The 56,192-nt window shown below is 70.0% G+C and carries 58 protein-coding genes (1 of these 58 running past the window's edge); 40 read left to right on the forward strand and 18 right to left on the reverse strand.

Annotated elements, in window-relative coordinates; genetic code table 11:
- Positions 1-24: 24 nt before the first annotated feature.
- The 7 genes from SM116_RS04520 to rplQ all read left to right on the forward strand — a co-directional run bounded on the left by SM116_RS04520 (position 25) and on the right by rplQ (position 4,017).
- A complete protein-coding gene (locus tag SM116_RS04520) occupies positions 25-696 on the forward strand; it encodes a DsbA family protein (RefSeq protein WP_320943271.1) in 672 nt (223 codons plus the stop codon).
- Between the two features lie 159 nt (positions 697-855).
- Positions 856-1,077 carry a translation initiation factor IF-1 gene (gene infA, locus SM116_RS04525; RefSeq protein ID WP_013583992.1) on the forward strand — a complete coding sequence of 74 codons (222 nt, stop codon included), beginning with the start codon at positions 856-858 and terminating at the stop codon, positions 1,075-1,077.
- 86 nt (positions 1,078-1,163) lie between these two features.
- Positions 1,164-1,280, forward strand: a complete 117-nt coding sequence (gene rpmJ, locus SM116_RS04530; protein ID WP_005050492.1) for a 50S ribosomal protein L36 — start codon at positions 1,164-1,166, stop codon at positions 1,278-1,280.
- A gap of 152 nt (positions 1,281-1,432) precedes the next feature.
- A complete protein-coding gene (rpsM, locus tag SM116_RS04535) occupies positions 1,433-1,813 on the forward strand; it encodes a 30S ribosomal protein S13 (RefSeq protein ID WP_320943272.1) in 381 nt (126 codons plus the stop codon).
- Positions 1,814-1,847: 34 nt separating this feature from the next.
- Complete coding sequence (gene rpsK, locus SM116_RS04540) at positions 1,848-2,246, forward strand: 30S ribosomal protein S11 (RefSeq protein ID WP_029145883.1); 399 nt, start codon at positions 1,848-1,850, stop codon at positions 2,244-2,246.
- A 164-nt stretch (positions 2,247-2,410) separates the two neighbouring features.
- Positions 2,411-3,400: a DNA-directed RNA polymerase subunit alpha gene (locus SM116_RS04545; protein WP_320943273.1), complete on the forward strand. Its 990-nt coding sequence runs from the start codon at positions 2,411-2,413 to the stop codon at positions 3,398-3,400.
- A 74-nt stretch (positions 3,401-3,474) separates the two neighbouring features.
- Positions 3,475-4,017 (forward strand): 50S ribosomal protein L17, encoded by a 543-nt coding sequence (gene rplQ, locus SM116_RS04550; protein WP_320943274.1) that lies wholly within the window; start codon positions 3,475-3,477, stop codon positions 4,015-4,017.
- Positions 4,018-4,151: 134 nt separating this feature from the next.
- Here the strand turns inward: rplQ and SM116_RS04555 are convergent, their stop codons facing one another.
- Positions 4,152-5,669, reverse strand: a complete 1,518-nt coding sequence (locus SM116_RS04555; protein ID WP_320943275.1) for a sugar transferase — start codon at positions 5,667-5,669, stop codon at positions 4,152-4,154.
- Positions 5,670-5,936: 267 nt separating this feature from the next.
- On the opposite strand from SM116_RS04555, the gene truA reads away from it, so the two are divergent.
- Positions 5,937-6,779 (forward strand): tRNA pseudouridine(38-40) synthase TruA, encoded by an 843-nt coding sequence (truA, locus tag SM116_RS04560; protein WP_320943276.1) that lies wholly within the window; start codon positions 5,937-5,939, stop codon positions 6,777-6,779.
- A 72-nt stretch (positions 6,780-6,851) separates the two neighbouring features.
- Here the strand turns inward: truA and SM116_RS04565 are convergent, their stop codons facing one another.
- Both SM116_RS04565 and SM116_RS04570 read right to left on the reverse strand, forming a co-directional pair.
- Complete coding sequence (locus tag SM116_RS04565) at positions 6,852-7,991, reverse strand: glycosyltransferase (RefSeq protein WP_320943277.1); 1,140 nt, start codon at positions 7,989-7,991, stop codon at positions 6,852-6,854.
- A 239-nt stretch (positions 7,992-8,230) separates the two neighbouring features.
- On the reverse strand, positions 8,231-8,671 hold the full coding sequence (locus SM116_RS04570) for a hypothetical protein (protein WP_320943278.1): 441 nt from the start codon (positions 8,669-8,671) through the stop codon (positions 8,231-8,233).
- 91 nt (positions 8,672-8,762) lie between these two features.
- Here SM116_RS04570 and SM116_RS04575 point away from each other — a divergent pair, with 91 nt between their 5' ends.
- The 5 genes from SM116_RS04575 to glmM all read left to right on the forward strand — a co-directional run bounded on the left by SM116_RS04575 (position 8,763) and on the right by glmM (position 12,272).
- Positions 8,763-9,536: an endonuclease/exonuclease/phosphatase family protein gene (locus SM116_RS04575; protein ID WP_320943279.1), complete on the forward strand. Its 774-nt coding sequence runs from the start codon at positions 8,763-8,765 to the stop codon at positions 9,534-9,536.
- A 36-nt stretch (positions 9,537-9,572) separates the two neighbouring features.
- The gene (locus tag SM116_RS04580) at positions 9,573-9,737 is read left to right on the forward strand and encodes a hypothetical protein (RefSeq protein WP_320943280.1); all 165 of its coding nucleotides are present in this window, start codon (positions 9,573-9,575) and stop codon (positions 9,735-9,737) included.
- 224 nt (positions 9,738-9,961) lie between these two features.
- Positions 9,962-10,408 (forward strand): 50S ribosomal protein L13, encoded by a 447-nt coding sequence (gene rplM / locus SM116_RS04585; protein ID WP_320943281.1) that lies wholly within the window; start codon positions 9,962-9,964, stop codon positions 10,406-10,408.
- 26 nt (positions 10,409-10,434) lie between these two features.
- Positions 10,435-10,908, forward strand: a complete 474-nt coding sequence (gene rpsI, locus SM116_RS04590) for a 30S ribosomal protein S9 (protein ID WP_320943282.1) — start codon at positions 10,435-10,437, stop codon at positions 10,906-10,908.
- Between the two features lie 8 nt (positions 10,909-10,916).
- The gene (gene glmM / locus SM116_RS04595; RefSeq protein WP_320943283.1) at positions 10,917-12,272 is read left to right on the forward strand and encodes a phosphoglucosamine mutase; all 1,356 of its coding nucleotides are present in this window, start codon (positions 10,917-10,919) and stop codon (positions 12,270-12,272) included.
- Positions 12,273-12,275: 3 nt separating this feature from the next.
- Here the strand turns inward: glmM and SM116_RS04600 are convergent, their stop codons facing one another.
- On the reverse strand, positions 12,276-13,208 hold the full coding sequence (locus SM116_RS04600) for a Ppx/GppA phosphatase family protein (RefSeq protein ID WP_320943284.1): 933 nt from the start codon (positions 13,206-13,208) through the stop codon (positions 12,276-12,278).
- 113 nt (positions 13,209-13,321) lie between these two features.
- Positions 13,322-14,806, reverse strand: coding sequence for a peroxidase family protein (locus tag SM116_RS04605; RefSeq protein ID WP_320943285.1), 1,485 nt, complete (start codon positions 14,804-14,806; stop codon positions 13,322-13,324).
- Positions 14,807-14,924: 118 nt separating this feature from the next.
- Between SM116_RS04605 and coaA the strand changes: the two genes are divergently transcribed.
- From coaA to tsaE, 5 genes are all read left to right on the forward strand, one after another.
- Positions 14,925-15,878 (forward strand): type I pantothenate kinase, encoded by a 954-nt coding sequence (gene coaA, locus SM116_RS04610; protein WP_320943286.1) that lies wholly within the window; start codon positions 14,925-14,927, stop codon positions 15,876-15,878.
- A gap of 62 nt (positions 15,879-15,940) precedes the next feature.
- Positions 15,941-17,794 carry a glutamine--fructose-6-phosphate transaminase (isomerizing) gene (gene glmS / locus SM116_RS04615; RefSeq protein WP_320943287.1) on the forward strand — a complete coding sequence of 618 codons (1,854 nt, stop codon included), beginning with the start codon at positions 15,941-15,943 and terminating at the stop codon, positions 17,792-17,794.
- Positions 17,795-17,890: 96 nt separating this feature from the next.
- Positions 17,891-18,265, forward strand: a complete 375-nt coding sequence (locus tag SM116_RS04620) for a holo-ACP synthase (protein WP_320943288.1) — start codon at positions 17,891-17,893, stop codon at positions 18,263-18,265.
- A 56-nt stretch (positions 18,266-18,321) separates the two neighbouring features.
- On the forward strand, positions 18,322-19,371 hold the full coding sequence (gene alr / locus SM116_RS04625; RefSeq protein WP_425563300.1) for an alanine racemase: 1,050 nt from the start codon (positions 18,322-18,324) through the stop codon (positions 19,369-19,371).
- Positions 19,368-19,865, forward strand: a complete 498-nt coding sequence (tsaE, locus tag SM116_RS04630; protein ID WP_320943290.1) for a tRNA (adenosine(37)-N6)-threonylcarbamoyltransferase complex ATPase subunit type 1 TsaE — start codon at positions 19,368-19,370, stop codon at positions 19,863-19,865. The genes alr and tsaE overlap by 4 nt, the downstream gene beginning before the upstream one ends.
- Positions 19,866-19,867: 2 nt before the next feature.
- On the opposite strand, the gene SM116_RS04635 is transcribed toward tsaE, so the two are convergent.
- Positions 19,868-21,025, reverse strand: a complete 1,158-nt coding sequence (locus SM116_RS04635) for a hypothetical protein (RefSeq protein ID WP_320943291.1) — start codon at positions 21,023-21,025, stop codon at positions 19,868-19,870.
- A 37-nt stretch (positions 21,026-21,062) separates the two neighbouring features.
- Between SM116_RS04635 and tsaB the strand changes: the two genes are divergently transcribed.
- Genes tsaB through SM116_RS04655 form a run of 4 tightly spaced genes read left to right on the forward strand, consistent with a single transcriptional unit; the run spans position 21,063 to position 23,876 of the window.
- Positions 21,063-21,737 carry a tRNA (adenosine(37)-N6)-threonylcarbamoyltransferase complex dimerization subunit type 1 TsaB gene (tsaB, locus tag SM116_RS04640; RefSeq protein ID WP_320943292.1) on the forward strand — a complete coding sequence of 225 codons (675 nt, stop codon included), beginning with the start codon at positions 21,063-21,065 and terminating at the stop codon, positions 21,735-21,737.
- Complete coding sequence (rimI, locus tag SM116_RS04645) at positions 21,734-22,228, forward strand: ribosomal protein S18-alanine N-acetyltransferase (protein ID WP_320943293.1); 495 nt, start codon at positions 21,734-21,736, stop codon at positions 22,226-22,228. The genes tsaB and rimI overlap by 4 nt, the downstream gene beginning before the upstream one ends.
- On the forward strand, positions 22,225-23,286 hold the full coding sequence (gene tsaD, locus SM116_RS04650; RefSeq protein ID WP_425563294.1) for a tRNA (adenosine(37)-N6)-threonylcarbamoyltransferase complex transferase subunit TsaD: 1,062 nt from the start codon (positions 22,225-22,227) through the stop codon (positions 23,284-23,286). Before rimI ends, tsaD begins: the two co-directional genes overlap by 4 nt.
- Entirely contained in the window at positions 23,283-23,876 is a 594-nt protein-coding gene (locus tag SM116_RS04655; protein WP_320943294.1) for a hypothetical protein, read from the forward strand. Before tsaD ends, SM116_RS04655 begins: the two co-directional genes overlap by 4 nt.
- A gap of 28 nt (positions 23,877-23,904) precedes the next feature.
- Here SM116_RS04655 and SM116_RS04660 read toward each other — a convergent pair whose 3' ends face one another.
- Positions 23,905-25,089: a THUMP-like domain-containing protein gene (locus SM116_RS04660; RefSeq protein WP_320943295.1), complete on the reverse strand. Its 1,185-nt coding sequence runs from the start codon at positions 25,087-25,089 to the stop codon at positions 23,905-23,907.
- 140 nt (positions 25,090-25,229) lie between these two features.
- On the opposite strand from SM116_RS04660, the gene groES reads away from it, so the two are divergent.
- The 4 genes from groES to SM116_RS04680 all read left to right on the forward strand — a co-directional run bounded on the left by groES (position 25,230) and on the right by SM116_RS04680 (position 30,036).
- Entirely contained in the window at positions 25,230-25,526 is a 297-nt protein-coding gene (gene groES, locus SM116_RS04665) for a co-chaperone GroES (protein WP_191719721.1), read from the forward strand.
- A 190-nt stretch (positions 25,527-25,716) separates the two neighbouring features.
- Positions 25,717-26,631: an EamA family transporter RarD gene (rarD, locus tag SM116_RS04670; RefSeq protein WP_320944097.1), complete on the forward strand. Its 915-nt coding sequence runs from the start codon at positions 25,717-25,719 to the stop codon at positions 26,629-26,631.
- 149 nt (positions 26,632-26,780) lie between these two features.
- Positions 26,781-28,283, forward strand: a complete 1,503-nt coding sequence (gene guaB, locus SM116_RS04675) for an IMP dehydrogenase (RefSeq protein WP_320943296.1) — start codon at positions 26,781-26,783, stop codon at positions 28,281-28,283.
- Positions 28,284-28,347: 64 nt separating this feature from the next.
- Complete coding sequence (locus SM116_RS04680; protein WP_320943297.1) at positions 28,348-30,036, forward strand: ABC-F family ATP-binding cassette domain-containing protein; 1,689 nt, start codon at positions 28,348-28,350, stop codon at positions 30,034-30,036.
- A gap of 52 nt (positions 30,037-30,088) precedes the next feature.
- On the opposite strand, the gene SM116_RS04685 is transcribed toward SM116_RS04680, so the two are convergent.
- Together SM116_RS04685 and SM116_RS04690 are read right to left on the reverse strand one after the other, a co-directional pair.
- On the reverse strand, positions 30,089-30,364 hold the full coding sequence (locus SM116_RS04685; RefSeq protein WP_320943298.1) for a hypothetical protein: 276 nt from the start codon (positions 30,362-30,364) through the stop codon (positions 30,089-30,091).
- A gap of 25 nt (positions 30,365-30,389) precedes the next feature.
- Positions 30,390-31,619, reverse strand: coding sequence for an MFS transporter (locus SM116_RS04690; protein ID WP_320943299.1), 1,230 nt, complete (start codon positions 31,617-31,619; stop codon positions 30,390-30,392).
- 85 nt (positions 31,620-31,704) lie between these two features.
- Here SM116_RS04690 and SM116_RS04695 point away from each other — a divergent pair, with 85 nt between their 5' ends.
- From SM116_RS04695 to SM116_RS04720, 6 genes are all read left to right on the forward strand, one after another.
- Positions 31,705-32,589, forward strand: a complete 885-nt coding sequence (locus SM116_RS04695) for a LysR family transcriptional regulator (RefSeq protein WP_320943300.1) — start codon at positions 31,705-31,707, stop codon at positions 32,587-32,589.
- 65 nt (positions 32,590-32,654) lie between these two features.
- Positions 32,655-33,764, forward strand: coding sequence for a GuaB3 family IMP dehydrogenase-related protein (locus tag SM116_RS04700; protein WP_320944098.1), 1,110 nt, complete (start codon positions 32,655-32,657; stop codon positions 33,762-33,764).
- Positions 33,764-34,609, forward strand: a complete 846-nt coding sequence (locus SM116_RS04705) for an SURF1 family protein (RefSeq protein ID WP_425563293.1) — start codon at positions 33,764-33,766, stop codon at positions 34,607-34,609. Before SM116_RS04700 ends, SM116_RS04705 begins: the two co-directional genes overlap by 1 nt.
- A 9-nt stretch (positions 34,610-34,618) precedes the next feature.
- Positions 34,619-35,134, forward strand: a complete 516-nt coding sequence (locus SM116_RS04710; RefSeq protein WP_320943301.1) for a DUF3817 domain-containing protein — start codon at positions 34,619-34,621, stop codon at positions 35,132-35,134.
- Positions 35,131-36,714, forward strand: a complete 1,584-nt coding sequence (gene guaA / locus SM116_RS04715) for a glutamine-hydrolyzing GMP synthase (RefSeq protein WP_320943302.1) — start codon at positions 35,131-35,133, stop codon at positions 36,712-36,714. The genes SM116_RS04710 and guaA overlap by 4 nt, the downstream gene beginning before the upstream one ends.
- A 70-nt stretch (positions 36,715-36,784) precedes the next feature.
- A complete protein-coding gene (locus SM116_RS04720) occupies positions 36,785-38,200 on the forward strand; it encodes a glycosyltransferase (RefSeq protein ID WP_320943303.1) in 1,416 nt (471 codons plus the stop codon).
- Here the strand turns inward: SM116_RS04720 and SM116_RS04725 are convergent.
- Together SM116_RS04725 and SM116_RS04730 are read right to left on the reverse strand one after the other, a co-directional pair.
- Positions 38,195-38,506: a YciI family protein gene (locus SM116_RS04725; RefSeq protein WP_320943304.1), complete on the reverse strand. Its 312-nt coding sequence runs from the start codon at positions 38,504-38,506 to the stop codon at positions 38,195-38,197. The genes SM116_RS04720 and SM116_RS04725 overlap by 6 nt on opposite strands.
- Complete coding sequence (locus SM116_RS04730; RefSeq protein WP_320943305.1) at positions 38,503-39,741, reverse strand: DNA polymerase domain-containing protein; 1,239 nt, start codon at positions 39,739-39,741, stop codon at positions 38,503-38,505. Before SM116_RS04730 ends, SM116_RS04725 begins: the two co-directional genes overlap by 4 nt.
- Before the next feature lie 264 nt (positions 39,742-40,005).
- Here SM116_RS04730 and SM116_RS04735 point away from each other — a divergent pair, with 264 nt between their 5' ends.
- Both SM116_RS04735 and SM116_RS04740 read left to right on the forward strand, forming a co-directional pair.
- Complete coding sequence (locus SM116_RS04735; RefSeq protein ID WP_320943306.1) at positions 40,006-40,620, forward strand: ClpP family protease; 615 nt, start codon at positions 40,006-40,008, stop codon at positions 40,618-40,620.
- Positions 40,617-41,204, forward strand: coding sequence for a ClpP family protease (locus SM116_RS04740; protein ID WP_320943307.1), 588 nt, complete (start codon positions 40,617-40,619; stop codon positions 41,202-41,204). The genes SM116_RS04735 and SM116_RS04740 overlap by 4 nt, the downstream gene beginning before the upstream one ends.
- Before the next feature lies 1 nt (position 41,205).
- On the opposite strand, the gene SM116_RS04745 is transcribed toward SM116_RS04740, so the two are convergent.
- From SM116_RS04745 to SM116_RS04755, 3 genes are all read right to left on the reverse strand, one after another.
- Positions 41,206-41,544, reverse strand: a complete 339-nt coding sequence (locus SM116_RS04745) for a helix-turn-helix domain-containing protein (RefSeq protein ID WP_320943308.1) — start codon at positions 41,542-41,544, stop codon at positions 41,206-41,208.
- Positions 41,545-41,708: 164 nt separating this feature from the next.
- Complete coding sequence (locus tag SM116_RS04750) at positions 41,709-44,513, reverse strand: bifunctional YncE/alkaline phosphatase family protein (protein WP_320943309.1); 2,805 nt, start codon at positions 44,511-44,513, stop codon at positions 41,709-41,711.
- Between the two features lie 216 nt (positions 44,514-44,729).
- Complete coding sequence (locus SM116_RS04755) at positions 44,730-45,617, reverse strand: Bax inhibitor-1/YccA family protein (protein ID WP_320943310.1); 888 nt, start codon at positions 45,615-45,617, stop codon at positions 44,730-44,732.
- A 121-nt stretch (positions 45,618-45,738) separates the two neighbouring features.
- On the opposite strand from SM116_RS04755, the gene SM116_RS04760 reads away from it, so the two are divergent.
- From SM116_RS04760 to SM116_RS04775, 4 genes are all read left to right on the forward strand, one after another.
- Entirely contained in the window at positions 45,739-46,707 is a 969-nt protein-coding gene (locus tag SM116_RS04760; RefSeq protein ID WP_320943311.1) for a glycerophosphodiester phosphodiesterase family protein, read from the forward strand.
- A 101-nt stretch (positions 46,708-46,808) separates the two neighbouring features.
- Positions 46,809-49,865, forward strand: a complete 3,057-nt coding sequence (locus SM116_RS04765; protein ID WP_320943312.1) for a hypothetical protein — start codon at positions 46,809-46,811, stop codon at positions 49,863-49,865.
- A gap of 52 nt (positions 49,866-49,917) precedes the next feature.
- A complete protein-coding gene (ppk2, locus tag SM116_RS04770; RefSeq protein WP_320943313.1) occupies positions 49,918-50,745 on the forward strand; it encodes a polyphosphate kinase 2 in 828 nt (275 codons plus the stop codon).
- Between the two features lie 32 nt (positions 50,746-50,777).
- Entirely contained in the window at positions 50,778-51,656 is an 879-nt protein-coding gene (locus tag SM116_RS04775) for a CHAD domain-containing protein (protein WP_320943314.1), read from the forward strand.
- 13 nt (positions 51,657-51,669) lie between these two features.
- On the opposite strand, the gene SM116_RS04780 is transcribed toward SM116_RS04775, so the two are convergent.
- Both SM116_RS04780 and SM116_RS04785 read right to left on the reverse strand, forming a co-directional pair.
- Positions 51,670-52,062, reverse strand: a complete 393-nt coding sequence (locus SM116_RS04780) for a YccF domain-containing protein (protein ID WP_320943315.1) — start codon at positions 52,060-52,062, stop codon at positions 51,670-51,672.
- Positions 52,063-52,104: 42 nt separating this feature from the next.
- Positions 52,105-52,980, reverse strand: coding sequence for an SAM-dependent methyltransferase (locus SM116_RS04785; protein ID WP_320943316.1), 876 nt, complete (start codon positions 52,978-52,980; stop codon positions 52,105-52,107).
- A gap of 169 nt (positions 52,981-53,149) precedes the next feature.
- On the opposite strand from SM116_RS04785, the gene SM116_RS04790 reads away from it, so the two are divergent.
- A complete protein-coding gene (locus SM116_RS04790; RefSeq protein WP_320943317.1) occupies positions 53,150-54,325 on the forward strand; it encodes a polymer-forming cytoskeletal protein in 1,176 nt (391 codons plus the stop codon).
- On the forward strand, positions 54,322-54,855 hold the full coding sequence (locus tag SM116_RS04795; protein WP_320943318.1) for a flavodoxin domain-containing protein: 534 nt from the start codon (positions 54,322-54,324) through the stop codon (positions 54,853-54,855). Before SM116_RS04790 ends, SM116_RS04795 begins: the two co-directional genes overlap by 4 nt.
- Before the next feature lie 113 nt (positions 54,856-54,968).
- Here the strand turns inward: SM116_RS04795 and SM116_RS04800 are convergent, their stop codons facing one another.
- Together SM116_RS04800 and SM116_RS04805 are read right to left on the reverse strand one after the other, a co-directional pair.
- Positions 54,969-55,886: an NADP-dependent oxidoreductase gene (locus tag SM116_RS04800; RefSeq protein WP_320943319.1), complete on the reverse strand. Its 918-nt coding sequence runs from the start codon at positions 55,884-55,886 to the stop codon at positions 54,969-54,971.
- Between the two features lie 35 nt (positions 55,887-55,921).
- Positions 55,922-56,192 carry the end of a GntR family transcriptional regulator gene (locus tag SM116_RS04805; protein ID WP_320943320.1) on the reverse strand. It continues 404 nt past the right edge of the window, so the window shows 271 of its 675 coding nt (coding positions 405-675); its start codon lies beyond the right edge, outside the window; the stop codon is at positions 55,922-55,924.

The following is a 56,192-nucleotide window of genomic DNA, read 5'->3' on the forward strand; positions in this document are numbered from 1 at the left end:
CGCTCGAACACGGAGAAGACGTACATGGCAACCACAGCCCGCAAGACGAACTGGTTCGCGATCTGGGTCAGCATCGCCGTCGTGGCGGTCCTGGCCGTCGTGACGGTCCTCGTCGTCGTGATGAACACCCAGGCGTCCTCTCCGGGTGACAAGCCGCAGTCCTCGCACATCACCTCCTCGGGCGCGATCGTGTTCGGCGATTCCAAGACGAACACGGTCACCACTTATATCGACTTCCTCTGCCCGATCTGCAACGAGTTCGAGCAGAGCGAGGGAGCCACGATCAAGACCGCGGTGGATGCAGGCAAGACCACCCTCGAGGTGGTGCCCGTGGCGATTCTCGACACTCGCAGCAACCCCGCCGGCTACTCGAGCCGCGCCGGATCAGCCATGTACTCCGTCGTGATCCACGACTACGCGAACGCGTACGCCTTCATGCAGGCGATGTACGCCAACCAGCCCCAGGAGGGCTCGGCCGGTCTGACCGACCAGCAGATCATCGATGTCGCGAAGAACGCCGGCGTGAACATGACGCCGGCGCTCGAGAGCGAGATCACGTCCAACAAGTACCAGAAGTACGTGCAGGCGCAGCAGCTGCCGCAGGGCGCGACCGGCACGCCGACGCTCGTCGTCAACGGGACGCAGATCCCGGTGACGATGAACCCGGCGACGGACATCACGCCGCACCTCAAGTAGTCGACGTCGCGATACGGGATGCTGCGGCACCGAGTTGCCGCAGCATCCCGTATCGCATACACTTGATCCTTGGTGCCTTGCGCCTGCTTCGGCGTGTCTTGGTACCGACTCCATCCATCCACCGCAGACCGACCGGTCTGCTGAAGTGTTAGCGAGCGTATGGCGAAGAAAGACGGTGTCATCGAGATCGAGGGCACGGTGTCGGAGGCTCTGCCCAACGCGATGTTCCGCGTCGAGCTGACCAACGGGCACAAGGTGCTCGCCACGATCTCCGGCAAGATGCGGCAGAACTACATCCGCATCATTCCGGAGGACCGCGTGGTCGTGGAGCTGAGCCCCTACGACCTCACCCGCGGCCGCATCGTCTACCGCTACCGCTAGACCGGTCGGAAAGTAACGCCCCGGGTACCCCCGAGCTTGTCGAGGGGTGTGCCCGCCCGGCGAAGACAGCGAACAGGAACAGACAAATGAAGGTCAACCCGAGCGTCAAGCCCATCTGCGATCACTGCAAGGTGATCCGCCGCCACGGCCGCGTGATGGTCATCTGCAAGAGCAACCCGCGCCACAAGCAGCGCCAGGGCTGAGCATCTGCTCGACGGATGCCGCGGCCCGCGGCATCCGGCTCCACAACTGAACAAACAACAGGCAGGATCAGAACCCGCAAGGGGGACACCCCGGGTCGGAGGCCCGGGCACCGATCCTGCTCCACACCTCCCGACACTCCTAGGAGAGCCGCATGGCACGTCTCGCCGGCGTCGACATCCCGCGCGACAAGCGCGTGGTCATCGCCCTGACCTACATCTACGGCATCGGCCGTACCCGCTCGAACGAGATCCTCACCGCGACGGAGATCGACGAGAACATCCGCGTGAAGGACCTCAGCGACGACCAGCTCATCGCGCTGCGCGACTACATCGAGGGCAACTACAAGGTTGAGGGTGACCTCCGCCGCGAGGTGGCCGCCGACATCCGCCGCAAGGTCGAGATCGGCTCCTACGAGGGCCTTCGCCACCGCCGCGGTCTGCCCGTGCGCGGCCAGCGCACCAAGACGAACGCTCGCACCCGCAAGGGCCCGAAGCGCACCGTCGCCGGCAAGAAGAAGGCCGGCCGCAAGTAAGCGCGCCCTGAAGGTTTAGGAGAGAAGAAGACTCATGGCACAGGCCAAGACCGCTGCGCGCAAGCCGCGCCGCAAGGAGAAGAAGAACATCGCGCTGGGCCAGGCCCACATCAAGTCGACGTTCAACAACACGATCGTCTCGATCACCGACCCGTCGGGCGCCGTCATCAGCTGGGCGTCGTCGGGTGGCGTGGGCTTCAAGGGCTCGCGCAAGTCGACCCCGTACGCCGCCGGCATGGCCGCCGAGTCGGCCGCCCGTCAGGCCGCCGAGCACGGCGTCAAGAAGGTGGACGTCTTCGTGAAGGGTCCGGGATCGGGTCGCGAGACCGCGATCCGCTCGCTGCAGGCCGCCGGCCTCGAGGTGGGGTCGATCCAGGACGTCACGCCGCAGGCGCACAACGGCTGCCGCCCCCCGAAGCGTCGCCGCGTCTGATCTCGCTGTGCCGGGATGCGCCGTAGGGTGCGTCCCGGCTCACGCGTGTCTTATGGATGCCGGTCGCTGAGCTTGGCGAAGCGTCGAGGCATCCCGATCACAACTCCACACCTCATCCAACTAGCGAGTGTCATATAGCGGGCACTCAGCCGAAAGGAACCATAGTGCTCATCGCACAGCGTCCCACCCTGACCGAGGAGAAGATCGGGGAGTTCCGCAGCCGGTTCGTCATCGAGCCCCTGGAGCCCGGCTTCGGTTACACGATCGGAAACGCGCTGCGCCGCAGCCTCCTGTCGTCGATCCCCGGTGCGGCCGTCACCAGCATCCGCATCGACGGCGTGCTGCACGAGTTCAGCACCATTCCGGGTGTCAAGGAGGATGTCACCGAGATCATCCTCAACATCAAGCAGCTGGTCGTCTCGAGCGAGCGCGACGAGCCCATCACCGCGTACTTGCGCAAGACCGGCGCGGGCGAGGTCACGGCCGCCGACATCTCCGCTCCGGCGGGCGTCGAGGTGCGCAACCCCGAGCTGGTCATCGCGACGCTGAACGACTCGGCGCGCTTCGAGCTCGAGCTCACCATCGAGCGAGGCCGCGGCTACGTCTCGGCCACGCAGAACCGCAACGAGTACGCCGAGGCCGGCCAGATTCCGATCGACTCGATCTACTCCCCGGTGCTCAAGGTCAGCTACCGCGTCGACGCGACGCGTGCCGGTGAGCGTACCGACTTCGACAAGCTCGTGCTGGACGTCGAGACGAAGCCCTCGATCGCCCCGCGCGACGCCGTCGCGTCGGCCGGCCGCACCCTGACCGAGCTGTTCGGCCTGGCGCGCGAGCTCAACGTCGAGGCCGAGGGCATCGAGATCGGTCCCGCGCCGGTCGAGACCGTGCTCTCCAACGAGCTCTCGATGCCGATCGAGGACCTCGACCTGTCGGTTCGCTCGTACAACTGCCTCAAGCGCGAGGGCATCAACACGGTCAGCGAGCTCGTCGCCCTGTCGGAGACGCAGCTCATGAACATCCGCAACTTCGGACAGAAGTCGGTCGACGAGGTGCGCGACAAGCTCGTCTCGCTCGGCCTGTCGCTGAAGGACTCGGTTCCCGGGTTCGACGGCGCGCACTTCTACGGCGGATACGACGACGAGACCGTCTGAGCAGCGTCCACACATCGCGACCGCCGGTTCATGACAGCGGCGCGTACCGACTCTCACCCCTGGAGTAACTGAGAATGCCCAAGCCCACCAAGGGACCCCGCCTCGGAGGCGGCCCCGCACACGAGCGTCTCCTGCTGGCGAACCTGGCCTCGGCCCTGTTCATCCACAAGAGCATCACCACCACCGAGACCAAGGCGAAGCGCCTGCGTCCGCTCGCGGAGCGTCTCGTGACGTTCGGCAAGCGCGGCGACCTGCACGCCCGCCGTCGCGTGCTGTCGGTCCTCGGCAACAAGGAGGCCGTGCACGTCCTCTTCGCCGAGATCGCGCCGCTCGTCGAGCACCGTGAGGGTGGCTACACCCGCATCACGAAGATCGGCAACCGCAAGGGCGACAACGCCCCCATGGCCGTGATCGAGCTCGTCCTGGAGCCCGTCTCGCCGAAGCCGAAGGCCAAGAAGACCGCGCCGGCCGCTGAGAAGCCGGCCGTTCCGGTAGAGGAGGCGCCGGTCGAGGAGGCCCCCGAGAGCGTCGAGGACGCGCCCGTCGAGGAGGTTCCGGTCGAGGCCGAGGCTGCTGCCGAGGAGGGCCAGGAGGCCGCCGAGGAGAAGGCCGAGTAAGGCCCTTCATCGCACGTCGAGAAGGCCCGCACCCCTGGGGGTGCGGGCCTTCCGCTTCGGCATCTGCGCCTGTCGACGGTGAGTGCCTCGGCGACGCGCTGGGGGGAGAGCGCCGCGGCCGCACCCGGGTGCTGTCACACGGCGGTTGAGCCCGGCGCGAAGACTGCACGGAACGTCTTCAGGAGGATGACGAAGTCTCCGGCGAGCGACCAGTTCTCGACGTACGAGAGGTCGAGGCGAACCGAGTCCTGCCACGTGAGCGTCGAGCGCCCACCCACTTGCCACGCGCCTGTGATGCCCGGCTTCACCATGAACCTTCGGTGGACGTGGTCGGCGTACTTCGACACCTCGCTCGGCAGCGGGGGCCGAGGCCCGACGAGTGCCATATCGCCGATGAACACGTTGAACAGCTGCGGCAGCTCGTCGAGGCTGTAACGGCGCATGAAGCGGCCGAGCGGGGTGACCCTCGGGTCATCGGCGAGCTTGAACAGCACTTCATTGCCGGCGTTCTGGCGTGCGATCAGCGCGGGGAGCCGGTCCTCGGCATCCACGACCATGGAGCGGAACTTGAACATCCGGAAGGGTCGACCGTTGTGGCCGATGCGCACCTGGCTGAACAGTGCGGGACCGTTGCTCGAGAACCGCACGGCGAGCGCGAGAGCGAGGAGGACAGGACTCAGCAAGACGAGCAGCACGAAGCTGACGATCAGGTCGAACGATCGCTTGGCGATGCGCTGGCCTTGTGTGAACCGCGGCGTCTCGACGTGGATCAACGGAAGACCCGCAACGGGGCGAGTGTGGAGGCGCGGACCGGCGATGTCCATGATGCTCGGGGCGAGGACGAGGCTCTGACGCCCGGTCTCGAGTCCCCACGACAGGCGCTTCACGCGCTCGGGGGGCAGATCGTGACCACTCGTCACGATGACCGTGTCGGCGCCGGTGTCCGCCAGCACGCGCTCGACCGACCCGAAGTCTCCCAGCACGCGCACGTCGCAGTCATCGCCGATGGTCGACCCGGCGGCGCGGTCGTCGACGCAGACGCCGACGACCCGATAGCCGGCCTCGGGGGAGGCGGCGAGCTCCCGCGCGATATGGCGGACGGATGCCGTCGATCCGACGAGCAGCGCTTGCGCCGTGTACTCACCGCGAACGCGACGGCGCACGAGCCACCGACGCCATGCCCAGCGAGAACCCGCGAGGAGGCCGACGCCGACGGGCAGCGCGATCAGCAGATACCCGCGAGCGACGTCCACGCGGAAGATGAACGCGAGGATCGCGATCGTCCCGAACAGCCGGAAGCTCGCGGTGACGATCCGCACGTACTCCAGGCTCCCGACGCCGACGACACGCGCCCTCCGCGAATCCGTCAGCGAGAGGCACCACATCCAGGCCATGACGAGGATCGTCGAGAACATCCAGTACGGCAGCCCACTGATCAGCGTGGTCGCGCGAGTGACCACCGCGCTGTCGGCGAACCCGAACCAGGCCAGTTGCGTTCCGAACGTGACCACGATGAGGATCACGAGGTCGGAGGCCCAGAGAAGTCGGCTGAGCCGCTGCTCCCAGGCGGCACGAGGACTTCGGACCGCATCGGCCTGTGAGCGTGCGGCGGAACTCCTCGTCAGACCGACGATCTGCTCGCTCAGTGCCATGCGCGCACCGACCGCTGAATCGCTCCGGCGCGCAGAACGATCAGCCGTTCACAGCGCTGTGCCAGATCGTCGTGAGCAACGACTGTCGTAAAGCCCACAAACGTACCGCCTCCCCAGAAGACCTCCGGGGAGACGGTTGCGGATCCGACAACGTCAGATCACATCCCACATGTGATCTGCTTGCCGGCTGGACGTACCCCCAGAGTGCGTACCGACCGTGAGTCTACCCGGCCGAGGCCGGAAAGGACACAGCGATAATCTGATCTCGTGCGCATCCGTCTCGACATCGCCTACGACGGAACACACTTCCGCGGATGGGCGCGCCAGCCCGGCCTCCGGACCGTTCAAGGCACCCTCGAAGACGCCCTTGCTCGCATCCTCGGCGGCACGCCCCAACTCGTGGTGGCCGGGCGCACGGACGCCGGTGTCCACGCGCGCGACCAGGTCGCTCACCTGGATCTCACCGATGCGCAGTGGGAGCGGCTCGCGCCGCGGCGGCGGGACCCGGCGGGGGATACGGTCGAGGCCCTCGCCGCGCGTGTGCGCGGAGTGGTCGGGGCGTACTCCGACGTCACGGTGTCACGCGTGAGACGCGCGCCGGAGGGGTTCGACGCGCGGTTCTCGGCGGTGTGGCGCCGGTACGAGTACCGCATCGCGGACGACGTGGCAGGCTACGACCCGCTCGAGCGGCACCGCACGACCACCGTGCGCGGCCGCCTCGCTGCGGAGGCGATGGATGCGGCATCCCGCTCACTCATCGGACTGCACGACTTCGCCGCCTACTGCAAGCCGCGCGAGGAGGCCACCACCATCCGCACCCTGCTGGAGTTCGACTGGCGGCGCGATGAGCAGGGGGTCCTCATCGCGAACATCCGTGCAGACGCCTTCTGCCACAGCATGGTCCGCGCTCTCGTGGGGGCCTGCGTCGCCGTGGGGGAGGGCCGGCTCGATGTCGAGGACGTCGTCGCCCTCCGGGATGCGCGCGAGCGGACGAGTGACTTCAAAGTCCTCGCCGCGCGCGGGCTGACGCTCGTCGCGGTCGGATACCCCGCCGACGACCTCCTCGCCGACCGAGCGGAACAGACGCGCGCGCGTCGCGACAGCGAGTAGGTGACAGGGCATGCGGTCGACTGCTCGGACGGCCGCGATGACGGGGGACCGAGCAACGGCTCGAGGGCTCCGTCAGGCCGCCGCAGGATGCTGCGCGCCGTGGTGCGATCCGGCGGACGCCTGCGTCCCGCGGATGATCGCGTCCATGCGCGCACCGAACTCTTCGGGTGAGAACCGGGCGGCGTGCCGGACGATCGCGGCGCGATCGAAGCGGTCGGGGAACGCGCTTACGGCCTCGACCACCGACGACACCGTATCGTGCTCGATGAACAGCCCCGACACGCCTTCGTGGGTCGAGTCGAGGAATCCTCCGGCCCTGAGCACGAGCGCCGGCGTGCCGAAGGCATTCGCCTCGATCGGCGTCAGGCCGAAGTCCTCGTGAGAGACCGAGATGAGCGCGCGAGCGTGGGCGTAGAGCCATCGCAGCTGCTCGTCGGACACGTGGCCGAGCGCCGTCACGTTATCGGGGGCCGGCTGCGAGCGGTCGGCTCCGACCACGACCAACCGTTGTGAGGGCATGAGCGCGAAAGCGTCGTGCAGGACCTCGGTGCCCTTGTATCCCCTCGGGCGAGCGACGGTGAGGAAGAAGCCGCCGTCCAGCCCGGGGATCGACTCCGCACTCCCCGTGACGTCGATGGAGATCGGCGGATACACCACCTGCGCCTCGATTCCGTAGACGCGGTAGATCCGGTCGGCGACAGAAGTGGAGTTGGCGACATAGACGTCCGCACTCGCGGCCGCGGCGGCATCCCACCGGCGAAGCGACGGCGACAACGACGCGAGGGCGAACCGCACGGCTGCGGACATGCCGCGCGTGTAGTCCTCATGCTGATAAAGCCACCGTGCCGGATTGTGGCAGTACACGATCTTGCGGGTGCCTGCCGCCGCCCGCAGCCCGTGCGCCCAGCCCGAGCTGCTGCACACGAGAGCGTCGGCTTCGATGGGTGGATGCGCCTTCCATGCGGAGGCGAGGAAGGGGAGCGCCTTCCGGGGATCTGAGCCGAAGCGCTTGACGATCCGGGAATCGAGCTCGTGGATCGGGTAGGTCCGCGCACTCCCGAATGTCTGATCGGGTTGGTACACCGACGTCACGACCTCGACGGCGCCCAGCCGGTGCGCGAGTTCGAGCGCCACCCGCTCCGCCCCGCCGCGCTGAGTGAAATAGTCGTGCGCGACAACGACGCCGCGCGCACGCGTGTGCGGGCTCTCCAAAATGCTCTCCCCAGATAGCACCACGAACCACGCCGAGCATCCCACTGCTCGGCAGCCCGCAGAGGTCGACCGTCGGTGCATCCGCGTTCCCCAGTGGTTCGCGGAGCAGTCATCCTCGGGTGAGACCTGCGCGGGAGTCTACATCGCCGTCACGTCGGACGACAGGGTCGACGTGGGCTCGAGGCTTCGTCCCGGCGCCGTTCTCGCCGGCACCGCGCCGAGCATCGACCGGTGCGGCCCTACGCCGGAAGAGGTCGGTTGCCCGGACGACGAGCCGCCCGCGGCGCGCGCCGAACGGACGCGGTCTCGACGCGCGATCGACTGACCGGGGCGGCCGAGGCGGGCCCGCCGAGGAGGCTGACGACGGTCGACGCGACGGCCTTCTCCGCGAAGTCCGTGCCCGAGACCGCGGCGGCGAGCGCCGAAGCGGCGTCCTCGACGGCCCGAGCGCGCAGCAGTGCCTCGCTGTGCACCGCCACGTCGGCGTCGGCATCCGCGACCACCCGCCGACGGCGGGCGCGCTCTGCCTCGTCGATCCTCATCGGGTAGAGGTCGTGCTCCAGGGCCAGGGCGGCGTCGGCGCGTCGGCGCCTGCTCAGCCGCAGGGCGCGCTCCGCCTCCTCGCGGGCGTTGCGGGCGGCGGCCACGGCCTCGTGGACGTTCGCGTGCGTCGTGCTCATCGATTCCTCCTCGACCGCGGATGTGCGGCGGCTGTCGGCTTTCCGGGAAAGGCACTCCCGGCGGTGCGATCCACGTATGGTGGGAGTGATCATGAGGGTGATTTCGTACAACCTCCGCAAACACCGAGCCGTGGGTGAACTCGCGGCGATCGTCGAGGCGCATGCCGCCGACATCCTGTGCCTGCAGGAGTGCGACACGACCGACATGCCGTTCGAGCTGGCGGGGCTGCGCCTGGCGGACTCCACCCAGCGCAACCGCCTCGGGCTCGCGGTGTACTACCGCGAGAACTCATACCGGACCCTCGAGGTGCGGTCGATGGCTCTCAAGAAGTCGCTGCACGACCGGGTGCTCAAGCCCGCGGAGGAGCGCATGCTCGGTGTTCGCCTGCACGATATCGACGCGGGTCGCGAGATGATCGTCGCGTCGTTCCACGCGGCACCGCTGACCGCGCTCAACTCGCTGCGGCGGCACCAGATCCGCGCCGCGCTCGAAGAGCTCGAAGAGCTCGGCCCCGGCCTGCCCGCACTCATGGTCGGCGACTACAACTACCCGGTGTTCAAGGAGAATCTCGGGCAGAAGATCCGCGAGCAGGGGTACGAGCTCAGCATGAGCGACGCCCACACGTACACGCGCTACCGGTTCTTCCGGGGCCACTACGACTTCGCGACGTCATCGGGATTCGACATCAAAGCGGTGCGCACCCTGCCGCAGGGCCTCAGCGACCATCTGCCCGTGCTCATCACGGCCGAGGTCGGGACGCCGCCGGCATCCGCGGGCGCGGCGGAGGGCAGCCCCGCCGAGGAGAGCCTCGCCGAGGAGAGCCCCGCCGAGCAGGGCACGGAGACAGACGCCGGAGGTGGGTAGGCTGGGGTGGTCGACTCGACCCGAGGGAGCCCTGGAATGTACATCGTCTGCCTGATCCTGTTCGTCGGCGGGATCATCCTGATGGGCCTGTCGTTCTCGCTCGCGCCGTTCCAAGCCCTGTTCTTCATGCTCGGTCTGCTCGCGGTCTGCGCGGCCCTCGCCATCCCGATCCACGCGTCGCGGCACTCGCTGCGCAAGTAGCCTCTCGCGCACGGCGTCGATTGGCGTCTGCATCCGTCTTCGCGTAGACTCTTGCTTTGGTGTGCGCGCCCTGCTGGCGTGACACCACGAACGTGAGCCCTCCACTGGCGTGTTCCACCCCTCGACCCCTCGACAAGCTCGGGGACCGGCCGGGGACCACAAGGCGGAACCACCCCGGAGCGGGATTCACGAACCTCTCCGTTCGACAAGAAAGCAGCACTATCGTGACGCGCACATACACCCCGAAGGCTGGCGAGACCCAGCGCGAGTGGCTGGTCATCGATGCGACCGACGTCGTCCTCGGACGACTCGCCTCGCACGCGGCCGCCCTCCTCCGCGGCAAGCACAAGCCGACCTTCGCGAACCACATCGACACCGGTGACTTCGTCATCATCGTCAACGCCGGCAAGGTCGCGCTGACGGGACAGAAGCTCACCCAGAAGATGGCGTACCGCCACTCGGGCTACCCGGGCGGTCTCAAGGCGGTCTCCTACTCGGAACTTCTCGAGAAGAACCCCGTCCGCGCCGTGGAGAAGGCCGTGCGCGGCATGCTCCCGAAGAACAGCCTGGGCCGCCAGCAGCTCTCGAAGCTGAAGGTCTACGCCGGTGCCGAGCACCCGCACGCCGCTCAGCAGCCCAAGACGTACACCTTCGACCAGGTCGCCCAGTAAGCGCCGCCCAGAATAAGGACATACTCGTGGCAGACATCGAAGAAACCACCAGCTACTCCACCGAGACCCCGGCCGACGTGGCCGCCGTCGCCGTCGAGCGCCCCGTGCTCAGCGTCCCCGGCGCCGCCGTGGGCCGCCGCAAGCAGGCCATCGCCCGCGTGCGCCTGATCCCGGGCTCGGGCACCATCACCATCAACGGCCGCACGTTCGAGGACTACTTCCCGAACAAGCTGCACCAGCAGCTGGTCACCGACCCCTTCACGGTCCTCAACCTCACCGGCGCCTACGACGTCATCGCCCGCATCTCGGGCGGCGGCCCCTCGGGCCAGGCCGGTGCGCTCCGCCTGGGCATCGCCCGCGCGCTGAACGAGATCGACGTGGAGAACAACCGCCCGACCCTGAAGAAGGCCGGCTTCCTCTCGCGCGACGCTCGCGTGAAGGAGCGCAAGAAGGCCGGTCTCAAGAAGGCCCGCAAGGCTCCTCAGTACTCGAAGCGCTGATCGGTCCGATGCCCCTCTTCGGCACGGATGGGGTGCGGGGACTGGCCAACGGCCCCCTCACCGCCGATCTCGCGCTCACCCTGGCCCAGGCGACTGCCGTCGTCCTGGGCCAGGGCCGTTCTGCGGAGGCGCGCAAGGCCGCCGGCAAGCGCCTGACCGCGGTCGTCGCCCGCGACCCGCGCATCTCGGGCGAGTTCCTCAGTGCGGCCGTGGCCGCGGGTCTGGCATCGTCGGGGGTCGACGTCCTCGACGCCGGCGTGCTCCCGACCCCCGCGACGGCATTCCTCATCGCGGACATGGACGTCGACTTCGGCGTCATGGTGTCCGCCTCGCACAACCCCGCCCCCGACAACGGCATCAAGATCTTCGCGCGCGGCGGTGTCAAGCTGCCCGACGTCGTCGAGGCGCGCATCGAGAGCGCGATGAGCGGGCCCAAGCTGCTGCCGACGGGCGCGGAGGTGGGCCGCATCCGCCGTTTCGCCGACGCCGAGGACCGATACGTCGTCCACCTGCTGGGCTCGCTGCCGCATCGGCTCGACGGCATCCACGTCGTCCTCGATTGTGCGCACGGCGCCGCGTCGGGCGTCTCTCCCGAGACGTTCCGTGACGCCGGCGCCCGCGTCACCGTCATCGGCGCGGACCCGGACGGCCTCAACATCAACGACGGCGTCGGCTCGACGCACCTCGACAAGCTCGCCGCCGCCGTGGTCGCGCACGGCGCGGACGTCGGCATCGCCCACGACGGCGACGCGGACCGCTGCCTCGCGGTCGACGCCCACGGCAAGGTCGTCGACGGCGACCAGATCATGGCGATCCTCGCGGTCTCCATGCAGGAGCGCGGCCATCTCAAGGACGACACGCTCGTGGCGACGGTGATGAGCAACCTCGGCCTGCACCGCGCGATGGCCGACCACGGCATCCGCGTCGAGCAGACCGCTGTCGGCGACCGCTACGTGCTGGAGCGCATGGACCAGGGCGGATTCTCGCTCGGCGGCGAGCAGTCCGGCCACGTCATCATGAGCGAGTACGCCACGACCGGCGACGGTCTGCTCACCGGCCTCCACCTCGTCGCCGAGATGGCGCGACAGGGCAAGACCCTCGCGGAGCTCGCGTCGATCATGACCGTGTTCCCGCAGATCCTCGTGAACGTCACGGGCGTCGACCGTGCGCGTGTGGACGACGAGGGCGTGCAGGATGCGGTCGCCCGCGCGACCGCCGAGCTCGGCCTCTCCGGCCGGGTGCTGCTGCGGCCGAGCGGCACCGAGCAGCTCGTGCGCGTCATGGTCGAGGCGGCCGACCAATCCGTCGCCGACGACGTGGCGCACCGCCTCGCCGACGTCGTGCGAGAGCGCATCTCGCTCTGAGGATCAGCCCCAGGCCATCGACTCGATGTAGCGCAGGAGCACGCCCTCGCGCAGCGCCCACGGCGAGACCTCGAGCTCGTCGACATCGAGCGCGCGCATCGCCTCGTGGAGGACGATCGCGCCCGCGACGATCTGGAAGGTGCGGTCCGGCGTGATGCCGGGCAGCTCCTGGCGGGCGGATGCCGGGATCCGTGCGAGGCGCGGGATCCACGAGCCGAGCGCGGAGCGCGGGAGCACCATGCGCTCGATGCCGCTCCAGCCGGGCACCGGGTAGCCGGCCAGGCGCGCCAGCGAGCGGATCGCCTTGGACGAGCCGACGACGTGATCCGGGCGCGGCTGAGAGCGGAATCTCTCTGCCGCGGGCGCCAGTGCGCTGCGGGCGTGGGCCCGCAGCTGCTCGACCGCATCCTCTCCGGGCGGGTCGACGGGCAGGAACTGGACGGTCATGCGGCCCGCGCCGAGGGGGACGGATGCCGCCACCTCCGGCAGCTCGTCCGGACCGGACGCGAGCTCGAGCGAGCCTCCGCCGATGTCGAACAGCATGATCTGACCGGCCGACCAGCCGAACCACCGCCGCACGGCGAGGAACGTGTACTGCGCTTCGGCCTCTCCGCCGAGCACCTGCAGCGGCTGGCCCAGGGCCTTCTCGATCTGCGCGATGACGCTGTCGCCGTTCGTGGCCTCGCGAACGGCGGAGGTCGCCGTCGCGAGGAGCTCGTCGACATTCTCGGCGTCGGCCATCTCGCGGGCCTGGGTGACCGCATCCACGAGTCCGCGCACGCCCTCGTCGCTGATCGAACCGTCTGGCTGCAGGAACCGCATGAGGCGCAGCACGGTGCGCCGGCTCGTCGTCGCCAGCGGCCGCCCGCCGGGGCGGACGTCGGCGACGAGCAGGTGGACGGTGTTCGAGCCGATGTCGAGGACTCCGAGGCGCACGGGGGAAGCGTATCGGGTCGGGATCGCGGGGCGCCGGTGCATGACACCGGCGCCCCGCTGCCGTCGCCCGGAGGGAGTCGGGCGGCGAGTCCTCCACGGTCGACGCGGGCCGGTCAGGCCACCCCGGCGAAGCGCAGCAGATCGATCATCTGGAAGTCGGTGTGCTGACGCGTGGGATCGATCGTCGGCAGGAACGGCTGCCAGTCGGGATCCTGCGCGAGGTAGGACGTGCTGTCACCCTCGATCAGGCCGAGCATGACCTCCGCGACGATGCGTCCGCCGACCGGGCCGAGCCGCTCGCCGTCGCCCGCCACGTCCGCCTCGCGGAGCACGTAGAACCACAGCGGCGTGCGGTCGTCGAGGCCGTACTGCTGCAGGTCGGCGAGATCGCTCCCGCGCAGCTCGGGAGCGTTCATGGCCCGTGCCACGCGCTGCCCCGAGGGGAGCGAGAACGTCAGATGCCGCAGCAGGTTCCGCTGCGCGAGCGATGCGGGGTTCGTCTTGGCGTCGGGCCGTGCGACCACCGACCCAGGCAGCGTGAACAGCGCGGTCGACAGGGTCGTGTCGATCTTCTTGTTGGGGCGGACGTTGCCGTCGCCGAAGTCGAAGAACGTCGGCCAGTCGACGAAGCGGCGTGGTGCGCGGCATCCCCCAGACAGGTCGTCGGGGTCGCCGCCGGGCAGCGAGTCGGCGGTGAAGATCATGCCGAAGAACGGGGTGCCGCCCGGGTTGCCGGTGAAGTTCGCGCGGTAGGACGGGCGGATCTGGCTGTGGCCGAAGCGGTAGGCGGCGACCGAGAACTCCACGGGGATGAACGGCTCGTTGTTCCACGAGTAGAACCTGCGGCCGTTCGTCAGGACGTCGGTGACGACGTCGTCGCCGCACGTCTTGGTGAGGAAGTGGTGCACGACGATCCACTGGTAGTGCCAGCGGACGATCCGCTGCGCCTCGGTGAAGGCCTCGCCCGGATTCGTGATCCCGAGGTCGCTGCGCACATGGTCGAGGACCGCGTTGTGGAAGCGCAGCATCCCGGTCTGCAGCTGCGAGACGATCAGGTTCTCGTCGTCGCGGGGATCGCCGATGAGCGCGACTCCCTGGCTGTTGCGCGGCACGTCGTTCTTCCCGGGGGTGCCGGTCTCTTCGAGGAGCATGGCGATGCCGCCGGAATGCTGGTCGTACAGATGGGGGGAGATGTTGGGCCCGGATCCGTAGATGTTGTCCAGACCGAGGCTCGGCGTGCGGAAATTCGAGATCTGCTCGGGGTCGACCGCGCGCGAGAGGCTCGAGGTCGGGTCGAACGTGATGTCGTGGTCGATGAACTGCCCGAGGAACGTGTCGCCGGCGACGTGCGTCGTGCTGTTGCGGTTGTGCTGCGACAGCGCCGGATCGACGATGAGCTGAACCGGCCCTGCGGCGAGGTCGTCCTGGGCATCCATGATTCCGCCGGGCTTGCCGATGTCCAGCAGCGCGGCGCGGATCTCAGGGGTGTCGGCGGCGAATGGCGGCAGCGAGCCGAACATGCGGCCGAACCGGCCCGAGTCGTAGTACTTCGATCGCGGCGGAACGATGTCGACGGTGTACGAGCCGTGGCGGGTCATGTTCTCTCCTCCAGGTATGCGACGAACGAGCGACGCGATGGTCCACGTATTCGGGAGGAGGGATGCATCCCGGGGCTGATACATCGGCGCGCAGGGGTGCCGGGTACGATGATCGGCGATGTCCGCAGACCCCTCGGCCGGCACGGCCGCCGCCCCGCAGCTCTACCGCGAGATCGACCGCGACGAATGGGCGCGCCTCGCCGCGGGCATTCCGCAGCCGCTGAGCGAGACCGAGGTCGTGCAGATCCGCGGGCTCGGGGACCGGCTCGATCTCGCGGAGGTCCGCGAGGTCTACCTGCCGCTGAGCCGTCTGCTCAGCCTGTACGCGAATGCGACGAAGCGCCTCGGGGCGGATACGAGCGACTTCCTCGGCGAGCCCGACGTCACGACCCCGTTCGTCGTCGGCGTGGCGGGATCCGTCGCCGTCGGCAAGTCCACGATCGCGCGCCTGCTCCGCGAGCTCATGAGCCGCTGGTCCGACACCCCGCGCGTCGAGCTCGTCACGACCGACGGCTTCCTCCTGCCCAACGCCGAGCTCGAGCGCCGCGGGATCATGGACCGCAAGGGCTTCCCCGAGTCGTATGACCGCCGGGCGCTCCTGGACTTCCTCACCGCGGTGAAATCGGGTGAGCCGGAGGTGAAGGCGCCGGTCTACTCGCACGTCCGGTACGACATCATCCCCGATGCCCACATCACCGTGCGTCGCCCCGACGTCGTCATCGTCGAGGGCCTCAACGTGCTGCAGCCTCCGCCGAGCCGCAACGACGTCGCGGTGAGCGATCTGTTCGACTTCTCGGTCTACGTGGATGCCGACGCCGACCACATCGCCCAGTGGTACGTGGACCGCTTCCTCGCGCTGCGCCAGAGCGCGTTCGCCAATCCGACGTCGTTCTTCCGCGTGTTCGCGGAGCTCAGCGACGACGAGGCGATCGAGCGCGCCATGCGCTTCTGGAACGAGATCAACCTCCCGAACCTCGAGGAGAACGTGCTTCCCACGAGGCACCGGGCGTCGCTGGTGCTGCGCAAGGGAGCGGACCACAAGGTGGAGAGCGTCCTGCTCCGCAAGCTGTGATGCGAAGCCGATACCGGGTTTGTACAGGGGATTAGCAATCGCCTGCGCCTACCCTGGAACGCATGTGTGGAATCGTCGGATACGTCGGCCCTCGCCCGAGCCAGGACATCCTGCTGTCCGGCCTCGCCCGACTGGAGTACCGCGGCTACGACTCCGCCGGCATCGCCGTCATCGACGATGCGGGCTCGCTCGACATGCGCAAGCGCGCGGGCAAGCTCGGCGTCCTGCGCGAGGACCTGAAGGCCGCGCCGATGCCCGACGGCACCACCGGCATCGGCCACACCCGCTGGGCGACCCACGGCGGCCCGACCGACGTCAACGCGCACCCGCACCTCGCCGACGACGACAAGCTCGCCGTCATCCACAACGGCATCATCGAGAACTTCGCCGCCCTGAAGAACGACCTGCTGTCGGACGGCTACGAGTTCAAGAGCGAGACCGACACCGAGGTCGCGGCCGTGCTGCTGGGTCGCGAGTACCGCGCGAACGGGGGAGACCTGGTCGCCGCGTTCCGGGCGACCGTGGCGCAGCTCGAGGGCGCCTTCACACTGCTGGCCGTGCACCAGGACCAGCCCGGCCTCGTCGTCGGCGCACGCCGCAACTCGCCGCTCGTCATCGGCCTCGGCGAGGGCGAGAACTTCCTCGGTTCCGACGTCGCGGCCTTCGTCGAGCACACGCGCAACGCTCTCGCCATCGGCCAGGACGAGATCGTCGCCATCACGCCGGACGGCGTCCAGGTCACGGACTTCGACGGCAACCCGGTGCAGCCGGAGCCCTTCGAGGTCACGTGGGATGCCGCGGCCGCCGAGAAGGGCGGCTGGTCGTCGTTCATGGCCAAGGAGGTCTCCGAGGAGCCCGAGGCCGTCGCGAACACCATTCGCGGACGCATCCACGAGGGCACGGTCGTCATTCCGGAGCTCGATGGACTCGACGATCTCTTCTCGGGAATCTCGCGCATCGTCGTCATCGCGTGCGGCACCGCCGCGTACGCGGGCCAGGTCGGCAAGTACGCGCTCGAGAAGTGGGCGCGCGTTCCGGTGGATGTCGAGCTCGCCCACGAGTTCCGCTACCGCGACCCCGTGATCGGACCCGGCACGCTCGTCGTCTCGATCAGCCAGTCGGGTGAGACCATGGACACGCTGATGGCGGTCAAGTTCGCGCGCGAGCAGGGCGCCAAGACGCTGTCGATCTGCAACACGCAGGGGGCCACCATCCCGCGCGAGTCGGACGCCGTCGTCTACACGCACGCCGGTCCGGAGGTCGCGGTCGCGTCGACCAAGGCCTTCGTCGCGCAGATCACCGCGCTGTACCTCCTCGCGCTGCACGTCGGTCGCATCCGCGACACGATCGCGGCCGTCGACATCGCCGAGCACGTCCGCGAGCTCGAGGCCATCCCGGCCAAGATCCAGCGCGTGCTGACGCTCGAGCAGGCGCACATCGAGCAGCTCGCGCACTGGATGGCCGACACCCGCTCGGTGCTGTTCCTCGGCCGCAACGTGGGCTACCCGATCGCTCTCGAGGGCGCGCTGAAGCTCAAGGAGATCTCGTACATCCACGCCGAAGGCTTCGCCGCGGGCGAGCTCAAGCACGGCCCGATCGCGCTCGTCGAGCCCGGCCAGCCGGTGTTCGTGCTCGTGCCGTCGCCGCGCCACTCGGCTCTGCTGCACTCCAAGGTCGTCTCGAACATCCAGGAGATCCAGGCTCGGGGCGCGCGCGTCATCGTCATCGCGGAGGAGGGGGATGCCGCGGTCCTGCCGTTCGCGGACGAGGTGCTGCACATCCCGCTCGCCGGTGCGATGTTCGAGCCGCTGCTGGCGGTCGTCCCGCTGCACATCTTCGCCATGGGCCTCGCGACCGCGCGCGGCCTCGACGTCGACCAGCCGCGCAACCTCGCGAAGTCCGTCACCGTCGAGTGAGCGACTGCCCGCTGGGCGGGATTCGCTCGCGATAGGGTCGAGGATGCCGTGCGCCCGGACGCGCCCGGCGAGCGAACGAGACCGGCGGGAGGCGACATGATCATCGGCATCGGCGTCGACCTCGTCGACATCCCGCGGTTCGAGCGGCTGGTCGAGCGGACGCCGCGGCTGCTGGCGCGGCTCTTCTCCGAGGCGGAGCGGCAGCTCAAGCTGCACTCGCTCGCGGCGCGCTACGCCGCCAAGGAGGCCCTGATCAAGGCGCTCGGCGACTCCGACGGGCTGCACTGGAGCGAGATCGAGATCGCATCGGAGCCGTCCGGCAAACCGGTCTTCGCGCTGTCCGGAGAGACGGCCGCGATCGTGGCGGCCCGCGGCATCGACGCCCTTCATCTGTCGCTGTCGCACGACGCGGGACTCGCGACGGCGTATGTCATCGCCGAGCGGCTCTCGGACGCGGAGGCTCGCGCGTGAGCGTCCTGCGGGAGGCGCTCATCGACGTGGGCGCCATCGAGGAGAACACGCGGCACATGCGGCGGCTCACGGGCGTCGACGTCATGGCCGTCGTCAAGGCCGAGGGATACGGTCACGGGGCCGTGCGATCGGCAGCGGCCGCGCTCGCCGGAGGCGCGAGCCGCCTCGGCGTCACCGACGTGGCGGAGGCGCTCGCCCTCAGGCGGGGCGGCATCGACGCGCCGGTCGTCGCCTGGCTGCACGCGCCGGGGCAGTCGTTCGCCGAGGCTGCGGCCTCGGGCATCGAGATCGGCGTCTCGACGATGGATCAGCTGCAGGCGGCGGCCGCCGCCGCATCCTCCGAGCACGCGGCCGGCGTGCACCTGAAGCTCGAGACGGGCCTCGGTCGCAACGGCATCGCACCGGCGGATTACGCCGCGGTGTTCTCCGAGGCCGCACGCCTCGAGCGGATCGGCCGTGTGCGGATCGTGGGCCTGTTCAGCCACCTCTCCAACACCTCCGCGGAGGACGACCGTGCCGCGCTCGCGGCCTTCCTCGACGGTGTCGACGCCGCGGCGCGGATCGGCATCCGCCCGCAGCTGCGGCACATCGCCGCGACGCACGCCGCGATCGAGATCCCCGAGGCGCGCCTGGACTGCGTCCGCATCGGCATCGGCATCTACGGCCTGTCGCCGTTCGCCGATCGCACGTCGGGCGACCTCGGACTGCGGCCCGCGATGACCCTGCGCGGCGAGGTCGCGGCGGTGCGCCGCGTGCCCGCGGGCCAGGGTGTCTCGTACGGCTACACGTATCGCACCGAGCGCGAGACGACGCTGGCCCTCGTCCCGCTCGGCTATGCCGACGGCGTGCCTCGCCAGGCGTCGGGTGCGGGGCCGGTGGTCATCGGGCGTCAGCGGTTCCACGTGTCCGGACGCATCGCGATGGACCAGTTCGTCGTCGATGTCGGGGATGCGCCCGTGCGGATAGGCGACGACGTGACCCTGTTCGGCGACCCCACGCTCGGCGCGCCGGCCGTCGAGGAGTGGGCGGACGCCGCATCCACCATCAACTACGAGATCGTGACGCGGATCGGCCCGCGGGTGCCGCGCAGGCAGGTGCGGGGATGAGCCTCGAGCAGCTGGAGGGGCGGCACGAGATCGTCGCTCCCGCAGACATGGAGGCCCTCGGCGCGCGGATGGGCGGGATGCTGCGCCCCGGCGACCTCGTCGTGCTCACGGGTCCGCTCGGCGCCGGCAAGACCACTCTCACCCGCGGCATCGCGGCGGGACTGGGCGTGCGCGGGCCCGTGCAGAGCCCGACCTTCGTGATCGCCCGCACGCACCCGTCGCTCGTCGGGGGCGCTCCGCTCGTGCACGTCGACGCGTACCGGCTCGGCTCCGCCGCCGAGCTCGACGACCTCGACGTCGACGTGGACAACTCCGTCGTCGTCGTCGAGTGGGGTCGCGGCATGGTCGACGGCCTGCGTGACGCGTGGTGGGAGGTCGAGCTGGACAGGTCGTGGCATGGTCGAGGCGTCGACACCGCGTGCGGCGTGGTCGCGCACGCGGACGAGCTGGATGCCGACTCCCCCCGCATCGTGACGATCAGCCGACGGCCCTAGCCTCACCGCGCGGCGCGAACCCACAGCCGACTGGCCTGCGGGGTCGTGGTCGCCAGGACGATGTGGCCGTCGAAGGCGGCGGCCGCCGCATCCTCCGTCTTCGCCGGCATCGGCACCGCTGACCACCCGGTGCAGTCCACGCCCACCGACCACAGCGTCGCCTCGTGGTCGATCGATCCGACCACGAGGGCCCGGTCCGTCGTCAGGACGACCTGGGTCACGTCGATCAGCCCGTGTCCGGGGCCTTCGGATGCCGCTGTCTGCGCGCCGGACGGATCTGTTCGCCAGCACTCCAGGCGCTGAGCGCTACTCACGGTGCTGCCGATGACGACGCATCCGTCTTCCGCGCATGCGGCCGCGCGGGCCTGCGCATCCGTCGTCGAGGAGAGCGGGGTGCGAGACCAGCGGACGCCGTCGGCCGATCGCCAGATGAGCGGTGAGGTGCGCGCTCCGCGCATCGTCGAGCCGGACAGCAGGAAGCCCTCGACGGTCGAGGTCGCGCCGCTCGCGAACGTCTGCTCACCGGGGTCCGAGGCGAGCCCCGCGGCATCGGCGATGCGCATCCATCGGACCCCGTCCTGCGTCAGCCACACCGCCGCACCATAGCCGTGCGGGCCGTCCCAGGCGCCGGAGATGAGCGTCCTGCGCGCGGAGCTGGTCATCGCCGTCACTCCGATCGCATCCTCGCCGCCGAACAGCGTGTACGGCTGCTCGTGCTCATTGAGGCGGCGGAGGTCGCCCGCCCACGTCGTCGGCCGCGGGTTGCTGTGGGCGCCCCCGTAGGCCTGGCCATACGCGACGACACGTCCGGCCGCATCCGTCCCCATGATGAACTGCGCGACCTCCCCGTAGCCCGTCACGGCGTGGGTACGCAGCCGCGTCCAATGCGTGAGGTCGGACGTCGTCCACGCCGCGGGCGCCCGAGCGGAGCCGTGCGGCACCGAGCCGAACGCGAGGAGCGTGCGACCGGTGGTCGTCATCGCGAGCACGCGCGCACCGGATGCGGGCGGAGCGATCTCGGTCCATCCCGAGACGGGCGGGGTGGAGGACGTCGCTGTGACGACATGCCTGGGCGCCGGCGGCCCCGCGGTGCATCCGGCCAGCGCCAGCGCGCACACGAGCGCCGCGAGCGCCGCTCGTCGTCCCGCCGATCCCCGCACATGCCGACACTACGACGGCCGCGACTACCCTGGAGGGATGATCCTCGGCATCGACACCTCGGTGGGCACGAGCGTCTCCGTCGTCGACCCCGACGGAGTCGTGCGCGCCGCGGAGTCGAGCCAGAACCCGCTCGGACACGCAGAGGTCATCGGCACCCTCATCGCCCGCGCGCTCGAAGACGCGGCCGTCACTCCCGCTCTGGGGGTGACCTTCCGCACCGACGACTCGATCACGCATGTCGCTGCCGGCATGGGGCCGGGACCGTTCACCGGCCTGCGGGTGGGCATCGCCGCGGCGCGCGCGTTCGCGCTCGGCCGCGGCATCCCGGTGATCCCGGTCGTGAGCCATGACGCCGTCGCTCTGGGGTACCTCCTGCAGGCGGCCGTCACGGGCGACGACGAACAGCTGATCGCCGTGGTCACGGATGCGCGCCGGCGCGAGTTCGCGTACACCGTCTACGACGGGATGGATGCCGACGGCCTCCCCGTCCGTGCGACCGAGCCCGCCCTCATCCCTCGCGACGACCTCGATGCACGCCTCGCGGAGCTCGGAGCGCTGCGGCTGGACGCCCCCGCCGTGCCCGCCGCGCTCATCGGCGTCGCGGCATCCCGAGCCCTGGCCGCCGGCCGCACGATCGGGCCGGACGATGCGCTCTACCTCCGGTCACCGGATGTGACCCTCCCGGGCGCACACAAGCGGGTGACGGCGTGAGCCGCGCCGCGACCGTGGCCGACCTCGACGCGATCATGGCCCTCGAGCGAGCCTCATTCCCGACCGACGCCTGGTCGGAGACCATGATGCGCGCCGAGCTCGAGTCGTCCCACAACCGCTACTTCGTCATCGAGACCGCGGGCCGCATCGTCGCGTACGGGGGAGTGCGCGCGCTGAGCGGGTCGAAGGATGCCGACATCCAGACCATCGCGGTCGACGCCTCGGCACGCGGCCACGGGCAGGGCCGCGCCCTGCTGCGCGACCTCCTGACCGCGGCGCAGGAGCGCGGAGCGGCGCAGGTGTTCCTCGAGGTGCGTGCCGACAACCCGGTCGCCCAGGGTCTCTACGCATCCGAGGGCTTCGCCGAGCTGGGGCGCCGTCCGGGCTACTACCAGCCCGATGACGTCGACGCCGTCATCATGCGCCTCGACCTGGAGCGGTGGGCCCACGCATCGGCGGCGGCCGGAACCGACGGAGGAGTCTGCACGTGAACGACCCGCTGGTGCTCGGCATCGAGACGAGCTGCGACGAGACGGGCATCGGCATCGTCCGCGGTCGGACGCTGCTGTCCAACACGATCGCGAGCTCGATGGACGAGCACGCCCGCTACGGCGGCGTCGTGCCCGAGATCGCCGCTCGGGCCCATCTGGAGGCGCTGCAGCCCGCGATCGAGGCTGCGCTCCGCGAGGCGGGCGTACAGCTCGACGACCTGGACGCCATCGCGGTGACGAGCGGGCCGGGCCTCGCGGGCGCACTGATGGTCGGCATCGGCGCGGCGAAGGCGCTCGCGGTGTCGCTCGACAAGCCGCTCTACGCCGTCAACCACCTCGTCGGGCACATCGCCGCGGACATCCTGGATGCATCCGCGCCTCCCCTCGAGCTCCCGACGGTGGCGCTGCTGGTGAGCGGCGGCCACACGTCGCTGCTGCTCGTCCGTGACCTCACGACCGACGTCGAGCTCCTCGGCGAGACGGTCGACGACGCCGCCGGCGAGGCGTTCGACAAGGTCGCACGACTGCTCGGGCTTCCCTATCCGGGGGGTCCGGAGATAGACCGGGCCGCGGCATCCGGCGACGCCCACGCGATCCGCTTCCCGCGGGGGCTCTCGCGTGCGAGCGATCTCGACAAGCACCGCTACGACTTCTCGTTCTCGGGACTCAAGACGGCGGTCGCCCGCTGGACCGAGCAGTACGACGGAGAGCTGCCGGTCGCGGATGTCGCCGCGTCCTTCCGAGAGGCCGTCGTGGACGTCCTCGTCACGAAGGCGCTCGCGGCGTGCGCCGACCACGGCGTGCCGAGGCTCCTTCTCGGCGGCGGCGTCATCGCCAATCGGCGTCTGCGGGATGTCGCGCTCGCACGTGCGGCCGAGGCCGGAGTCACGGTGCGCATCCCGCCGCTCAGTCTCTGCACGGACAACGGGGCGATGATCGCCGGACTCGCCGCCGAGCTCATCCGGTCGGGCCGCAAGCCTTCGACGCTCGAGTTCGGGGCGGACTCGACCCTCCCTGTCACCGAGATCCAGGTCGCCGAGAGCGTCGCCGTGGCATGAGTGACCCGACCGACGGCGGCGCAGCGGAGGAGATCCGCGCAGGAGCGGCTGCATCCGCGCCGGATTCTCCGCAGAACGGAGGATCTCCGCAGAACGGGGGCACCGCGCCCGGCCCTGCGCCCGGCCCTGCGCCGGGCCCTGCGCCCGACGGCCGCGCGGCGCGGATCGAGGCCGCCCCGCCCGACCTCACCGCAGCGGCGGATGCCACACCCCTGCCGGGTGCGCACCGCGGAGGCTTCTCGCGCGAGCTCACCGGACCGGTCAGCATCACGATCGAGTCCGCGCCGGTGCAACCCGGCACGGAGGATGCGCTCGACTACACGCCGGCGGAATGGGTCGCGGCTGCGCCTCGGGCGCGATTCGGCGGGTGGGCGCTGGCTTTCGCCATCGTCGGCCTCCTCGTCTCGTTCCTCGTCGGCTGGGGCTTCCTGCTGGGCGTCGTCGCCATCATCGGCGGCGGCTCCGCCCTGCGCCGCGGTGAGCCGAAGAGCGTCGCGGTCTGGGCGATCGCGCTCGCGGGCCTGTCGCTGCTCTACAGTGCGGGGTGGCTGATCTGGGCGGCGAGCCAGGGCGCACTCGCCCTGCCCTGACGGCCGGAGGCCGGCGCCACGTGCCGGGTCAGACGCGGTCGGCGAGGATCGCGAGCCGCCTGCCGCCGCGTCGGGTGAGCAGAAGCGTCGCCTCCTCGTCGCCGCGGAGCCTCAGCTGGGTGCGCAGCTTCGCCGGATCGATGTCGACGCCGCGCTTCTTGATCTCCAGCCGCCCGATACCCCGGTCGCGGAGGGCCTTGCCGAGGCCCTTCACGTCGGCGGGAAGCGTCTCCCGCACCCGGAAGGTCGACACGAACGGAGACGTCACAGCGGCGTCGCCGGTCAGGTAGGCGACGCCGGGCGCCAGCATCCCGGCCTCGAGCGAGCGGGCGACATCGCCGATGAGGCGGGCGCGGATGACGGCCCCCTCCGGCTCGTGGACGAAGGCGCCGAGCTCGCGCACGGGCTCGTCCTGCGCATCCACCGCCGACGTCAGCTCGTTCCCGACACCGTTGCGCACGACGAGCGCCGCGCGTGCCACACCCGGGCGGGCCAGCGCGCCGGACCACATCACGAGCTCGATCGTGGAGCCGTCCACGGCGATCCACTGCGCCTCGACAGCGTCGGGGATGAGCTCGCGGTCGAAGGCCGGCCCCAGCTTGATCCCGGTCGGCATGCGCTCCGCCAGCTCGAACGCCCAGTCGAGCGACGGCGTGTAGTCCTCCGCGCGAACGCGGGAGGTCTCGGTGTGCCCCGCGGTGCGGCGGGCGGGATCGAGCCAGACCGACTCCACGGCGGACAGATCGGATGCCTCGGCCTCCCCGTGCTGGACAGTCACGGCGCCCCCGAAGGGCGCCAGGTTGTACGCCGCGATGGCCGCGGTCACCTCGTCGGCGTCGACGGCGAGCACCCGCATCCCGATGCCGGCGAAGCCGAGCGCGTCGCCGCCGATGCCGCAGCCGAGGTCGGCCACGCTGCCGAGACCGGCATCCCGGAATCGACCCGCGTGCCGTGCCGCGACCTCGAGGCGCGTCGCCTGCTCGAGCCCGGCGCGCGTGAACAGCATCCGCTCGGCGAAGGGACCGAACTTGGCCTCCGCTCGCTCCCGCAGCCGTGCCTGGCCCACGACCGCCGAGACGAGGTCGGCCGAGTGTCCCGCCGCGCGCAGCCTCGACACCGCACGAGCGACATCCCGGATGTCTGTCGCCTTCGTCTCGTCGAGGAGCTGCAGCCCCTCGGGCGTCAGCAGGGCCCGCAGCTCGCTCATCTCCACAGCACCCAGCCTAGGCATCCGGTTGTGTCGTCGATTGGCACTCGCGTTGCATGAGTGCCAGTCGTCGTCCTACACTTTCATCAGCACTCACATGCGTCGAGTGCTAACGAGTCTTCACTCCAAGAAGGAAGAGGTACACCGTGTCGGTTTCCATCAAGCCGCTCGAGGACCGGATCGTCATCAAGCAGGTCGAGGCCGAGCAGACCACCGCGAGCGGTCTGGTCATCCCCGACACCGCCAAGGAGAAGCCCCAGGAGGGCGAGGTCGTGGCGGTCGGCCCCGGCCGCATCGACGACAACGGCAACCGCATCCCGCTCGACGTCGCCGTCGGCGACCGCGTGATCTACAGCAAGTACGGCGGCACCGAGGTCAAGTTCGGCGGTGACGAGCTGCTCGTCCTGTCGGCGCGCGACGTGCTGGCGGTCGTCGTCCGCTGATCGGCGACACCTGCTTTCCGAAGGGCCCGGATGCCACGGCATCCGGGCCCTTCTGCGTCCCCGCGTCGCACCCCGCGCGTAGGCTGGTGCGGTGAGTCCTCCCCCTTCGTCCCCCGGGCCCGCGGGCGGCCCGGAGGCGGCTCGGGTCGAGGCTCTCGCGGACTGCACGGAGGTGCTGGGCACCGGTGTCGTGCCGGTCGCCGCGTCCGATCGCGAGCGGCGGCGCGGGGTCGTCTACACGTTCTCCGCCTACCTGCTGTGGGGCGTGTTCCCGCTGTACTTCCTCCTGCTCGCCCCGACGGGGCCGTGGGAGATCGTCGCGTGGCGCATCATCCTCTCCTTCGTCTTCTGCGCGCTGCTGCTCACGGTCACGCGCACGTGGCCGAAGCTTCTGGCCATCGTTCGACAGCCGCGGCTGCTCGGCTGGACCGCGGCGGCCGGCGTCCTCATCTACGTCAACTGGCAGACGTACCTCATCGGAACGCTGACCGGAAACGTGGTCGAGACGAGCCTCGGGTATTTCATCAACCCGATCGTGACCGTGCTGCTCGGTGTCCTGGTACTGCGTGAGCGCATCGACGTCCTGCAGTGGGTGGCGATCGGCATCGTGGTCGTCGCCGTGATCGTGAGCGTCGTCGCCTACGGCGACGTGCCGTGGATCGCGCTCATCCTCGCGTTCTCGTTCGGCTTCTACGGACTCGTCAAGAAGCGGATCGGCACCGCGGTGGATGCCGTGAGCGGCCTGACCCTCGAGTCGTTCTGGCTGCTGCCCGTCGCGATCGTCGAACTCATCGTCGTCGGGATGACGAGCGGACTCACGATCTTCGGCTACGGGCCATGGCACGCCGTGCTCGTGCTGATGGCGGGCGTCGTGACCGCGGTCCCGCTCCTCCTGTTCGCGTCGGGCGCGCGTCGCGTGCCGCTGACGATCGTCGGCCTGCTGCAGTTCATCACGCCGATCCTGCAGTTCCTCGTCGGCGTCGCGATCCTGCACGAGCCGATGCCCCCGGCGCGCTGGATCGGATTCGGGCTCGTCTGGATCGCGCTCATCCTGCTGACGGTCGACTCGCTGCGCAGCGTCCGACGGTCCCGCGCCGCGGCCTGAGGCCGCGGCATCCGTCTGCCCGTCACGGGAATGAAACGCTCAGGCGGCGCGCTTTACAATCGGTAGGCCGGGACCCGCGTCCCGCCCCGGTCGTCGTCGTCCCACCCCGCCGCGGGATCACTCCACTGCGGCATCTGGAGGAGAATCCCATGGAGCAGCCTGACCCGTTCGGTTTCGTCGGACTCACGTACGACGACGTCCTGCTCCTGCCGGGGCACACCGACGTCATCCCCAGTGAGGCCGACACGTCGTCGCGGGTCACGCGTCGCATCACGGTCGCCACGCCGCTCATCTCGAGCGCGATGGACACCGTCACCGAGGCGCGGATGGCGATCGCGGTCGCGCGCGAGGGCGGTCTGGGCATCATCCACCGCAACCTGCCCATCGAGGACCAGGCCGCGATGGTCGACCGCGTCAAGCGCAGCGAGTCGGGCATGATCTCGAACCCCATCACGACGACCCCCGACGCCACCGTGGACGAGGTCGACCGGCTGTGCGCGCAGTACCGCGTCTCGGGTCTCCCGGTCATCGACGACGATCGGCGCCTGGTCGGCATCATCACCAACCGCGACATGCGGTTCGTGTCGGGATTCGAGCGCAAGTCGACCTACGTCAAGGACGTCATGACGAGCGAGAACCTCGTCACCGGTCACGTCGGCATCGGAGCCGGCGAGGTCATCGCGACGTTCGCGAAGCACCGCGTCGAGAAGCTTCCGCTCATCGACGACGACGGCAGGCTCGCCGGCCTCATCACCATCAAGGACTTCGACAAGAGCGAGAAGTATCCGCTCGCCACCAAGGACGAGCAGGGGCGCCTGCGCGTCGGCGCGGCGATCGGGTTCTTCGGCGATGCGTGGCAGCGCGCCGAGGCGCTCCGCGATGCCGGTGTCGATGTGCTCGTCGTCGACACCGCCAACGGGCAGTCCGCCGGCGTCATCGACATCGTCAAGCGCATCAAGGCCGATCCGACCTTCGACCACATCGACGTCATCGGCGGCAACGTGGCGACCCGCGAGGGCGCGCAGGCGCTCATCGACGCGGGTGTGGATGCCGTCAAGGTCGGCGTCGGTCCGGGCTCCATCTGCACCACGCGCATCGTCGCGGGCGTCGGCGTGCCCCAGGTCACCGCGGTGTACGAGGCATCCCTCGCGGCGCGCGAGGCCGGCGTCCCGATCATCGCCGACGGTGGCCTGCAGTACTCGGGCGACATCGCCAAGGCGCTCGTCGCGGGCGCGGACGCGGTCATGATCGGCTCGCTGTTCGCCGGCACCGACGAGAGCCCGGGCGAGATCGTCTTCCAGGGCGGCAAGCAGTTCAAGCTGTACCGCGGCATGGGCTCGCTCGGTGCCCTGCAGACGCGCGGCAAGAAGACCTCCTACTCGAAGGACCGCTACTTCCAGGCCGACGTTCCAAGCGACGACAAGCTGATCCCCGAGGGCATCGAGGGTCAGGTCGCGTACCGCGGCCCCGTCTCCGCTGTGGCCTACCAGCTCGTCGGCGGCCTGCGGCAGTCGATGTTCTACGTCGGCGCCCGCACCGTCGAGGAGCTCAAGACCAAGGGGCGCTTCGTGCGGATCACCGCGGCCGGGCTCAAGGAGTCGCACCCGCACGACGTGCAGATCGTCGTCGAGGCGCCCAACTACAAGAAGTAGTCGCACTGCGCTAGTCTGGTCGGCTCTGCATCCGAATGGCGATGCGGGGCGGAGGGACAGCCCCGTGGGATACATCGATGTCGCCGGCGTGAGCTTCACGCTGCCCGATGGCCGGCCGCTCCTCGACGAGGTCTCGTTCCGCGTCGGCGAGGGGCGCACCACCGCGCTCATCGGCGCCAACGGCGCAGGCAAGACGACGCTCCTGCGCATGATCCGCGACGAGGTCGTTCCCGACAGCGGTGTCGTCTCCGTCGGGGGCGGACTCGGGGTCATGGATCAGTTCGTCGGCCACAGCCGACCGGGCCAGACCGTGCACGACCTGCTCGTCGCCGTGGCGCCCGACCGCGTCCGCGGCGCATCCCGCGAGCTCGACGCATCCGAGATCGCGATCATCGAGCGCGACGACACCGACACCCAGCTGCGCTACGCGACCGCGATCGCCGACTACGCCGATGCGGGCGGCTACGAGCACGAGACCGTGTGGGATGCCTGCACCACGGCGGCTCTCGGCATCCCCTTCGAGCGCGCCCGGTTCCGCGATCTCGAGTCCCTGTCCGGCGGCGAGCAGAAGCGACTGGCGCTCGAGGCGCTGCTGCGCGGACCCGACGAGGTGCTGCTCCTCGACGAGCCGGACAACTACCTCGACGTTCCCGGCAAGCGCTGGCTCGAGGAGCAGCTGCGGGCGACGCCCAAGACGGTGCTGCTCGTGTCGCACGATCGGGAGCTGCTCGCGCGCGCTGCAGAGCGCATCGTGACGCTCGAGGTCGGGGCGGCGGGCAGCTCGGCATGGGTGCACGGCGGTGGCTTCGCGAGCTACCACCAGGCCCGCGAGGACCGGATGGCCCGCCTCGACGAGCTGCGCCGTCGCTGGGACGAGGAGCACGCCAAGCTCAGGAACCTCGTCGCCACGCTGCGCGTCAAGGCCGCCAACAGCGACGACTTCGCCTCACGGTACCGCGCCGCCCAGACACGGCTGCGCAGGTTCGAGGAGGTCGGACCGCCCGAGGAGCGGCCGCGCGAGCAGCACCTCACGCTGCGCCTCCGCGGCTCGCGCACCGGCAAACGCGCCGTCGTCGTCGAGGGTCTCGAGCTCACCGGCCTCATGCGGCCGTTCGATCTCGAGGTCTGGTTCGGCGATCGGGTCGCCGTGCTCGGCTCGAACGGGTCCGGCAAATCGCACTTCCTGCGCCTGCTCGCAGGCGGTGGATCCGACCCGGACGCGCTGCTCGGCCACGTCACGGCAGTCGGTGCGACGCTGGAGCCGGTTGCGCACGCCGGCCGCGCCGTCCTCGGCGCGCGCGTCGTTCCCGGCTGGTTCGCCCAGACCCACCGGCATCCCGAGTTCACGGGCCGCACGCTCCTGGAGATCCTCCATCGCGGCGACGCGGAGCGGCCGGGGATGCCGAGGGATGCGGCGAGCTCGGCGCTCGACCGCTACGGGCTCGTCGCCCAGGCGGAGCAGCCCTTCGAGTCGCTGTCGGGCGGCCAGCAGGCGCGCCTGCAGATCCTGCTGCTCGAGCTCTCGGGTGTCACGCTGCTGCTGCTGGACGAGCCGACCGACAACCTCGACCTCGTCTCGGCCGAGGCTCTCGAGGATGCCCTGGCGCGCTTCGAGGGGACGGTCCTCGCCGTCACGCACGACCGTTGGTTCGCGCGCTCCTTCGACCGCTTCCTCGTGTTCGGGGCGGACGGCCGCGTGTACGAGTCGAATGAGCCGGTGTGGGACGAGGCCCGGGTGGCGAGAGCCCGCTGAGTCGGGTCGGGCCGGGTTCAGAAGGGCCGAACTCCGCGGAGCGAGGTTGGACTCAGCCGCCGAGCCCGGCCTGCTCGAGCGTGATGAGCTGGTCGGCGGGAGGGGCAGTGAGGGGCCGGACGACGCCCCAGTCCCTCATTTGAGCGGTCGCCGTCGCCATTCGGCCCTGCACCTCGAACGCGTACTTCAACTGGAGCGGCAGGTTCTTCGCATCCAGCCAATAGTCGTATGTGATGTCCTTACCGCTCGATAGGGATTTGAGTTCATCGCCGGTCGGACCATTCACCTTCGACGGATCGATCGTCACCTGGTAGTGAGTGGTCGGCATCCCGAACACGTCCTCCGCCAACCGGTCATGCCCGCCCGCCCCGGCGGATCATCGGGATCGTCGCGACGTGGACGAGCACCGCCACGGTGATCGCGAAGACCAACAGGACGACCGGGATCGGGAAGAACGCGACGCCGACGCCGACCGCGAGCACCGGCAGGACGAGCCCCGCGTAGGCGACGAGGAACATGCCCGCCAGCACCTCGCCGCGCCGCTCGGGCCGTGCGAGAGCGCCGGCCGTCAGCATTGCACCGCGGAAGACCAGCCCGACACCGGCTCCGGCGAGGATGCCGGATGCCACGAACAGGAGGAGATCCGCCGTGAGCGCGCCGATCGCGAGGGCGGCGAGCCCGACGACCATCAGTCCCAGCGCGACCGGCAGCTGCCGGGACATCGCCCACCGGGCCAAGACCAGCTGCGAGGCCGCGGCAGCTGCGAGCACCGAGAAGCTCACCGCCCCTCCGGCAAGCGGCGACGCCACGTGCATCACATGCGCGAGGACGCTGGGAGCGAGCGACGTGAACAGGCCGAACACCGCGAACCCGGCGAAGGCGGCGGTCGCGGCCGCGGCGAAGTCGCCACGCGCTCCCTCGGGCAGGGAGACGCGCTGCGGGCGATAATGCGGACGCTTCGCCGTGCGGTCGACCGTCTCCGGCACCGCCATCAGGGCCGCCGCGGCGATCGCCAGCAGAACGAGGAAGACGACGAACGGCGTGATGGTCGGCGCAGGGAACATGGTCGCGACCGCGCCAGCCACGAGCGGACCGAGCGCCAGGCCGCCGGTGTTCACGACCGTGGCCACCGTCGTGGCCCGTGCGGGCCCCGACTCAGGCTCGGCGACCTCGGCCAGCTCGACGAGATGCGCGGATGCGGTGGCCATGAGCGTGCCGATGCCCGCGCCCGAGATGACGCGGGCGACGATGAGACCGGCCACTCCCGGCCAGAGCAGGAAGAGCACGGCGGCGACGATCTCCAGCGTGATTCCGATGAGGATCATCCGCCGTCGCCCGGCCCAGTCCGAGATGTGTCCCACGAGGAACAGTGCACCGAGGACGCCGATGGCATAGGCGGCGAAGATCACCGTGACGACCCAGGTCGGGAAGTCGTCTGCGCGCTGGTAGAAGCCGTAGAGGGGCGTCGGCACGGTCGTGAAGGCCATCGTCGTGAGGAAGGCGGCCGTGACGATGCCGAATCCGAGTCGATGCCGCCGTTGCCGGACTGCTGCGGTGGGGGTGGATGCGGTCCCGGTGCTCATGTCTCCATCGTGCGCGTCGCGTCCTATCGATGGAAGCGAACGGATTCGCTAACTCTCATCGTTGACATCGATATATGATCGCGACATGGAGACGCGCCTGCTGGAGTACTTCGTCGCCGTGGCGCAAGAGGGCGGGTTCACGCGGGCCGCCGAGCGCTGCCATGCCGCGCAGTCCACCGTGTCGGCCGGCATCCGCGCGCTCGAATCCGATCTCGGGGTCGTGCTGTTCGAGCGCGATACGCGGCGGGTCGCCCAGACGCCGACGGGTGCCGCGGTCCTGCCCCTGGCGCGCGAGCTCCTCGACCAGCTCGGACGGCTGCGGGATGTCGCGTCGGACGACGGCGTGCTGCGCGGGACGCTCCGAGTCGGCACGCTCACCAATGTCGTGGCCGGGATGCGCCTGTCCTCGGTGCTGGGGCGCTTCCAGGCGCAGCATCCCGGTGTGGACCTGCAGCTCTCGCCGAGTCCGACGGGGTCCGCCGGACTCGCCCGGGACCTCGCCGACGGCCGCATCGACCTGGCATTCCTCGGCGGCGCGCCGATGCCGCTGGCCGATCTCGAGGCGGAGCCGCTCGCCCGATCGATCTTCGTGGCGATCCTCCCCCTCGGTCACCCCCTGGGGGAACAGGACATCGTTCCTCTGGCCGAGCTGGTGCGCCTGCCGTTCATCGACTCGCCGGAGGGCTTCGGAAACCGCACGGCGCTCGACAGCGCCATCGCCGCGCGGGGTCTTGCCCGACGCACCACGATCGAGATCGCCGACGTCGCGCAGATGCCGCTGTTCGTCGCCGCAGGCCTCGGTGTCGCGGTGATGCCGCGCTCACTTGTGCCGTCCGACGTGGTGGGTGTCGACCTGCATCCGCTCGACACCCTGATCGAATGGGAGCTGCTCGTCGCGACCCGTCGGCGACCCTCGGCGGCAGCGCGAGCGCTGCGCACCGCCGTCGCCGCGGAGTTCGCCTCGGACTGAGCCCGCGGCCTTTCAGGCGGCCATCAGGCCCTCGCAAGGCCTGAGGGTAGGCTGAACACGTGACCATGGAGCTCGAGCTCGGCCGCGGCAAGCGCGCGCGCCGCGCCTACACGTTCGACGACATCGCCGTCGTGCCCTCGCGCCGCACGCGCAACCCCGAGGACGTCTCGACCGCCTGGACGATCGACGCGTTCCCGTTCGCGGTGCCGGTCATCGGCGCACCGATGGACTCGGTCGTGAGCCCCCAGACGGCCATCATGCTCGGCCGTCTCGGCGCGCTCGGCGTGCTCGACCTCGAAGGACTGTGGACGCGCTACGACGACCCGGAGCCGCTGCTCGCCGAGATCGCCGCACTCGATGACGAGGTCGCGACGCGACGGATGCAGGAGATCTACGCCGAGCCGATCAAGCCCGAGCTCGTGCGCGACCGGCTGGCGGAGATCCGCGCCGCCGGCGTCACCGTCGCCGGCGCCCTCACCCCGCAGCGGACGCAGGAGCTCTACGAGACCGTGGTCTCCGCCGGCGTCGATCTGTTCGTCATCCGCGGCACCACCGTGTCCGCCGAGCACGTGTCGTCCGTCGCCGAGCCGCTGAATCTCAAGAAGTTCATCTACGACCTCGACGTCCCCGTGATCGTCGGCGGCGCGGCGACCTACACGGCCGCGCTGCACCTCATGCGCACGGGGGCAGCGGGCGTCCTCGTCGGCTTCGGCGGGGGAGCCGCATCCACCACCCGCGCGACCCTCGGTCTGCACGCGCCGATGGCCACTGCGGTCGCCGACGTCGCGGGCGCGCGTCGCGACTACCTCGACGAGTCGGGTGGCCGCTACGTGCACGTCATCGCCGACGGCGGTGTCGGCACGTCGGGCGACATCGTCAAGGCGATCGCCATGGGCGCCGACGCCGTCATGCTCGGCGTGGCCCTGGCGCGGGCGACGGATGCGCCGGGCGGCGGCTTCCACTGGGGTGCCGAGGCGCACCACCCGCACCTGCCGCGCGGCCGTCGCGTCGCCGTCGAGCACGTCGCCACGCTCGAGGAGATCCTCTACGGGCCCGCACCCGTCGCCGACGGGACCGTCAACCTCATCGGCGCGCTCAAGAAGTCCATGGCCACGACCGGGTACTCCGACCTCAAGGAGTTCCAGCGCGTCGAGGTCGTCGTCGCGCCGTACTGATGCCCGACGTCTCCGAACCGCCGTCGGCCCACGCGCCCATCGAGGTCTTCCCGCCCACACTCCGCGAGGTCATGGTGCGTCCCCGGTGGATCGCCATGCTGCTGCTGTGCCTGGTGGTCGCGGGGGTGTTCGCCTGGCTCGGCCAGTGGCAGCTCGGCCGCGCGATCGACACCGCCCCGGTGCAGAAGAGCACGTCCGAGCAGGTCAAGCCGATCGCGGATGTCGTGAAGCCGGGGGAGTACCTCGACGACCGGCTGGTGGGGCAGAAGGTGGCCGTCGACGGCGACTGGGTCGCGGGCGACTTCATCGTCGTCTCGTCGCGGTACAACGACGGCGTGGAGGGCTACTGGGTCACCGGTCAGCTCCGCCTGAAGGACACGGCGACGCCGACGTCGCTCGCCGTGGCGGTCGGCTGGACGCCGGATCGGGCGAAGGCGGATGCCGTGGCATCCGCGCTCAACGCCTCCTCCGGCGGCGCGCGCCTCACGGGACGGCTGATCTCCGACGAGGGGCCGATCGTGCCCGACCCGAACGGCGACCCGCTCGAGCTCACGCGCATGTCGCCCGCGGCGCTGCTCAGCCGCTGGCACGACGTGCAGGGACTCGACGTCTACCGCCCCTACCTGACGAGCGCCACGCCGCTCGGCGGCCTCCAGGCGATCTCGTCGCCCGCGCCGGACGAGCGCCAGGGCGTCAACTGGCTGAACCTCTTCTACGCCGCGGAGTGGGCCGTGTTCGCCGGCTTCGCGTTCTACCTCTGGTATCGCCTCGCGAAGGATGCGTGGGAGAAGGAGGTCGAGGAGCTGGAGGAGCTCTCGGCCGGCGTCGATGAGCGCGGAGTCTAGACTGGAGGCATGCCTCCCGCCCCCAAGATCGCCAGTTTTCCGGCGATCCGCGGCGCGCTGAAGTTCTATCAGATCTGCTCGGTGATCACGGGTACGTTCCTGCTTCTGCTCTGCGCCGAGATGATCGTCAAGTACGCCTTCGGACACGAGCTCTTCCTCGGGGGATCCGGCGGATTCCTCTCCTTCGCACCCGTGATCGAAGGTCCGCACGGTACCGAGTCCTCGGGCGACGGTCTGAACGTGTCGATGTCGATCCTCGTGGTCCACGGCTGGTTCTACGTCGTCTACCTGTTCTCGTGCTTCCGCGTGTGGAGCCTCATGCGGTGGCCGTTCTGGCGCTTCCTGCTGCTGGCCGCCGGCGGCATCGTGCCCTTCCTGTCCTTCATCATGGAGGGCATCGTCGCGCGCGACGTCAAGCGGTACATGCAGGAGCGCGAGGCCGCCGTCGTCGCCGAGATGGCGGGCGACGCATCCACCGATTCCGAAAGCTCGGCCACCCCCTCGCGATCCGAAGGAGCTCGATGACCGACCAGCCCGAGACCTCACAGCGTCCCGTCCTCGTCGTCGACTTCGGCGCACAGTATGCGCAGCTGATCGCGCGTCGCGTGCGCGAGGCCGGCGTCTACAGCGAGATCGTGCCCCACGACGCGACGGCCGCCGACATCGCCGCGAAGAACCCGGTGGGCATCATCCTCACCGGCGGCCCCTCGTCGGTGTACGAGGAGGGCGCTCCGCGCCTCGACCCCGATGTGCTCGAGCTGGGCGTGCCCACGCTCGGCATCTGCTACGGCTTCCAGGTCATGGCCCAGACTCTGGGCGGGCGGGTCGCGAACACCGGGCTGCGGGAGTACGGCGCGACGGATGCCGTGATCACCGGCGACGGCGGCGTGCTCCTCGGCGGCCAGCCGAGCGAGCAGAACGTGTGGATGAGCCACGGCGACCAGGTCGCCGAGGCGCCGGAGGGCTTCACGGTCCTGGCCAAGACGGGGGCGACCGAGGTCGCGGCCTTCAGCAACGACGAGAAGCGCCTCTACGGCGTGCAGTGGCACCCCGAGGTCAAGCACTCGGACTACGGCCAGCGCGTGATCGAGAACTTCCTGCACCGGGCGGCGGGCCTTCCCGCCGACTGGAACAGCGGCAACGTCATCGCCGAGCAGGTGGAGCGCATCCGCGAGCAGGTCGGCGATGCGCGGGTCATCTCCGCCCTGTCCGGCGGTGTCGACTCCGCGGTCTCGACCGCCCTGGTGCACAAGGCCATCGGCGACCAGCTGACGGCGGTGTTCGTCGACCACGGCCTGCTCCGCAAGGGCGAGCGCGAACAGGTCGAGCAGGACTACGTCGCCTCGACGGGCGTGCGCCTGATCACGGTGGATGCCGCGGACACCTTCCTCGGCCACCTCGCCGGCGTGACGGACCCCGAGGAGAAGCGCAAGATCATCGGCCGCGAGTTCATCCGCGCGTTCGAGAAGGTGCAGCGCGAGCTCGTCGACGAGGCCAAGGCAGAGGGCGCGCCGATCAAGTTCCTCGTGCAGGGCACGCTGTACCCGGATGTCGTGGAGTCCGGCGGCGGTACCGGCACCGCGAACATCAAGTCGCACCACAATGTGGGGGGTCTTCCCGACGACCTCGACTTCGACCTCATCGAGCCGTTGCGCACCCTGTTCAAGGACGAGGTGCGCGCGATCGGCCGGGAGCTCGGCATCCCCGAGGCCATCGTCGGCCGCCAACCCTTCCCGGGACCGGGCCTCGGCATCCGGATCATCGGCGAAGTCACTCGCGATCGCCTCGAGATCCTGCGCGACGCGGATGCCATCGCGCGCGAGGAGCTCAGCACGGCGGGGCTCGACGGCGAGATCTGGCAGTGCCCGGTCGTGCTGCTCGCCGATGTGCGCTCGGTCGGCGTGCAGGGCGACGGCCGCACGTACGGCCACCCCATCGTGCTGCGTCCGGTCTCCAGCGAGGACGCCATGACCGCGGACTGGACGCGCCTGCCCTACGACGTCCTCTCGAAGATCTCGAACCGCATCACCAACGAGGTGCGCGAGGTGAACCGCGTCGTGCTCGACGTCACGTCGAAGCCCCCGGGGACCATCGAGTGGGAGTGAACGTGAACGGATGCCGCGGGCCTGTGCCCGCGGCATCCGTCGTCTGGGGGCCGTGCGGGAGGATGAGACGGTGACCCGACCCACGCTGCCCGATGCCGCATACGCTGTGCTGTCGAGCCGGCTCATCCCGGGATTGGACGGCGGCTACACCGTGGCGACACTCGCCCGGGCGCGACTGCTCGAGGAGGCCGGCGCCGGCACGGTGACGCTGCTGACTGTGGACCCGGGGGCACCCGAGGCGCACGCCGAGCAGCGCGCGGAGTTCGTGCGGCGGGGGGACGCGGCATCCGTCGACCGCTTCCGGAACCTGTTCGACGACGCTCTCGCCGATCCCTCGTGGCTGCGCGATGCCGCGGTGCCGGGAGAGCCGACGCCCGATGTCGGGTACCGCGATGTCGGCGGGGTGGTGTCGATCCCCGTCATCCCGGGCGACCCGGACTGGCACCTCACCGATGCCGCGGTGGTCGTGCGCGGCGCCGGCGTGATCGCAGGATTCCGCGGGCTGTACCTGGCGTGGCTTCAGCACGTCGTCGACGAGCTGCGCGCGGATGCCCCGGAGCGCGTCGTCGTGCTCGTGTGCGAGTCGCGGCAGCTCGGCGAGCTGATCGCCGGATGGGACGACCCCGGTGTGCGGATCGTCCACACCATCCACAACTCGCACCTCGAGCCGCCGTACGACGACCCGGACGGTCCGATCAACGCGCTGTGGCGTCGCTGGTTCGCGGTCGCCGGCAGCTTCGACGTGGTGCTCTGGCCGACGGCCGCGCAGCGCGAGGAGGTGTCGGCGCGCTTCGGCGGCCACGACACGTATGCCGTCGTGCCGAATGCGGTCGAGCAGATCGCGCGCTCCACCCAGGCTCCCGAGCCTGTCGAGGGGTCGAGCCCTGCGCACGGCGCGGGCCGCGACGCTTCGACGGGCTCGACGGCCGTTTCCCACCGGGTGGTCATGCTGAACCGGCTGGCGCCGCAGAAGCGCGTGGACCACGCCATCCGGGCATGGGCGACGGTCGTCGAGGCGGTTCCCGACGCGACCCTCGACGTCTACGGCGGGGGACCGCTGCGCGACGAGCTGCAGCAGCTCATCGAGGAGCTCGACCTCGCCGGGTCGGTCACCCTGCACGGCCACGTCGACGACCGCGAGGCGGTGTTCGCCGGTGCATCCCTCTTCCTCGCCTCGTCCGCCTACGAGGGGCAGGGCCTGTCGACGGCGGAGGCACTGGCGCGCGGCATCCCCGCCGTCTCGTACGACGTGCGCTACGGACCGCGCGAGACGATCCAGGATGCCGGGATCGTCGTGCCGTCCGGCGACATCGACGGCCTCGCCGACGCGGTCATCGCGCTCCTGCGGGACGACGAGAGGCGCGCCGTGCTCGCGGCGCGGGCTCCGGAGGTGGCGGCGGACCTCGCGCCGGATGTCGTTCGCGGCCTGCTCATCGCGGCGATCGAGGGCGCCGTATCCCGGCCGTCGCGCCGCACGCCGTCATGACGGCGAAACAAGCCACGGCCGGATCCGCCACTCGCTCACCGCCCCCTCGATGACGAACGGGTCGGCTGCGGCGAACTCCTCGGCGCTCGCGGCGGAGCGGAAGATCGCCATCGCTCCGGGCTGATCGTCTTCCGGCACGGGGAAGGGGCCGATCATGACGAGCTCTCCGGGACGCTCTGTGCGGAAGCGCTGACCGTACGCGTTGTGTGCGGGAAAGAGCGCGCCGATGCGCTCGCGGGCTCCCCGTTCGGAGAAGTACAGCAGCAGGAAATGCTCCACCCATTGCGGGCGGTCTCCGTCGGTCATGACGGGTCCTCCCTTCCCGGCCAGACCTTCCCGGCCCACGGATCGTAGTCCGCGATCAGCGCCTCCTGCGCGGGCCGCTCGGCCTCGGGCACGTGCTGGAGGTTGATGCGCACCCGGTACCAGAGGGAGCTCGAGCCGCGCATGCCGTCGACGAGTACGTCGGCCGGCTGCAGCTGCGCGGCGACGGAGGCGTGCGACGCCTTCCACTGCTCGAGCGCGTCCACCGCCTCGGGCTTGGTCCTGGTGCGGGCGACCTCGATGAGCGGCATCGTGGACACCCGGCGTCCCGATCCGTCGCCGCCGCGCGGAGGCTTCTCGGAGGGGCCGAGCTCCTTCGCGAGCGCGAGCAGCGCGTCGAGGGAACCGGCATCCCGATCGATGCCTTCGTGCGGATCGCCGATCTCCGCGAAGCGCTCGCGGACCGACCGCACCGTGAACCCCTCCGGACGGCGCACGCGCACCTCGTCCCACGCGAGCGGGGTCGACACCCGGGCATCCGGAAGCGGACGGATCGAATAGGCCGATGCGACGGTGCGGTCCTTCGCGTTCTGGTTGAAGTCGACGAACACGCTCTCGCCCCGCTCCTCCTTCCACCACCGAGCGGTGGCGAGGCCCGGAGCCCGGTTCTCGACCTCGCGCGCGAGCGTCTCCGCCGCGAGGCGCACGGTCGCGAAATCCCACTCCGGCCGGATCCGGACGAGGATGTGCATGCCCCGCGATCCGCTCGTCTTCGGCCAGCCCACCAGACCGTGGTCATCGAGCACCTCGCGCGCGACGAACGCCACGTCGACGATCTGCGGCCAGTCCACGCCCGGCATCGGGTCGAGGTCGACGCGCAGCTCGTCCGGGTGCTCGAGGTCGTCGGCGCGGACGCCGTGCGGGTTCAGGTCGAGGCAGCCCAGGTTGGCGATCCAGGCGAGGCCGGCAGCATCCGTCACCACCGCCTCCTCGGCCGAGCGGCCCGAGGCGTAGTGCAGCACCGCGGTGCCGATGTAGTCCGGATGCTCGGGCACCCGCTTCTGGAAGAACGGCTCGGCGTCGATGCCCTTCACGAAGCGCTTGAGCACCATCGGCCGGCCCCCCGCACCGCGCAGTGCGCCGTCGGCGACGGCGACGTAGTACTCGACGATGTCGAGCTTCGTCAGCCCGGGTTCGGGGAAGACGACCTTGTCCGGGTGCGACACGCGCACCTCGTGGTCGCCGATCTCGAGGAACGTCTCGGCTCGCCCTGCCATGAGCGCCAGGTTACTCGTGCCTCGAGGTTCACGATTCAGTCCAAGCGACTGCCGCGCGGCCGGCGCCTCCCGCGATTCCGCGGGGTCGACCCCGTCAGCCGCCGGATCTCCTGAATCCCGAACGCGCCGCGCGAGGTGAGGCGCCGACGGCGATCGCTCGGCGACGAGGAACCGATCCTTCTGCGCTGGGCGGATCCGCGGGCGGCGGATCCGCCGCGGGACGAACACCGCCTGCCGCGGCAGAGACCGCGCGACAGTGGGGCCATGGCAGAAGACACGAAGATCCCGGTGTTCGGCGGCGAGGCCCGCCGGGAGCTCTATCAGCAGCGGGTGCTCGTCCTCGACGGCCCCCTCGACGACGACAACGGCACCCTGCTCGCGACGCAGCTGCTCGCACTCGCCGCGGAGGATGCGTCCTCCGACATCGCGCTCTGGATCCATTCGCCGGGCGGATCGGTCCCCGCGATGCTGGCGATCCGCGACGTGATGCAGCTCATCCCGAACGATGTCTCGACCCTCGCCCTCGGTCTCGCGTGCAGCGCGGGGCAGTTCCTGCTGTCCGCGGGCACGCCGGGCAAGCGGCGGGCGCTGCCGCACGCGCGCATCCTGATGCACCAGGGCTCGGCGGGCATCGGCGGGACGACGGTCGACGTCGAGGTGCAGGCCGCCGACCTGCGCTACACCCGCGACACCGTGCTCGCCCTGGTCGCGCAGGACACCGGTCAGCCGCTCGAGCGGATCTTCGACGACTCGCTGCACGACCGCTGGTATACGGCGTCCGAGGCTCTCGACTACGGATTCATCGACGCGATCGTGGCCGACTTCGCCGAGATCTCGCCCCGCCGCAAGCGTCCCGCGGGCCTGGGGGTGGCGGCATGAGCAGCTACACGATCCCGAGCGTCATCAGCCGCGATCCGCGCGGCGACCGCATCATGGACGTCTACTCGCATCTGCTCGCCGAGCGGGTCGTCTATCTCGGCACCGGGATCGACGCGGGCGTCGCCAACGCGCTCATCGCGCAGCTGCTGCACCTGGATGCCGACAGCCAGGAGCGCGACATCCAGCTCTACATCAACTGCGAGGGCGGAGACGAGGCTGCCATGCTCGCCGTCTACGACACCATGCAGCACGTGCGTCCGGATGTCGCGACCACGTGCATCGGGCAGGCCGTCGGCGTCGGCGCGGTCATGCTCGCAGCCGGCGCGCCGGGCAAGCGCGCGGTGCTGCCGCACGCCCGGGTCGTGCTGCATCAGCCCGCCGGGCAGGGGCGCGGGGCGATCCCGGACCTCATCCTGCAGGCCGATGAGCTGGTGCGCGTGCGGGCGGAGGTCGAGGACCTGCTCGCGAAGCACACGGGACAGGATGCGGCGCGCCTGCGCGCCGACACCGACCGCGACCGCGTCTTCACGGCGGCCGACGCCGTGGCCTACGGGCTGGTCGACCGCGTGCTGGAGCGCGGCTGAGCTATGCGACGCGGAGGACGGCACCGGTGGATGCGGGCGCCAGCCGCTCCGAGACCGCCCTCGTGAGATCGTGCAGCGTGAGGTCGAGAGCACCCGCGACGGCGGCGAGCATCTCGCTCGACGGATCCTTGAGTCCACGCTCCATCTCGGAGAGGTACTGCGGCGAGACGCCGGACCGCCGTGCAGTGTCACTGAGGCGATCGCCGCGCTCGTGCCGGGCGGTGCGGAGCACATCGCCGACGGCCTCCCGCCACAGCGGCGCGAGCTCGGGCGGCGCGGGATGCGCCGGCGCGGTCTCGGGGACGACCGGTCGTACGGGGAAGGGGATGATCTCGGCCATGTCGCCACGATAGGCCGGGGGTCGGCATCCGTCCCGGTCTTCCGCCCACAGCAGAACGCCGACGGCGGAAGGGCCGTCAGATGGCCGCGAGCGCGCCGCGCTCCGCGCCCGCTGCTCATGACGAGAGCCCCCGCAACGCGCGGGGGCTCTCGTCGTCTGATGGATCAGCCGTCGGCGTCGGTCGTGCCGGCCGCCGTCGGGGCAACCTGGTCGGGCGCGAGGATCTTCTTGCCGCCCGGGTACGGGGTGGTCCAGTTGTGCGTCTGGTACCACGTCCAGCGGTTCATGAGAGCCGGGTCGGCCTCGTCGGGGATTGCACCGTTGCCGGTGAGAGCCTCGCCCTGGGCCCACTTCTCCCACTTGGCCGCGACCTCCTTCTCGGAGGCCGGGACGGATGCCGCGGCCGCCGCATCCGCGTTCACCTTCGCCGCTGCCGCGCCGGTCTGGCCGAGCGTGTCCAGACCGCAGGACGGAGCCGTCACGACGCCCTCGGTGAGCGGGACCTCGTTGCGCACGGACGTGTACGGCGTCGTGTCGGCCTTGCCGGCGAACGCGTCATACATCGGCGTGGCCGCCGCGATCTTCTCGTTGAGCGGCTGGGCACCGAGGATCTGCTCGATCGTGCGCACGACCGAGATCTGCGAGTAGTACGTGTCGATGGTCTTGCCGTGCTGCGCCCACGGGCTGATCACCTGCACCGGCGAGCGGTGGCCGTCGACGTGGTCGGCACCGTCCTGGCTGTCGTCCTCGAGCACGAAGATCGCGGAGTCCTGCCAGTACTTGCTGTGCGAGATCTCGTCGACGATCTTGCCGACCGCCAGGTCGTTGTCGGCGACCTGCGCCTCGGGGTCGGCGGTGCCGCCCGTGTGGTCGCTCGACAGCCACATCATGTTCAGCGACGCCGGCCCGTTCTTCTCGAAGTCCTGCTTCCAGATCTCGTACCGGTAGGTGTCCGGGATCGCCGTGTCGAACTTCGGGTAGTCGTGGTCCGTGATCGCGTTGAGCGACGGGATCGGCGACTCGGTGTCCTGCTTGATCGACGCATCCGTCAGCTGTGCCGGGTCGCCGCCGCCCATGACGCTGCTCGCCGCGCAGTAGTAGTTCTGCCAGGTCGCCGTCGCCGGCTTCGTCTCGAACTGCGTGAACTCGCCGAAGTTCTTCGCCGTGCCGCCCGCCTGCGCGACCGCGGTCCACAGGAAGCCCGAGCGCTGGTGGCCGAGCACGTCGTCCTCGGTGTCATACGACCGCGTGTATTCGCCCGCGCTCGACTCGGTGTACTCGGGGTTGTCGCCCTGCATGAGCCAGTTGTGGCCCTCGGCGGAGTTCGTGCCGATGTCGTACGTGTTGTCGTACAGCCCGAACTGCGTCGCCAGCGCGTGCTGGTTCGGCGTGACCTTCTGGCCGAACTGGGCGAGCGTCGCGTCGCCGTTGCCCTGCGTCATGTCGCCGTACACCTGGTCGTAGGTGCGGTTCTCCTTCACCAGCAGGAACACGTGCTTGATGGTGGAGGGATCGCCGACACGAGCGGGGACCGGCACGGCGGCGGCCTTCTGGCCGTTCGCCTGCTGCAGCGAGTTGTCGGTCCAGCCGTTCTGCGCGAACACCGTCGCCGTGTACTTCGCGATGTCCTTGTCGCTCGGCAGCGCGAACCGTGTCAGCGACGCGGTGGTGGAGTGCGTGCCGTGACCGGTCGCAGAGACGGTGCCCTGGCCCTTGTTGAAGGTCAGCTCCGGCCCGCGCGCGTCGATGCCGCGCGTGTTGGTCACCACGATCCGGCCGTTCGCGCTCGCGATCGCCGCCGGGTAGTAGTCCGTGGGCAGGAGTCCGACGAGGCTGGCGGGCGAGCGCGGGTCCTTCTCGACCGAGTACACCGCGATCGCGTTCGCACGGCCGAGCGTGACGAGCAGGTGTCCGTCGACGACCGCGATGCCGGTGGGCTCGTAGCCGACCGTCGACTTCGTCCACGGCTGCGTGCTGATCGTCTGCACGACCTGGTCGGTCGTGGTGTCGATGACCGAGACGGTGTCGCTGTTGGTGTTCGCCACGTAGAGGGTGGTGCCCTCCAGGTGCATCGCCGTCGGGTGCAGGCCGACGCCGACCGATGCGACGGCGGCCGCGGGATCCGTCGTGTCGATGACGCTGACCGTTCCCGTGGTCGACGTGCCGAGGAAGGCGTCCGCGGGCACCTGGGTGCCGTAGGAGTTGATCGTCGTGTCGCCCGCGGTCGCCGTGCGGCCGCCCTCGTTGCTCACGTAGAGCCGATCGCCGACGAACTGCAGGCTGCGCGGTGCGATCCCGACGTTCCAGGTGCGGCTGATCGTGCCCGCGACGGGATCGATCGCGACGACGGTGTTCTGACCGTTGACCGCGGCGTACAGCGTCGCGCCGTCGGGGGAGTAGACGGCTTTGCCGGTGAGGGCCCGCGTGCCGGCCACGGTCGGGATCGTCACCTTGACGCCGGCGCCGAGCGTGCCGTCTGCGTTCACCGGGAAGCGGGTGAGGCCCGTCGCCTCCGGGAGCCAGAGGAACTTCCCATCCGGCGAGAATGTCGGCCCCTCCTGGCCCACGGTGCCGTCGGAGAGCTTCTCGTTGACGCCCGAGGCGGTCCCCACGGTCCAGATGAGCTTGTACGACTGCAGATCGAAGACCTGCAGTGCGACGGACTTGTCGGTGCTGGTCGCGGCCAGGAAGCGGCCGTCGGGGCTCACGGTCGAGCCCATGAACTTTCCGTTGTTCGTCACCAGTCGATCGCCGATCGGCTTGATGATCTGGTTGTCGGAGATCTGGATGCCCTCGCTGTACTGCGTGCCGACCTGGTCGGCGCCGAAACCGATCGTCGACGCGGTGGCGATGCCCCCGCCGACGACGGCGACCGCGCAGCCGGCGGCCGCGCTGATGAACAGCGCCCGCCTGCTCAGCCGACGCTTGCGCTGCGGCTGTCCGCCGGCGCCTTGACGTGCCTCGTGCATGATGTCCCTTCCGAAGGTCGTGACCTGCCGGGGATCCGCTGGGGGATCCCCTCGAGCACGCTAGGGATGCGGGGAGACGGCCGATGATCGGCGTCGAGAACGACGGATGAATGTCACATGAGGGCGGTCTCATGTGAGCTTGCTCGGAATGAGGGCTCACGCGCGGAAACGACGACGGCCGCCCGGGATCCCGGGCGGCCGTCGTACGTCTTGCAGCTAGTTGCTTCGCGCGATGGCGAGGATGCGGAGGACCTCGATGTACAGCCAGACGACCGTCACCATGATGCCGAAGCCGCCGATCCAGCCGTACTGACGCGGGGCGCCGTTGCGGACGCCCTGCTGGATCATGTCGAAGTCGAGCACGAGGGAGTACGCCGCCATGATGACGACGAAGACGCCGATCAGGACGCCCCACGGGATGCCGAAGAGGAAGCTCGGCTGGCTCAGCATCCCGAACGCGCCGCCCGCGATCGGAGCACGGAAGAGCATCAGGACGACATTGATCAGCGAGAAGACCAGGTAGCCGATCATCGCGATCATCCAGATCTTCGTCGCGCGCTTCGACGCACGGACCTTGCCGCTGGCGAACAGCGCCAGCGTGACGCCGACGACCGAGAGGGTCGCGAGCGTGGCCTGCACGACGATGCCCGGGAAGAGGAACTCGAAGAACGCCGAGATCGATCCGACGAACAGACCCTCGAGCGCGGCGTACGCGAAGATGAGCGCCGGGCGCACCTTCTTCGAGAAGGAGATGACCATGGCGAGCACGAAGCCGCCGAGGGCGCCGATGATCCACGGCATCGCGGTGGGCTGCGGGTTGGCCGCCGTGACCGGCGCCATCGTCCAGACCCATCCGACGACCGATGTGACCAAGAGGATCGCGAAGAGGCCCACGGTCTTCCAGACCGTGTCCTCGATGGTCATGCGGCCGGTCTCGCGTGCGCCGGCCGGGGGCGCCGCGAAGGCGCCTTCGAGCTTTGCCTGGGTCGCCACATCGACGGCGGGCGGCGGCGTGTAGGCGGTCTGACCGCCGACGGTCGCTCCCTGGGTCTTGCGCGGATCCTGGAAGGCCGGGTTGTTGAAGGCGGGGTTCGCCGAGACCATGCTCGTCACACTCCTGTTTGGTGGACACCACTGTGATGTCCATCCCCACGATAGTCGTCGGACACCGCCGAGTGCTCGGTTGATACTGGGAGACCCCTCGGAGCCGCATAGCCTTTCCTGCGTGACCATCGTCATCGGGCATCGCGGCGCCCCGGGCTATCGTCCCGAGCACACCCGCTCCTCCTATCTGCTGGCGTTCGCGATGGGAGCGGATGCGGTCGAGCCCGACGTCGTCGTCTCGCGCGACGGCGTGCTCGTGGTGCGGCACGAGAACGAGATCTCCGGGACGACGGATGTGGCGGAGCATCCCGAGTTCGCCGACCGCCGCGCGACCAGGACAGTCGACGGCGAGGAGCTCACAGGCTGGTTCGCCGAGGACTTCGACTGGGCCGAGCTCGCGACCCTCCGCGCCCGCGAGCGGCTGCCTCGCATCCGCCGGGCGAGCGCCGAGCACGACGGGGAGGAGCCCATCCTCTGTCTGCGCGACGTGCTCGATCTCGCCCGCGACGAGTCGGCACGCACCGGTCGCGACCTCGGGGTCGTCGTGGAGATCAAGCACGCGACCTACTTCGCATCGATCGGGTGGGATGTCTCGGCCCTCGTCGCCGCGGAGCTCCGGAACGCGGACTGGGCGACGGGGCAGAGGCCGCTGTGGATCGAGTCGTTCGAGGCATCCGTGCTCGACCGGGTCAAGGAGGCCGGCGTCGCGGCGACCTCCGTCTTCCTCATGGAGGCCTCCGGCGGCCCGTACGACCTCGTCGCCGCCGGCGAACCCGTGCCCTACGCCGAGCTCATGTCGCCGGCCGGGCTCGACGCCCTCGTCGGCCGGGTCGACGGGATCAGCGTGGACAAGCAGGTGCTGCTGCGCCGGCATCCACGGGTCGTCGCCGACGCGCACGAACGCGGCCTCACCGTCTTCGCCTGGACGTGCCGGCCGGAGAACATCTTCCTCTCTCCTCGGCACCGACGGATCGGCGGTGTCGCCGCCTTCGGCGACTACCGGCGGGAGTGGACGGCGATCCGCGACCTCGGCGTCGACGGCGTGTTCGTCGACCACGCCGACTTGGGCGTTCGCGCGTTCCAGGGCTGACCGTCCACGAGCCGCCGGATGCGGTGAACCCGCGGCCGATCGTTATCGCGCCGTCACCGAAAGCGTGTGAACGACCGTTAACCCGCACTTAGGATCTAGGGATGATCACGGCGAGGCGACGCGCAATCGTCGCCGTCGTCACCGGGATCGTGCTCCTGGCGATGGGTCTCGGAGTCGCCTACGAGGTCGGTGATGCGCTCGGCATCCGCACCGAGCACGCCGAGCAGATGCAGCCCGCCGCTCCCGTGGCAGCCCAAGCGGCCGTCGCCGTCGCACCGCCCGAACTCGGGACGATCTCCGCTCCGCGGTCGATGCGCGTCGGCGTCGCGCTCGACGAACTGCGGTCCGCCGTCGGGGCAGCGACGACACATGCGGGCACCGTCTCGATCGCGGTCGACGACGCCCCGCAGGGCACGGACGACGGGTACACGCTCCAGGGGGATGCGTCTGCGCTTCGCATCCACGCATCCACGGAGTCCGGTGCGGTGCGCGGCATCTACGACCTGGCCGCGCAGGTGCGCGCATCCGAGCCGCTCAGCACCCTCATCGGAACGCACGCCGCGTCGAAGCTGCCCCTGCGGATGACGGATCTCGGCGCGGTCGGGGTCGCACCGGACCCGGCGCAGTGGGTTCCCGGCACCGACTACTCCCACGCGTCGAAGGCGTTCGAGGACGTCTTCCTGGCGAAGGCCCCCTATATCGACCAGACGGCGCTGGCGGCCGCCTACAAGGACTTCGACACGTTCCTGCGGCACTCGCTCGCGAACGGGTACAACGCCGTCGCTTTCCCGGGCTTCGCCGAGTTCATGACGTTCGACGACGTACCGGGCGGCCCCGTGTACGCCCGGGGGGACGAGCACCGCGCCCGCGCGCTCGCGATGCGCGAGGCGTTCGCGCCGTTCTGGGCGCGCGCGCACGAGCTCGGTGTGAAGGTCTACCTCCGCACCGACATGCTCGCGCTCACCGGGCCGCTCGAGACCTTCCTGAAGAACAGGTTCGGGTCGCTGGATGCCGAGAACCCGAAGCTGTGGGACGTGTACACCGCGGGCCTCGACGAGCTCTACACGGCCACGCCGAACCTGGACGGCGTGCTCATCCGCATCGGCGAGGCGGGCACCGTCTACGGCGTCGCCGGCTGGGACTACTACTCCGCCCTCGACGTCACGTCCGTGAAGGCCGTGCGCACGATGCTCACCGCGTTCACGAAGCAGGCAGAGGCATCGGATCGCGAGCTCATCTTCCGCACCTGGTCGGTCGGGGTGGGCGACGTGGGCGACATGCACACGGATGACGCATCCTACCGGGCGGTGCTCGACGGCATCGACTCGCCGAAGCTCATCGTGTCGACGAAGTACACGCTCGGCGACTTCTACTCGTGGCTGCCGCTGAACACCACGCTCGAGCAGGGGTCGCAGCGGCGCATCATCGAGTTCCAGAGCCGGCGCGAGTTCGAGAACTACGGCGCCTTCCCCAACGACCTCGGCACCCAGTATCAGTGGGCGATGCAGAAGCTGCTGGCCGCGAACCCCAAGATCGAGGGCGTCTGGACGTGGACGCAGGACGGCGGTCCCTGGCGCGCCGGCCCCATGTCGCTGTACCTCAAGTCGGGCTTCTGGCAGCTGTACGAGCTGAACACGCAGCTGGCCGCATCCCTCGCCCGGGACCCGAAGACGGACGTCTCCGCCGTGACGGAGAAGTGGGCGCGCGAGTGGTTCTCCGACGACCCGAAGACCGTCGACGCGATCACGAAGGCGATGACGAGCTCGCGCGACGCCATCGAGCACGGCATCTATGTCGCGCCCTTCGCGAAGCAGCGCGTCTTCGCGATCGGCCTCCAGCCGCCGCCCATGATGTGGATCTTCGAGTGGGACATCCTCACCGGCGATTCCGCGGTGCTCGACGTGCTCTACGCGATCGTGCGGGACTCGGGTGCACAGGGAGTCGAGTCCGCCATCGCGGACGGACAGAAGGCGATCGCAGACGTCCAGCGGATGCGGGACCTCGTCACGTCGACGGATGCCTCGACCTGGCGCACCCCTGAGATGCGGCACGCGTTCGTGTCGACGCTCGACTACGAGCTCGACACCATCACGCTGCTCAGCTCATACCGGTCGATGATCCTGCACCAGGGCCAGTGGCACGACACGAGTTCGCCCGCTGCCGAGGCTGCCTATGACTCCGACCGTGCCCGGTTCGAGAAGCTCGCTGCCGCGCACCTCGCGACCTATGACGGGGATGTCGATCACCCGGCGCTGAACCTGACGGCCGCACAGCTCGGCGTGCAGCGCGGGGAGCGCGACGAGGCGATGGCGTGGATCGCCCGCGGCCTGCTGGCGCTGTCGCTGGCGTGGCTCGTCATCGGCATGATCGCCGCCCGGACGAGCCTCGTCGCCAGGCCCGGTGCGGCGGCGGCGCGCGCCGCGTGGATCGCGTCGCTGCGGCCGTGGCGCGCCCGCGAGTCGACCCTCGGCATGCTCGAGCTCGATCGGTGGCTCCTGCTCATGGTTCCGGCCGCCCTGCTCGTCGCGACGCGGGCCGTGCAGACCTCCTTCCTGTCGTGGACGCATCTCGCGGTCATCATCGGGGCGTGGCTCGTGTTCGCCGTCGTGCTGCGGCTGTTCCTGTGGCGCCGGTCGCCGTGGCCGGTCATCGCCGCCGTCGGCGGAGTCATCGTTCTGCGCTGCGTCCTCACGCTGTTCGCCCTCTCGTTCACGGGCCCGGGCGGGTACTGGTTCGCGTTCTGGACCGACCCCGGGCTCCGCACGATCTACATCACCGTCGCGTTCGCCCTCTTCGTGTGGGTGTTCGTCGCCGCCGGCTGGGCGCTGGCCGCCCAGTTCGGCGCGCGGCGCGCCACCGGCTTCGTCCTCGCCGCCGTGGGCGCCGGACTGCTCGTGCCCGCCGTCGCGGTCGGCGCGATCGGCCTCGAGACCGCCCTCACCGCGTGGAACGACGAGATGGGCCTGCTGCCGTGGGGTCTGTCGCGCATCCTCGGCATCACGACCTACCTCGGCATCCCGGACGTGACCCCCTGGGCGGCCGCGGGCTTCGGCGCCGTACTGCTCATCCTCGGCGTGCTGCTCGCGCTGCCGTGGGCGCGGTCACGCCGGAAGACGGATGCCGGGGGAACCCCGCATCCGTCGACGGCTCAGGTCTAGGCTGGCGCCACGCCGCCGATGCGGAGCGGTGTGTGAGCGTCAGGAGACGGCGTTGTCGAAGAAGCACGAGAAGGACACGGCCGACGAAGCCCTGTCCCGCAAGAAGAAAGCTCTGTCCCGCAAGAAGTACGACAAGCAGCTGAAGAAGCTCCACGTCGAGCTGGTAGCGCTGCAGGAGTGGGTCAAGCACTCCGGCGCCAAGGTCTGCATCGTCTTCGAGGGTCGGGACGGTGCCGGCAAGGGCGGCGTGATCAAAGCGATCACCGAGCGCGTGAGCCCGCGGGTCTTCCGCGTCGTCGCGCTGCCCGCGCCGACCGATCGCGAGAAGAGCCAGATGTACATCCAGCGCTACATCGCGCACTTCCCCGCGGCCGGCGAGGTCGTGATCTTCGACCGCAGCTGGTACAACCGGGCCGGGGTCGAGCGCGTGATGGGGTTCACCGACGAGGCGACGTCGAAGAAGTTCCTTCAGCAAGTGCCGTTCGTCGAGCAGTCGATGGTCGACTCGGGCATCCTCCTGCTCAAGTACTGGCTCGAGGTCAGCCCCGAGGAGCAGACGCGGCGGCTGACCGCTCGCATCACCGACGGGCGCAAGATCTGGAAGCTCTCCGACATGGACCTGAAATCGTACAGCCGCTGGTACGACTACTCGCGTGCCCGCGACGACATGTTCGCGGCGACCGACACCCCCAACGCTCCCTGGCACGTCGCCGTCTCGGACGACAAGAAGCGCGCGAGGCTGAACATCATCTCGCACCTGCTGACCCAGATCCCGTACGAGCAGGTGCCGCGGGAGGAGCCGGTGCTTCCTGAGCGACAGGATCCGGGCGACTACGTCGACCCGCACTATCCGTTCCGATATGTGCCGAGCCGCTTCTAGGCGCCACGGGCACGCGGAGGGGGACATCTGAGGTGAGAGGCGAATCGATCGGCACCATCGGCGAGGTGCTCGCCCCGGCACTGACCAAGGCTGCGGCCGAAATCGCCGCGACCGAGGAGGCCGCGCTCGCGGACGCGCCGGACGGCGTGCACCAGCAGCGTGTGCGGGTCCGGCGGCTGCGCAGCATCCTGGCGGGTTTCCGCGACGAGCTCGACACGCGCGCCGCTGAGCGGGTGCGCGTGGCGTACGCGGAGTGGGGACGCGAGCTCGGGGTCGTGCGTGACATCGAGGTGCGCGCTGCCGTCGCCGAGGAGATGCTCGCGCGCGCCGGCGTCGACGATGTCGATGTCGTCCGGCGTCTGGTCTCGGCGGAACGCCACGCCTACGACGGTGCGCATGCCCGGCTCGTGCAGCTCGCCGGCGAACCACGCGCGGTCGCCCGCCGAGAGATGCTCCGCGCGTTCGTCGCCGCTCCGGCGATCGTCGGCGCCGACACTCCCGCCGCGGAAGTCGCAGCCGAGGTGCTGCGCGTGCAAGCGCGGCGGGTGGGCAAGGCGGCGCACCGCCTCGACGGGTCGGATGACGCGTACCACGCGCTGCGCAAGGCCGCCCGGCGCCTGCGCTACGTCGCCGAGGCCGTGGCCGACGCGGCACCCGGTCTGTACGCTGCGGAGGTCGAGGATCTCGCCGGGGCCGGCGATGCGCTGCACGACTCGCTCGGAGGGCACCGCGACGCACTGCTGTTCGCGGAGCACGTCGTGCGCGAGGGCGTGCTCGCCGCACGCGCGGGGGAGCGTTCGGACGCCTACCCCTTCATCGAGGCCATTGCACGGACCGATGCCGAGTCGCACCTGCACCGATTGCCCGAAGCGCTCCGGCGGCTGCGGGCCGCCGCATCCGACCTCCCCTGATTGCGGCGCCGCGTTACGCGGCGGCGCGCACGGCGTCGACGGGCACGATCTCCTTGCCGAGCGGCATGAGCGACACCGGAACCAGCTTGAAGCTCGCGATGCCGAGCGGGATCCCGATGAGGGTGATGCACAGCGCGATGCCGAAGGCGATGTTGCCGAGGGCGAGCCACAGACCCGCGAAGATCACCCAGATCACATTGCCGAGGAACGAGCCGACGCCGGCGCTCGGCTTGGCGACGATCGTCTGGCCGAACGGCCACAGCGCGTACACGCCGATGCGGAAGGACGCGATCGCCCACGGGATCGTGATGATCGGGATGCAGAGCAGCAGTCCGAACGCGAGGTAGCCGAGGAACATCCAGAAGCCGCAGAGGATGAGCCAGAAGATGTTGAGGAGCGTGCGCACGATCCGATCGTGCCACGGTTCGGCCGTGAGACGGCTGCGGGCTCAGCCTGCGTCACGTCGATACGCCGTGACGAAGCCGCCGCGCTGGGATGCGTCCGACCGCTCCGTCCGATCGATCGCGAGGGGCCGCGCGTAGCGGCGTTCGAGGTCGACGACAGACACCTCCTCGACGACCCAGCCGGCGGCGCGCAGCACGTCGGCTGGGTCGGGCGGGTCGGTCCGGGCGAGGAGTTCGTCGAAGGGGATGCCGGTCGCGACCGCGAAGGTCTCGAGCCGCTCGCGGGTCTGCGGAGTGTCGGGGAGCGCCGGTGCGCGCTCGATCACGGCCCGGGAGCCGGGTGCGGACAGCGCGAGGACGTCGTCCAGGACGCCGCTCTGGTCGTGGGCGCTGAGGTAGGGCAGGAGCCCCTCGAGCACCCAGTGCGTCGGGATGCCGGGGTGCAACCCGGCCGCGACGACGTCCGACGCCCGCGGTTCGGTGACATCGCCGGGCACGGCGATACGCTGCGCGGTCGCGGGGGAGGGCGCGGCATCCATCGCCCTGTCGACGAAGTCGATCACGTCCGGCGCGTCGAGCTCGAACACGCGGGTCCCGTCGGGCCAGTCCAGTCGCCACGAGCGCGTGTCGAGACCGCTGCCGAGGATGGCGACCTGCGTCAGTCCGCCCCTGCGGAGCTCGTCGTCGATGAAGCGCGTGCGCAAGCCGATGTACATCGCGCCCAGCAGCATCGAATGCTCGATCGCGGGGACGTCGTCGAGGCTCTCGGGCCACCGCTGCGGGAACGGTACGGTGATGCCGGATGCGCGCACGAGCGTCGCCGCCCACGGGTCCTGGACGAGGGCATCCGGACGAGCCGACTCGAGGGCGCGGGCCGCGGCGACCGCGACCGCGGTGACACCGACTCCTGCAACGGGCATGCATCCATCCTGTTGCGGAGTGTCGGCCGGCACGGACGGATTCGCTGCAGGCGGAACGCTGCCGGTCCGGTCGACGGGACCTTCGGCCCTGCAGCGCGTCTCGGGTGATCGCGCACACTGGTCTGGCGCATCCCGACGATGTGCCCCCGGGTCCAGGAGGCGACGACCGATGAGAGTTCTGTCATACAGCCGCAGGTTCGCGGTGGCCGGCGCAGCCCTTCTGGCGGGCATCCTCGTCATCGGCTCAGGCACGGGCGCCGTCGGCGCGTCGCCGACGGCCCCTTCCGCAGGGGCTGCGGCGCCCGCCGCGGCGGGCGATCTCACAGGTCCGCAGTTCTACGCCGGCACGTTCGTCGACGTCCCCGGACACATCGACGGAGACGTCTACGCGGCCGGTCAGAGCGTGACGATCAGCGGTGATGTCACCGGCGACGTGATCGCTGCCGGCCAGACGATCTCGATCACGGGCACAGTCGAGGGCAACGTCAGACTAGCCGGCCAGGACATCAGCATCACCGGCACCGTCGCACGCAGCGGCACCCTCTTCGGCACGAACGTCAGCCTCGGCGACGCAGGGTCCGTCGGACAGGACGTCGTGGCCGCCGCCGGCGACATCGGGATCGCGGGCACGGTCGGCCGGGACATGGTCGTCAGTGTCGGACACCTCAGCATCGACGGCTCCGTCGGCGGCAACGTCACGTACTACAGCGACACTCCTGCGCACATCGCGGCTGGCGCGGTGAGCGGAACCGTCCACCACGTGAAGCCGACGCGGCCGCGCGCCGTCGAGGTCTCGCCATGGGCTGTGGCGCTCGGGTGGTTCCTGGGGTTGCTCTACGCGCTGGTCGCGTTGACCATCGTCGCCGCGCTCGCGGGACTTCTCATCCCGCGCTGGCTGCGACGCGTGACCGACCACCTCGTGCCCTCGCCGTGGAAGGCGCTGCTGGTGGGCTTCGTGGCATCCATCGTCGTCCCCGTCGCACTGCTCTTCCTTCTCGTCACGATCGTGGGCGCGCCGTTGGCCCTGGCGGGCATCCTGATCTGGACCGTCCTGATCCTGTTCACGTTCGTGTACGGCGCGTTCTACATCGGGCGGCTGCTGCTGCGCGGCCGGGAGCATCCAGCGGTGAAGTCTCTCGTCGGGGGAGTGATCCTGATCACCGCGCTGCAGATCCCCTGGCTCAACATCCTGGTGGGGATCGCGATGGTCTTCTTCGGGCTGGGCGCCCAGCTGCTGGAGTTCTACAGCCAGCGTCCATGGACAGTCAGGGCGGATGTGGATGCGGGGCGCGCGCCGCTCGCCCCCGCACATCCACCGGTCGGAGACCAAGGAGGTTCGACATGAAGGTACTCGTCGCCTACGAGAGCAAGTACGGCGCGACGGAGGGCATCGCCGAGCGCATCGGCGAGCGACTGCGCACACGCGGGCTCGAGGCGGAGGTCGTGCGCTGCAGCGACATCGGCGACGCATCCGGATTCGACGCCTACGTCGTCGGTTCGGCCACCTACGAATTCCGCTGGCGGAAGGGTGCGCGGACGTTCGTCAAGCACCACGCCGATGTGCTCGCCGCGCACCCGACCTGGCTCTTCAGCAGCGGCCCGCTCGGCACGGAGACCGTGGACAAGGACGGGAACGACGTGCTGAAGGGGGCAGAGCCGAAGCAGTTCGCCACGTACGCCGAACTCATCCATCCGCGGGGCACTCAGGTGTTCCGCGGGGCCTATCACCACGACAAGATCCGGGGAGGGGACCGGATCGTGGCCTGGATGCCGGGCATCCGCGAGATCCTGCCCGAGGGGGACTTCCGGGAGTGGGACGTCATCGAGGGGTGGGCGGACTCGATCGCCGACAGTCTCGCCGCGGCTCGGACGTGATGAGCCGACGGGATGGCGGGAAGGCCGGCAGGTGGAGGGGCGTCGGTCGGATGGCTCTTCAGCCTCGTTGAACACGACTCGTTTCGCATGGGGCGGATGAGCTCCCCGGGTCGTCACATGCGAACGCGGATGACGGTCTTGCCCCGGCGCCGTTCGGTCGGATTCATGGCGGCAGGCGCGTCGTCGAGCGTGGCGACAAGGCCGATGTGCGGGCGAAGACGCCCGTCGCGCACGCGTTGCACGATCTTCCGCAGCTGACCCGGAATGGCCTCGACCACGAAGTCGACGGCGCGGCCGTCTGCCGGGCGTTCTTCCACCGGTCCGACGATCGATACCAGCGCGCCACCGGGGCGGATGATGCGCGCCGAGTGCTTCTGGACATCGCCGCCGATGACATCGAACACCAGGTCGACCCCACCGAGATCGCCGATGCTCTCGTTGTCGAGGTCGAGGAACTCGTTCGCACCGAACTCCAGCGCCGCCTGTCGGTCGCTCCCCCTCCCCGTGCCGACGACATAGGCACCGGCCTCGCGGGCCAGCTGTGTGACGAGGGATCCGACCGCACCGGCTGCGCCGTGGGCGAGCACCGTCTGGCCTGCCCGAAGACGGCCGTGCGGGAAGAGGCCCTGCCAGGCGGTCAGCCCCGAGATCGGCAGACTCGCACCGACCGTGAAGTCGACATCCCCGGGCAGGGGAGCGAGGTTGCGGGCTTCCACCGCGACGAACTCGGCCAGGGTCCCGTCACGATGCCAGTCCGTGATCCCGAGCACCCGCTGCCCGATGGAGAGCCCTGTCGTGCCGTAGCCGAGAGCTGTGACCACCCCGGCGAACTCGTGCCCGAGGACCGGCCGGGACCGCCCTCGACCGGAGCGATCGGCCCACGTCGAGGGCCACTCCCACTCGCCCGGGACGAAGCCCGACGCGCGGACCTCCACCACGACGTCATTGATCGCCGGCGTCGGCTGCGGCAGCTCCAGCTGAGTGATCCCGGATGCTCCCGCGGTGCGATCCGTCGCAACGATTGCTTTCATCGAGTACCTCCGAGAAGTCGCATGATCTGAACCGATCAGCGGAAGACCTGCAGCAGGCGTTCGCGCGACAGCTCGATGTGCTCGCGCATGGCTGTCTCCGCCCCGGTGATGTCGCCCCGTGCGATTGCATCCACCAGGGCGGCATGCTCGTGCACGGTGTCCGCGACATAAGAGCCTGTGTAGGCGAGGCGGAACGTGTGCAGGTGGCAGTGGGCGCGCGTGTACGCGAGCCGGACGGTCTCGTTCCGGGCTGCCAGGAAGACGTGATCGTGCAGTCGCATGTCGTGCTGCGAAAGGACCGCGTAG

The organism is Microbacterium rhizosphaerae, assembly GCF_034120055.1.
Taxonomy (GTDB): Bacteria; Actinomycetota; Actinomycetes; order Actinomycetales; family Microbacteriaceae; genus Microbacterium; species Microbacterium rhizosphaerae.

Coding starts and splice junctions, on each gene's coding strand:
- SM116_RS04520 (WP_320943271.1), top strand. CDS start 25: ATGGCAACCACAGCCCGCAAGACGAACTGGTTCGCGATCTGGGTCAGC.
- infA (WP_013583992.1), top strand. CDS start 856: ATGGCGAAGAAAGACGGTGTCATCGAGATCGAGGGCACGGTGTCGGAG.
- rpmJ (WP_005050492.1), top strand. CDS start 1,164: ATGAAGGTCAACCCGAGCGTCAAGCCCATCTGCGATCACTGCAAGGTG.
- rpsM (WP_320943272.1), top strand. CDS start 1,433: ATGGCACGTCTCGCCGGCGTCGACATCCCGCGCGACAAGCGCGTGGTC.
- rpsK (WP_029145883.1), top strand. CDS start 1,848: ATGGCACAGGCCAAGACCGCTGCGCGCAAGCCGCGCCGCAAGGAGAAG.
- rplQ (WP_320943274.1), top strand. CDS start 3,475: ATGCCCAAGCCCACCAAGGGACCCCGCCTCGGAGGCGGCCCCGCACAC.
- SM116_RS04555 (WP_320943275.1), bottom strand. CDS start 5,669: ATGGCACTGAGCGAGCAGATCGTCGGTCTGACGAGGAGTTCCGCCGCA.
- SM116_RS04570 (WP_320943278.1), bottom strand. CDS start 8,671: ATGAGCACGACGCACGCGAACGTCCACGAGGCCGTGGCCGCCGCCCGC.
- SM116_RS04575 (WP_320943279.1), top strand. CDS start 8,763: ATGAGGGTGATTTCGTACAACCTCCGCAAACACCGAGCCGTGGGTGAA.
- SM116_RS04580 (WP_320943280.1), top strand. CDS start 9,573: ATGTACATCGTCTGCCTGATCCTGTTCGTCGGCGGGATCATCCTGATG.
- glmM (WP_320943283.1), top strand. CDS start 10,917: ATGCCCCTCTTCGGCACGGATGGGGTGCGGGGACTGGCCAACGGCCCC.
- SM116_RS04605 (WP_320943285.1), bottom strand. CDS start 14,806: ATGACCCGCCACGGCTCGTACACCGTCGACATCGTTCCGCCGCGATCG.
- coaA (WP_320943286.1), top strand. CDS start 14,925: ATGTCCGCAGACCCCTCGGCCGGCACGGCCGCCGCCCCGCAGCTCTAC.
- glmS (WP_320943287.1), top strand. CDS start 15,941: ATGTGTGGAATCGTCGGATACGTCGGCCCTCGCCCGAGCCAGGACATC.
- SM116_RS04620 (WP_320943288.1), top strand. CDS start 17,891: ATGATCATCGGCATCGGCGTCGACCTCGTCGACATCCCGCGGTTCGAG.
- alr (WP_425563300.1), top strand. CDS start 18,322: ATGCGGCGGCTCACGGGCGTCGACGTCATGGCCGTCGTCAAGGCCGAG.
- tsaE (WP_320943290.1), top strand. CDS start 19,368: ATGAGCCTCGAGCAGCTGGAGGGGCGGCACGAGATCGTCGCTCCCGCA.
- tsaB (WP_320943292.1), top strand. CDS start 21,063: ATGATCCTCGGCATCGACACCTCGGTGGGCACGAGCGTCTCCGTCGTC.
- SM116_RS04655 (WP_320943294.1), top strand. CDS start 23,283: ATGAGTGACCCGACCGACGGCGGCGCAGCGGAGGAGATCCGCGCAGGA.
- guaB (WP_320943296.1), top strand. CDS start 26,781: ATGGAGCAGCCTGACCCGTTCGGTTTCGTCGGACTCACGTACGACGAC.
- SM116_RS04685 (WP_320943298.1), bottom strand. CDS start 30,364: ATGCCGACCACTCACTACCAGGTGACGATCGATCCGTCGAAGGTGAAT.
- SM116_RS04690 (WP_320943299.1), bottom strand. CDS start 31,619: ATGAGCACCGGGACCGCATCCACCCCCACCGCAGCAGTCCGGCAACGG.
- SM116_RS04695 (WP_320943300.1), top strand. CDS start 31,705: ATGGAGACGCGCCTGCTGGAGTACTTCGTCGCCGTGGCGCAAGAGGGC.
- SM116_RS04700 (WP_320944098.1), top strand. CDS start 32,655: ATGGAGCTCGAGCTCGGCCGCGGCAAGCGCGCGCGCCGCGCCTACACG.
- SM116_RS04705 (WP_425563293.1), top strand. CDS start 33,764: ATGCCCGACGTCTCCGAACCGCCGTCGGCCCACGCGCCCATCGAGGTC.
- SM116_RS04710 (WP_320943301.1), top strand. CDS start 34,619: ATGCCTCCCGCCCCCAAGATCGCCAGTTTTCCGGCGATCCGCGGCGCG.
- guaA (WP_320943302.1), top strand. CDS start 35,131: ATGACCGACCAGCCCGAGACCTCACAGCGTCCCGTCCTCGTCGTCGAC.
- SM116_RS04725 (WP_320943304.1), bottom strand. CDS start 38,506: ATGACCGACGGAGACCGCCCGCAATGGGTGGAGCATTTCCTGCTGCTG.
- SM116_RS04730 (WP_320943305.1), bottom strand. CDS start 39,741: ATGGCAGGGCGAGCCGAGACGTTCCTCGAGATCGGCGACCACGAGGTG.
- SM116_RS04735 (WP_320943306.1), top strand. CDS start 40,006: ATGGCAGAAGACACGAAGATCCCGGTGTTCGGCGGCGAGGCCCGCCGG.
- SM116_RS04740 (WP_320943307.1), top strand. CDS start 40,617: ATGAGCAGCTACACGATCCCGAGCGTCATCAGCCGCGATCCGCGCGGC.
- SM116_RS04745 (WP_320943308.1), bottom strand. CDS start 41,544: ATGGCCGAGATCATCCCCTTCCCCGTACGACCGGTCGTCCCCGAGACC.
- SM116_RS04750 (WP_320943309.1), bottom strand. CDS start 44,513: ATGCACGAGGCACGTCAAGGCGCCGGCGGACAGCCGCAGCGCAAGCGT.
- SM116_RS04755 (WP_320943310.1), bottom strand. CDS start 45,617: ATGGTCTCGGCGAACCCCGCCTTCAACAACCCGGCCTTCCAGGATCCG.
- SM116_RS04765 (WP_320943312.1), top strand. CDS start 46,809: ATGATCACGGCGAGGCGACGCGCAATCGTCGCCGTCGTCACCGGGATC.
- SM116_RS04785 (WP_320943316.1), bottom strand. CDS start 52,980: ATGCCCGTTGCAGGAGTCGGTGTCACCGCGGTCGCGGTCGCCGCGGCC.
- SM116_RS04790 (WP_320943317.1), top strand. CDS start 53,150: ATGAGAGTTCTGTCATACAGCCGCAGGTTCGCGGTGGCCGGCGCAGCC.
- SM116_RS04795 (WP_320943318.1), top strand. CDS start 54,322: ATGAAGGTACTCGTCGCCTACGAGAGCAAGTACGGCGCGACGGAGGGC.
- SM116_RS04800 (WP_320943319.1), bottom strand. CDS start 55,886: ATGAAAGCAATCGTTGCGACGGATCGCACCGCGGGAGCATCCGGGATC.